Origin of the sequence: Mesorhizobium sp. 1M-11 (assembly GCF_001303895.1) — a bacterium.
Classification (GTDB): domain Bacteria; phylum Pseudomonadota; class Alphaproteobacteria; order Rhizobiales; family Rhizobiaceae; genus Mesorhizobium.
On the sequence record NZ_LJSD01000062.1, the window covers coordinates 1 to 55,912 of the forward strand.

The following is a 55,912-nucleotide window of genomic DNA, read 5'->3' on the forward strand; positions in this document are numbered from 1 at the left end:
GTGCGGCCGCCTTCGCGGATAGCGAAGCGCAGCTTCTCTTCCATGGCGATCGGCACGATCAGCTCGACGTCAACGGTGATGTTGTCGCCAGGCATCACCATCTCGGTGCCGGCCGGCAGCGAAACGATGCCCGTCACGTCCGTCGTGCGGAAGTAGAACTGCGGACGGTAGTTCGTGAAGAACGGCGTATGACGGCCACCCTCTTCCTTCGTCAGGATGTAGGCTTCCGCCTTGAACTTCTTGTGCGGCTTCACAGAACCCGGCTTGGCCAGAACCTGGCCGCGCTCAACGCCCTCACGGTCAACGCCGCGCAGCAGCGCGCCGATGTTGTCGCCGGCCTGGCCCTGGTCCAGCAGCTTGCGGAACATCTCAACGCCCGTGCAGGTCGTCTTGGCCGTCGGACGGATGCCGACGATCTCCAGTTCCTCGCCGACCTTGACGATGCCGCGCTCGACGCGACCCGTCACAACCGTGCCGCGGCCCGAGATCGAGAACACGTCTTCGATCGGCATCAGGAACGGCTTGTCGATCGGACGCTCCGGCGTCGGGATGTAGGCGTCAACCTCTTCCATCAGCTTGCGAACCGCGTTCTCGCCGATCTCCTTGTTGGAGTCTTCGAGAGCAGCAAGCGCCGAGCCCTTGACGATCGGAATGTCGTCGCCCGGGAACTCGTACTTCGACAGAAGCTCGCGAACTTCCAGCTCCACCAACTCCAGAAGCTCGGCGTCGTCGACCTGGTCGACCTTGTTCAGGAACACAACGATCGCAGGAACGCCAACCTGGCGCGCCAGAAGGATGTGCTCGCGCGTCTGCGGCATCGGGCCGTCGGCAGCCGAAACAACCAGGATCGCGCCGTCCATCTGGGCAGCACCGGTGATCATGTTCTTCACATAGTCGGCGTGGCCGGGGCAGTCGACGTGCGCATAGTGACGGGTCGGCGTCTCATACTCGACGTGCGCCGTCGAAATCGTGATGCCGCGCGCCTTCTCTTCCGGAGCAGCGTCAATCTGATCGTAGGCCTTGAACTCGCCGAAATACTTCGTGATCGCCGCCGTCAGCGACGTCTTGCCGTGGTCAACGTGACCAATCGTGCCAATGTTCACATGAGGCTTCGTACGCTCGAATTTACCTTTTGCCATAGTCTCTTTCCTTGGACGTCCTGGACCTACGTTCAGTCGGATGCGCGGCGATTAGCGACAAAGGCCGCAAAACACAAGCCTCTTGTGGCCGGCGCCGGAACCGCACGCCCGGATGGAGCAGGATCAGTGCTGTGGATTTGCCTGGAATGTAGGAATTCAAACCTAGTTCGCAAGAGCCGCTCGGCAAGGTGAACCGTTCACAGACAACCAACGATCTCGTGACGGCGCGCGATCAGGTCGTGATTGGAAGCCGGCCAAGCTCCGGCACATATCCGTCATGCCTGCGGACGGTGCTTTCAGAAACCGGCTGCCGGTTGGAAATCAAGGAGTTTTCGTCCATGAACAAGATCGTTCTCACCGCAGCCGCCCTGCTGGTTGCCGCTTCGGGCAGTGCCTTCGCCGCCAATACGACGCATGTGCAGAAGACCAGCCGCCATGTCGTCGAACAGGTCGATCATACGCGCACTTCTTCAATCGCATCACCGATGGCCGCGCCACGCGTCTCGCCGACCGACCAGGATCCATTCACCATGCCGGACCCCGGCTATGGCCAGGGCATCTGGGGCCAATAAGCTTTGTCAGGATCAAAGAAGGGCCGCGCGACTATCGTCCGCGGCCCTTCTTGTTGTCCTCGCCTTGTCCCATCGGGAGGCGGCGAGAGATGCTAGGCGCGTCGCCCATTGATGGCGTGATAGCCCCACAGAACCACGATCGCACCGATCACGGCGACGATCAGGCTGTAGATGTTGAGCCCCGTGACGCCCGAAGCGCCAAAGGCGCTGAAGATCACACCACCGACAATCGCGCCGACGATGCCGAGCACGATATCCATCAGGAAACCCTGACCACTCTTGTTGACGATTTTACTGCCGATGAAGCCGGCGATGACGCCGAGGATAATCCAGCTGATGATTCCCATTGTGCTGCTCCGTTCGCCCCCAGGCAGGCGGAGACTTCCATAGGACGTCGCAAAGCTCAAGCTCGTCTTGAAATTGTCGTGCAGAGGGGCAATTGTCGGATTGGGCCGGACTGAGTGGGCCAGGGCTGTTCACAATGGAGATCCACGATGGGACTGTTCGACAACGCCGTTCCAGGCGGCAACATCACGAAACCTCTGATGATCGCGCTGGGCGCCTTGCTGGTGGGCAAAATGCTCGGCGGAGGCGGTTCGGCACAGCAGCAGGCGCCTGAACCCGCAGCACCCGGCGATACCGGCGCAGACGGCGGCCTGCTGGGCGGCGGTCTTGGCGGCCTGCTCGACAAGCTGAAGAATGCCGGTCACGGTCAGGTCGCGGATTCCTGGGTCGGCACCGGCCAGAACCAGTCGATCGAGCCCGGCACGCTCGGCAAGGCGTTGGGGCCGCAGGTGATCCGCGAGATCGCTGCCCGTACCGGTCTCGATGAGCAGGAACTTCTGAAGCAGCTCTCCAGCGCACTGCCGGGTGTCGTCGACAAGCTGACGCCGAACGGTCAGGTGCCCTCGCGCAACCAGCTCGAATCGCTGTTCGGCAACTGAGTTTCGAACTCTTCCTTGGGATGAAGACGGGCGCTCGGCGCCCGTTTTTGTTTGAACGATCGACCTGCCTGCAGCCTGGTTCCTAATCGCTGGGACCTCTGCCACCCAGCCAGCGCAGCGACTAAATCGGTTCCATCACACATCCACACGATCCCGTCTCCATTTGTGACGAGGCCGACCATTTCCTTGCCCCTTTTGGGCAGTCAAAAGGCGCCATCATCAAGGAGACGGATATCCATGACCGACCTTCGTTTCGACAATCCTGTTTCGATTTTCATGGGCCTCGGCTTTCCGCGCGACGTCGAAAACGTGCTCGAAGCTTATGACGTGCTGCTTGAATGGAACGGCACACGCGACGACGACCATGCAGCGGCAATCGCCTCCTGTCGCGACGCCATCGCCCGCGTGCAGCCTGCTGCAGAGGCTCGCGATGCCTTCGAGCGCTTTGCACATAACAAAGGCATCCTGACCGAGGAGGCGCTCGATCGCGCCGCGCTCACGGTGGCACAGGAATGGGGGCGGTTGAGCGCCTAGGCCCTCGAACGCTCGCTGAAGTCTGAAACCATCACATGACGCCGCCATCTGGTCAGCCAGTGGCGGCGTTTTTTGTGGCCTGCAGCGGACCGAAACATCCGCCAGCCTTTGTAACATGTTGTCAGATAAAATTATTTCTCACCTCGTTCAATTTAGGAACGAACCGCTCACCTCCTCCGTTTCGACTGTGTATCACGATCAGAGGAGTGTGGAATGGTTGCTACATCCAAACAAACGCACACGAACGGAACCGACATCCAGGCAGCGCTTGAGGGGCAGCTCGCGGAACTGCGCCGCGAGGTCGCAAAGCTCAACAAGTCTCTGGCCACTCGCGGCACCGAAGCAGTCGACGACGCCCTGGATCACGCCGACAACAGCTATCGCGCCGCATCGGCAACCGCTGCAAAGGCCATGCGCCATCTGCGCAGCCAGGCGCATTCGGTTTCAGAGACAGCAAGGGAGAACCCACGCGCCACAACCGCCGTTGTCGCAGTGGTTGGCGTGTTGGCTCTGCTTGCAGGGATGGCCTTGGCGAGATCCCACAACGGCAGGGATAGTTACTGGTAGCCAGTTTAGCGCCTTGTCTGTCCTAACCGCGTGAGGAGATTGATATGGCTGCTTCCATGCTGATCAGCATCCTGATCACCTTCCTGGTGATCATTCTGGTGCTTTATCTCGTACAGCGTTTGCCGCTCGACGGCCGCATCCGGCAGATCGTGCAGATCATCGTGATTCTGATCGGCATCGTCTCGCTGCTCAAATATCTGGCGGTGTTCTAGTCAATCGCCGCTGACAGTTGGCGTCTCCTCCAGCGGAGGCGCCAATTCCAGATAGAGACAATATCAGCCGCGCACTTCGCAGCGGTCTTTTCCTTCTGGAAATTGGCTGAGGTAAACTGGAGCGGGTACCGGGAATCGAACCCGGGTATTCAGCTTGGAAGGCTGCTGCTCTACCATTGAGCTACACCCGCTTCGCGTCCGCATCCATAGATGAGATGGCGGCGATCCGGAAGCCCGTTCCGCAAGAAATTTGGCCGACTGCAAGGGCAGATGCCCTGCCAGGCCATATTCCCGTGAAGAAGAAGTGGTGGGAGAAGTAGGACTCGAACCTACGAAGGCTTAGCCAGCGGATTTACAGTCCGCCCCCTTTGCCGCTCGGGACATTCTCCCTGAACCGTGGCCTGCCCTTTACGGGATCGGCCGGCCGGAAACCGGGTGCCTTATGGCGGTTGAGGTTCGGCCTGTCAACCACGGCCGACAACCGTCAGGATGATTTTCTTCATATGGAGCGGCAGCTGCGTAAAACCAGGGTGCACAAACCTGTCGCGGCTAAGATGACGGGGGCAAAATGCGACGTCTTGTCGACGCCGCATCAGGCCGAGCCAAAGCCCTCAGTTCATCACCGGACGGCCGTCCTGACGGTAAATCTCGCCATCCTTCATGACAAAATCAACGGTCATCACCGCCTTGATATCGGCTACAGGATCGGCCGGCAGTGCAATGATATCCGCGCGTTTGCCGGGCTCGATCACCCCCTGATCCTCGACGCCCAGTACCTCGGCCGCCGAGATCGTCGCCGCCTTCAACGCCTCGGCTGGCGGCATACCGGCTTCGACGAGGTAAATGAACTCGCGCGCATTGTCGCCATGCGGGCCGACGCCCATGTCGGTACCGAACCCGATCTTCACGCCGGCCTTGTAAGCCTTGCCAGCCGTCTGCTGGATAAGGGCGCCGATCCTTTCGGCCTTCACCCGCACGACCTCAGGGAAATAACCCGGCGTCTTGGCCTTGTCGGCCACGAACCGCCCTGCATAGATGGTCGGCACATACCAGGTGCCCTTCTCCTTCATCATGCCCATGATTTCGTCGGTCATGTAGGTTCCATGCTCGATACTGGTCACACCGGCTTCGACAGCCCGCTTCATGCCTTCGGTGCCGTGAGCATGCGCCGCGACTTTGAAGCCGTAGTCCTTCGCGGCTTCCACAATCGACTTCACCTCATCGACCGTGAACTGCGGTGCGTCACCCGATTTGGCAACGGAAAGCACGCCCCCCGTCGCAGTAATCTTGATAACATCGCTGCGATCCTTGTAGCGCTGACGCACCGCCTGGCGAGCGTCCTCAACCGAATTGACCACGCCCTCCGTCGGACCGGGTGGACCGATCAGATGCGACAGCTCGGAATTGTAGCCATTGGTGGGGTCGGCATGGCCGCCCGTGGTGGCGATGCTCTTACCTGCAGCAAAGATGCGCGGACCGCGAACCAGCTTTTGGCTGATGGCATCGCGCAGATGCGGCGCGACTTCGCCTCCAAGGTCGCGTACGCTGGTGAAGCCGGCTTGCAACGTCTTCTCGGCATAGTGAACGCTGCGGAATCCAAAATCGACGTCGTCCAGCCGGAATTCTTCCTCATAGCTCTTCGGATTGGACTGGTCGGTGATGTGGACGTGCAGGTCGGTCCAGCCCGGCAGACAGGTGCGCCCGCTCAAATCAACGACAGCTGCATCCTTCACCTCAGCCTTGCCCGGTAGCACTTCGTCGATCTTGCCGTCACGCACGACGATCGAACGTGCATCCAGCATCGTGCCTGTGCGCGAATCGAACAGCTTGCCACAATGCAGTACGGAGACGGTTTCGGCAGCCTGCGCGGCGGGGACGGAAACCGTCGTCAACGCCAGAGCCAGCAATCCACGGTTCAAATACACTGTAGTCCTCCCATGAAATGAAAGTCGCAGTGCCTCCCGCTGCATCAACGTAGCCGCAGCTCATCGGCGGACAAGCCGAAACGCTTGGTCCAAAACGATCTCTTCCCGTTCCAAGCTGGCTATCTTTGCGACCGCCTCAAAAGAAAAGCCGCTGCACCGGTTTACTTTTGGACGCAGCCGCGACATCTCGATAAAACCGCGCCTGCGCAATCGGAGCCGCCTCGATGAGCAACGACACCAAGAAGGGAACGCCGAAGGACAGCCACTACGCGCGGCTGCGGCGCGCGCACCGCGAGGACAAGAGCGGTGGGGCTCCCGGTTTCCGCCCCCGTCCCAAGGTCGCGCCGGGCGAAGGACCGGCAGACGGGCTGGTCCGGCTCTATGGGCTGCACACAGTGCGTGCCGCCCTCGACAATCCGGGCCGCCGCATCCGCTCCATGCTGGTTACGCGTAATGCTCTGGAACGGCTCGGCATTTCCGACATGGCGGCCCTGCCCTTCAAGGCGGAACTGGTCGAGCCGCGTGACATCGACAAGCTGACTGGATCTGACGCCGTGCATCAAGGTGTTCTGGTCGAGGCGGAACCGCTGAAGCCAAAACGGCTCGACGCGCTTGGCGACAGCAACCTTGTGCTGGTGCTCGATCAGGTCACCGATCCGCACAATGTCGGCGCCATCCTGCGCTCGGCCGTGGCCTTCGGTGCCGGCGCGCTGATCACCACCGCGCGCCACAGCCCGCAGGAAAGCGGCGTGCTGGCGAAATCGGCATCCGGCGCGCTGGAACATATCGATCATATCGAGGTGAAGAACCTCGCGGACGCACTCGGTGAACTGCACGAGGCGGGATTTCAAACGATCGGCCTCGATTCGGACGGCTCGGCGGAGCTCGAAAAAACCTTCTCGGGCGACAGGATCGCCCTGGTGCTGGGTGCCGAAGGCAAGGGCCTGCGCCAGAAGACTCGCGAAACGGTGACCGCACTGGCCAGGCTCGACATGCCGGGCGCCATCCGTTCGCTCAACGTCTCCAACGCCGCCGCGGTGGCTCTTTACGCAGTACGCCGGTTTCTGGGCTGAGGCACACCCACCAAAAAGAACGCCCTCGCGTTGGGACCGAGGGCAAGGGCTTGCGCCTGAATATGAAACCCTCGTTCAAGCGAGCCCTTCCGAGCATCCGCCAAACCGGGTTGTGATGATCGATCCACCTCGCCGAGACACGAGGCCTCGACGAGGTGGCCCTAAAGGCGGTCCGCCGCTCCCAGCTGAACCGCAATCGGGAACCTCACTCCTTCGGAGCCGCCGGGCGTCATCTCCTCCTGGGGCACATCGTGCCAGAAGACGCTTCAAAGCAGGCTTCAAAAAAGGGCGCATCCCGAGGGATGCGCCCAGGGAGAGGTCCCCTGAAGGTCAGGCCACCGGATGCCCAGCCATCAGCTCCAGCGCCTTGACCACGCCAGAGTGATCGTCCTTGGCCCCGCCATTGGCTGCGCAGGTGTTGAAGAGCTGCTGCGTGGTCGAGGTGTTGGGCAAAGCAACACCCAGCGATTTCGCGCCTTCCAAAGCAAGGTTCAGATCTTTCTGATGCAATTCGATGCGGAAACCCGGGTCGAAGGTGCGCTTGATCATGCGCTCGCCGTGAACTTCCAGGATACGCGAATTGGCGAGACCGCCCATCAGTGCCTGGCGCACCTTGGCCGGATCGGCACCCGCCTTCGAAGCGAACACAAGCGCCTCGGCAACGGCTTCGATGGTGAGCGCGACGATGATCTGGTTGGCCACCTTGGCTGTCTGGCCGGAGCCGTTCGGGCCGACAAGGGTGATGTTCTTGCCAAGCTTGTCAAAGATCGGCTTGGCGCGATCGAACGAGACTTCCTCGCCGCCGACCATGATGGCGAGCGATGCGGCCTTGGCGCCGACTTCGCCACCTGAAACCGGAGCGTCGAGATAGTCCGCACCCGTCGCTTTGACCTTGGCGGCGAACTCCTTGGTGAAGATCGGCGAGATCGAGCTCATGTCGACGACCAGCTTGCCCTTCGACAGACCCTCGGCGACGCCCTTGGCACCGAACAGCACCTCATCGACCTGCGGCGTGTCCGGGACCATCAGGATGATGATGTCGGCAGCACGCGCCACCGCGTCATTGCCGGTAACGACCTTGATGCCCTTGGCTGAAAGCTCCGGCGCCGGCTTCGCGAAATGATCCGTGGTCACCACCTCATAGCCGGCGTCGAGCAGATGCCCCGCCATCGGCGTACCCATGATGCCCAGGCCGATGAAACCGATCTTTTCCATTGTGATTGTCCTTTCGTCCGTCATCCTCCGCCAGTCGGCTCGCGCCGCTGGATGAGGTAAAGTATTTGTCGAGCGGGCGGTCAGGCTGCGGCGCTGCCCTTGCCTGTCAGGGCCTGGAACCAGCCCAGTCCAGCCTCGGTGCCGGCCTTCGGCTTGTATTCGGCACCAATCCAGCCCGAATAGCCGATGCTATCGATGTGCTCGTACAGGAACGGATAGTTGATCTCGCCCGTCCCCGGTTCGTTGCGTCCGGGATTGTCCGCAAGCTGGATATGCGCGATGCGGCTGAGATTGGCCTCGATGGTACGGGCGAGATCCCCCTCCATGACCTGCATGTGGTAGATGTCGTACTGCAGATAGAGGTTCTTTGAGCCGACGCGCTCTATGATATCCAGCGCCTGCTTCGTGTTGGTCAGGAAGAAGCCCGGAATGTCGCGGGTGTTGATCGGCTCGATTAGCAGCTTGATGCCGGCCTGTTCCAGCTTTTCAGCGGCAAAACCGAGGTTCTCGACGAAGACATTTTCCAACGCCTGGGGCGACACGCCGCTCGGCGCGATGCCGGCCAGGCAATTGACCTGGTCACACCCCAGAGCATGAGCATAGGTGATGGCCTTGGCGACGCCCTGGCGGAACTCGTGGATGCGGTCCGGCAGCACGGCGATACCGCGCTCGCCCTTGCCCCAATCGCCAACCGGAAGGTTGAACAGGACTTGGCTGAGGCCGTTCTTCTTCAACCGGGCCGCGACCACCTCCGGGGCGTGGTCGTAGGGACCGATATATTCGACCCCCTTGAAACCGGCGCGGGCGGCCGCATCGAAGCGATCGAGGAATTCATGCTCGTTGAAGAGCATCGAAAGGTTGGCTGAAAACCGTGGCATAGCGGAACTTCCTTGGAAATTGAGTCAACGACCACGCATCGGCCCGAAAATCGGAAAGCACGATGCGTCAATTCAAAGTTTTAGAGCGTCCTTTGCGCGTCCGAACGGACGCGCGGCGCTCTAAGAAACAGATTCAATCGAGCAGCACGATCGCCGTAGGAGCGTCTTCGTTCTTCTCGGCCAGTTCCTCGAACTCGGTGATGTTGTTGATCTCGGTGCCCATGGAGATGTTGGTGACACGCTCCAGGATGAATTCCAGAACGACCGGAACCTGGTGTTCCTTCATCAGCCGCTCGGCTTCCTTGAAGGCGCCCGCGAATTCTTCCGGCTTGCGGACGCGAACCGCCTTGCAGCCCATCGCTTCGGCAACCGCGACGTGATCGACGCCATAGCCTGCCTCGGGATCATCCTTCCTGTTCTGGTTTTCGAAGGCAAGGCTGACCTCGTAGTCCATCTGGAAACCGCGCTGCGCCTGGCGGATCAGGCCAAGATAGGCGTTGTTCACGACGACGTGGATGTAAGGCAGCTTGTGCTGGGCACCGACCGCCAGTTCCTCGATCATGAACTGGAAGTCGTAGTCACCCGACAGCGCGACGATGTAGGCATCCGGATTGGCTGCACGGACACCGAGTGCCGCCGGCAGCGTCCAGCCAAGAGGACCGGCCTGGCCGCAGTTGATCCAGTTGCGCGGCTTGTAGACATGCAGGAACTGCGCGCCGGCGATCTGGCTGAGGCCGATCGTGGTGACATAGGTGGTGTCGCGCGGAAACGCCTTGTTCATCTCCTCGTAGACCCGCTGCGGCTTCAGCGGAACCTGTTCAAAATGCGTCTTGCGCTTCAGGGTCTTCTTGCGCGCCTGGCATTCCTTGGCCCAGCCCGACCAGTCACGCAGCTTGCCGGCGGTCTTCCATTCCGTCGCAACGTCGAGCAACGCCTTCAGCGCCGCGCCGGCATCCGAAACCAGACCGAGATCCGGCGCGAAGACGCGGCCGATCTGGGTCGGTTCGATGTCGATGTGAATGAACTTCTTGCCCTTGGTATAAACATCGACCGAGCCGGTGTGGCGATTGGCCCAGCGGTTGCCGATGCCGAAAACGAAGTCGGCTTCCAGCATGGTCGCATTGCCGTAGCGGTGCGAGGTCTGCAGGCCACACATGCCGGCCATCAGGGCATGATCGTCCGGGATCGCTCCCCAGCCCATCAGTGTCGGCACAACCGGAACGCCGGTGATCTCGGCGAATTCGATAAGCAGATCGGAAGCGTCGGCATTGATGATGCCGCCACCGGCAACGATCAGCGGTCTCTCGGCCTGGTTCAGCATGGCCAACGCCTTTTCAGCCTGGGCGCGGGTCAGCGCGGGCTTGGCCAGCGGCATCGGCTCGTAGGCATCGATGTCAAATTCGATTTCGGCCAGCTGAACATCGATCGGCAGGTCGACCAGAACCGGGCCCGGACGACCCGAGCGCATCAGGTGGAAAGCCTTCTGCAATGTCATCGGAACAAGATACGGCTCCATGACGGTGACAGCCCATTTGGCGACTGGACCAGCGATCGCAGCGATGTCGACGGCCTGGAAGTCCTCCTTGGTGAGACGGGCACGCGGCGCCTGGCCGGTGATGCAGAGGATCGGGATCGAATCGGCCGCAGCCGAATAGAGGCCGGTGATCATGTCGGTGCCGGCTGGGCCCGAGGTGCCGATGCAAAGGCCGATGTTGCCCGCCTTGGCGCGGGTGTAGCCTTCCGCCATGTGAGAAGCACCCTCGACGTGGCGGGCGAGCACGTGACCAATGGTGCCGCGCGCCTTCAGCGCCGAATAGAACGGGTTGATGGCAGCACCGGGCACGCCAAAGCCGCACTTGATCCCCTCTTTCTCGAGAACGAGAACCGCCGCATCGACTGCGCGCATCCTGGCCATATCTGAGCCCTCCAAAACGGTGATGTTCGAATGGCCAGACTCTGCCAGCGGCTCGCGCATTTTTCAATTTTTCCAGAATAATTTTTCATTTTTGAATTTTTTCAATTACCCTTTGTTTTTCAATGAAATTTCGTTTTCCAAAGAAACCCAAATGCATAATTCGAAAAATTTTTTTATTGTCGACTCGTCGCTTTTGGCGACAATGCCGATATGGAACAAACGGAAAAACGTCAGCGCGGGCGCCCGCGCGCCTTCAATACTCCCGCCGATGCCGCCCAGGTGCAGTCATTGGACCGGGCACTGCGAATCCTCGCCATTGTCGCGGAAGGCAGCGGCCTGTCGCTCTCGGAGGTTGCCAACGCCTCCGGCATCGCCGCCTCGACCGCATACCGTATGCTGACGACGCTCGAAACACACGGCATGGTCGAGTTCGACAAGACCGACCAGCTCTGGTCGATCGGCGTGGAAACCTACCGCATGGGTGCTGCCTTCCTGCGCCGCCGCAAGCTGGTCGATCGTGCCCGCATCGTCATGCAGGAATTGATGGAAAAAACCGGCGAGACCGCAAACCTCGGCCTGGCCGAGGATGACTGTGTCGTCTTCGTCAGCCAGGTCGAGACACATCAGGCGATCCGCGCCTTCTTCCGTCCGGGCACGCGCAGCCCATTTCATGCCTCCGGAATCGGCAAGGCGGTGCTGGCGCATCTCGACGGCGATCGTGTTGCCGCCATAAGCCGCAAGACCGGGCTCGAAGCCTTTACCGGAAAAACGCTGGCCACCCTGCCCGCCCTGGCGCTCGATCTGAAGGATATTCGAGAACGCGGCTGGTCCGTCGACGATGAAGAAAGGAATCTCGGAATGCGCTGCATTGCAGCCGCCATTTTCAACGAATTCGGCGAACCGATCGGCGGCGTTTCGGTGTCGGGACCGACGGCGCGCGTAACACCTGAACGTCTGGCCGAGATTGGGCCGCTGGTGCGGGACGCAGCGGTGGAGATCACCAAGATGATCGGAGGCAGCACGAAACGCTGAAGCTGGCCATCAGCCCATGCCGGTGACATGGCGCAGCCAGAAGGCCAACACGATGAAGCCGATGGCAAAGCTGATGCCGGTCCAGTCGAGGTCGGCCCCCTTGAGAGCGCGCAGCAGCTTCACTGCCAGTACCCAGACGGCGAACACGATCAAACCGACAGCAACGATTCGGATCATGGACAATCCCCATCAGCCATGCCCATCAAAGGGCGTTGCCAGGGATATAAGTATGGAATCGGCCGATTTCATGCTCTGCGCCCGGTAAGGCGACATTCCAGCGCGCATCCTGCCGACAATTATCTTTACTGGCGCGGCAAATATGCTAACCGATGCGCCGTGCTCTTCTGGCCTGGCAGCTGGAAATGGGATCGGAGGGCATGAAGTACCGATTGGGCACCAAATACAGTGTCCTGGAGCCGGCGTAGCACAGCGGTAGTGCAGCGGTTTTGTAAACCGAAGGTCGGGAGTTCGATCCTCTCCGCCGGCACCATTTCGATCCAGCTTTTAAATTCTGATGTTCTGCGCTCGGGCCGGCCCTCGCCCTTCCTGCCTCCTCAGATCCCCTATCAGCGTTTGCTCAGGCACGGCATCAGCACGCCCGTGCATTTCGACGACACGATCCGCTGGTTCATCTGATCAGAGGCCCGCACCACGATGGAGAACATCAGGGCGAAGGAACCGAGCATCAGGAAAAGGATCATCAAACGTGACATCGACACAGGGAAAGCTCTCGACTTGGCCCCCGCCCACCGATTGCAGCCCCAAGCATGACCAAAGCAAATTTCAGAAAAATTAAGACGGATTTTAACCATATCCTGGCTTACCGGGCGGCCTCCGTGATTCGATAACAACCGCAAACAGCGGCACAAGGCTGGCGCCATGACGCTCTTTGCTTCCACATAGACGCATGCTACCTCCCACAACGGCGAAACCCGAACGGTCGCGTTTCGGTGAACCATCGCCAGCCGGGAGCCATGACGAATACCGCCAGCCGCCTCGCCTTCGTTTCTTCCGATACCGCCGACGCCCGGGCCGCGCTGGAGCGGCTGAGCGCCCGCTATGGGCAGGTTCCGGTCGACGAAGCAGACACCATTGTCGCCCTCGGCGGCGACGGTTTCCTACTCCAGACGCTGCGCGACACGATGAGCAGCGGCAAACGCGTCTATGGCATGAACCGCGGCACGATCGGCTTTCTGATGAACGAATTCCGGGAAAAAGGCCTGACCGAGCGCATCGCCAAGGCGGTTCCCGAAACCATCCGTCCGCTGGAAATGTCCGCGACCAACGCCGAAGGCGAAGCCGTCGACGCGCTTGCCATCAACGAGGTGGCGTTGTGGCGCCAGTCTTACCAGACGGCCAAGATCCGCATTACCGTCGACGACCATGTGCGGCTGGAAGAATTGAGCTGCGACGGTGTCATGATCGCCACGCCGGCAGGCTCCACCGCCTACAACCTTTCCGCCCATGGCCCAATCCTGCCTCTCGATGCGCCGCTTTTGGCGCTGACCCCGGTAAGCCCGTTCAGGCCACGGCGCTGGCGCGGCGCGCTCCTGTCCAACCGGGCCACCGTACGCTTCGACATACTCGAGGCCGGAAAGCGCCCGGTGAACGCCGCTGCCGACCATACCGAGGTGAAGGCTGTGACATCGGTGACGGTGCGGGAATCGTCGACGGCGACCGCGACAGTATTGTTCGATCCCAACCATTCCTGGGACGAACGCATTCTCGCCGAACAGTTTCGATATTGAGCCCCTGCCCGGCTTGACGGAGCCATATCCGACACTACCTTAGGCCAAACATAGCGCGATTGCCGGCTTTCAAGCCCGTTTGTGTTGACAAAACGCGGGCTTGCGCCTATCGGCGTTCACAATATCGCAGACGCGGGGCGTCTGCCGCGACGGAAGCCGCCGCGCTCCCAATACAAGCCAAAGACAGCAAAACTTGTCCTCAGACACTCAGACCGCTCAAGAAGCGTTGCTTTTTTCCGACCTGGGCCTCTCGCCCAAGGTGCTTTCAGCTGTGACCGACGCCGGCTACACGCAGCCGACGCCGATCCAGGCAGGTGCGATCCCGCACGCCTTGCAGGGCAAGGATGTTCTCGGCATTGCCCAGACCGGCACCGGCAAGACAGCATCCTTCGTGCTGCCGATGCTGACGCGGCTGGAAAAAGGTCGGGCACGGGCGCGCATGCCGCGCACGCTGATCCTGGAGCCGACGCGCGAACTCGCCGCCCAGGTCGAAGAGAATTTCGTCAAATACGGCAAGAACCACCGCCTCACCGTGGCGCTGCTCATCGGCGGCGTCTCCTTCGAGGATCAGGAAAAGAAGCTGGAACGCGGCGCCGATGTGCTGATCGCCACGCCCGGTCGCCTTCTCGATCATTTTGAGCGCGGCAAGCTGCTTCTGACCGGCGTGGAAATCCTTGTCATCGACGAGGCCGACCGCATGCTCGACATGGGCTTCATTCCCGACATCGAGCGCATCTGCAAGCTCATCCCGTTCACCCGGCAGACACTGTTCTTCTCGGCGACCATGCCGCCGGAGATCACCAAGCTCACAGAGCAGTTCCTGCATGCGCCGGTACGCATCGAGGTTGCCAAGGCCGCGACCACCGCTTCGACGGTGACGCAGCGCCTGGTCAAGGCCGGCTCGAAGCCATGGGACAAGCGCGCCGTGCTGCGCGACCTGATCCACGCCGAAGAAGACGGGCTGAAGAACGCCATCATCTTCTGCAACCGGAAGGTCGAAGTCTCGGAACTGTTCCGCTCGCTGCTGAAGCATGACTTCAACGCCGGCGCGCTGCATGGCGACATGGACCAGCGCGCGCGCATGACCATGCTGTCCAATTTCCGCGACGGCAAGCTGAAGCTTTTGGTTGCCTCGGATGTCGCCGCTCGCGGACTGGACATTCCGGACGTCAGCCACGTCTTCAACTACGACGTGCCCATCCACGCCGAAGACTATGTCCACCGCATCGGGCGTACCGGCCGTGCCGGACGCTCCGGCAAATCCTTCACCATCGCCACCAAGGCCGACACCAAATATGTCGACGCGATCGAGAGGCTGATCGGCAAGCAGATCGAATGGTTCGACGGGGATTTGTCCACGCTGGTGGTCAGCGACGATGCCGACGAGGCGCCGCGTCGTGGCCGCGGAGACAAGCGTCGTGGCGGTCGCAAGGACGGCGATGATCGCCGCAACAAGGGCAAGCGCGACGACAGGCACGCCGCGAACGAAAATGGCGAAGCTGCCCCGGCCGAAACCACCGCTCCAGCAGGTGACGACCGCCGGCAGCGCAAGGAAGCAATCCGCGCCGACAATGCCGATCGCAAGGATGCCGACCGCAAGGATCAGCGCCCGCATCGCGATCCGCGTCCCGCCCGTCACCGCGAAGAACCAGACGAAAAGACGGTCGGCTTCGGTGACGACGTGCCGGCATTCATGAAGATCGTCGCCAAGGTCTGAGTGTTTCCAGGGTAGTTGCCACCCCAATCCAGACCGAGACTTCATAAAAGAACGCTTAAATAAAAACGGCCCCGTTCGGGGCCGTTTTCGTATCCGTGGAAGCCGAGCCTCAGGTAAGCGGCGAAAGCTGAATTTCGACGCGGCGGTTCTGTGCGCGACCTTCGGCAGTGTTGTTCGGTGCAACCGGACGGGTCTTGCCGAAACCGGTAACCGCGAAGCGGCGTGAATCCACCCCCTGCGACGACAGATAGTTCGCCACTGAAAGCGCGCGGCGCTGCGACAGGTCGAAATTGTGCTGATCCGAACCTGTCGAGTCGGTGTGGCCATAAACGTCGACGGTGGTCTGGTTGTACTTCTTCAGGACCAGCGCAACCGAATTCAACACCGGATAGAAGCCCGCCTTCACCGAATCCTGGTCTGTGGCGAAGGTGATGTCGGATGGCATGTTGAGAATGATCTGGTTGCCGACGCGGGTAACGCTGACGCCGGTGCCTTGCAGCTGCTGGCGCAGCGCATTTTCATTCTGGTCCATCACCGAGCCGACAGCGCCACCGGCCAGCGCGCCGATGCCGGCGCCGATCAGCGCGTTGCGGCGGTCATTGCCACCCGCGAGGGTGCCAAGCGCCGCACCTGCCAGACCGCCGAGAACGGCACCGCCTGCGGTGTTCGAAACCTTCTGCTCACCCGTGTAGGGGTCGGTCGTGCAGGCACTGGCCAACACTGCCGTAGCCACCACGCTGAGCACAATCTTCTTCATGGGATATCCCTCTCCAAACTGCGACCGCGACTCGGCGCGCCGAGCGTGCTTAGCGGGCCTTCTAGCACGAATTGCGGCGAAAACCGGAGCACGAAATGGCAGAGCCCAGCGGTTTTCCCGCGCCGTTTCGAGATCACCGCACCCCGCAGGAAGAAAGGTCAAATGGGCTCTACCAGAGGTTCTTGCCATCGATGACCACCACCTCGACCTTGTCCAGTTCGAAATCATCGAACAGGCGCGAGTTGATGCTGATCTTGGGATTGTCGAAATCCGGCTCACCGGTCGACCAGTCCGGCGTCTCGGTGAAGGTGCCGCAGCCGCAGGTCGCGCAGAAGCCGTGCTTGATGGTCTTGGAGCCCCAGCGGTAGAAGCTTACATTCTCAACCGGGCTGGTCAGCTTGAACTTGTCCGGCGTGTAATAGGCCCAGAGCGAACCACGCTTGGAGCAGAAGGAGCAGGTGCACTGCGTCACCGTCTGCGGCGCTTCCGACACTTCGAATGTCGTGGCCTTGCAGTGACAGCTTCCCTTGATGATCATCACGCCTCTCCTCGGTGTGCTGGTTGAAATCGCAACACACCATAGAGAGCGCCCCCTGACAACTTAACGTCAGGAGGCGTCGAGAACGAATAGACCGTTCCTAGTCGATGTCCGTGACCGGCTGCGACACACCGCCCTCGATGCGTTGCGACAGCGAGGCTTCCATGAAGTCGTCGAGGTCGCCGTCGAGCACGTCCGAGGGACTGGTGGATTCAACGCCAGTGCGCAGATCCTTCACGAGCTGGTAGGGCTGCAACACATAGGATCTGATCTGATGACCCCAGCCGATCTCGGTCTTGGCCGCTTCTGTTGCGCTGGCTGCCGCCTCGCGCTTCTTCAACTCTTCCTCGTAGAGGCGTGACCGCAGCATCTCCCAAGCCTTGGCGCGGTTCTGGTGCTGCGAACGGCCGGCCTGGCAAGCGACCGCGATGCCAGTCGGAATGTGCGTGATGCGCACGGCGGAATCCGTGGTGTTGACGTGCTGGCCGCCCGCACCCGACGACCGGTAGGTGTCGATGCGCACGTCGGATTCGTTGACATCGATCTGGATGTTGTCGTCGATCACCGGGTAAACCCAAATCGACGAGAACGAGGTGTGACGGCGCGCGTTGGAATCATAAGGAGAGATGCGCACCAGACGATGCACGCCCGATTCCGTCTTCAGCCAGCCATAAGCATTGTGGCCCTTGATGAGCACCGTCGCCGACTTGATACCGGCTTCTTCGCCGTCGTGGACTTCCAGCACCTCGACTTTGAATTTGCGACGTTCCGCCCAGCGCGTATACATGCGCAGAAGCATGTTCGCCCAGTCTTGGCTTTCAGTGCCACCGGCGCCGGCATGGACTTCCAGGTAGGTGTCATTGGCGTCGGCTTCACCCGAAAGCATGGTCTCGATCTGACGTGCCCTGACTTCGCCAGCCAACGAGCGGATCGCGGTCTCGGCTTCCTGGACGATGCTTTCATCGCCCTCTTCCTCGCCGAGTTCGATCAGACCGATATTGTCTTCGAGCGCCTGGGTGACACCCTTCACCGTGCCGATGCCTTCTTCGAGGCTCTGGCGCTCGCGCATCAGTTTCTGCGCTTCCTGCGGATCGTTCCAGAGGCTGGCGTCCTCGGCGCGAACGTTCAGGTATTCAAGCCGTTTTAGCGCTTGATCCCAGTCAAAGATGCCTCCTCAGCAGGGTTATGGCCTGCCTGATCTCGTCGACAATATTCTGCGTTTCCGAGCGCATGATCTCTTCTTTTCCGATTTGCAACGTGACGACTGTGCGCCGTTTAGGGCGGATTGAGATTCGAGCGATGTCCGCCGCAGATGACGGCTCACTCCGCATGAATCTCAAACGCCCAAGTTGGCGCGATACATAGGCATCGCTCTGCTGCCTGTAAAGCGAAATGGGCCGACACAAGGCCGGCCCATTTGCAACTTTGATCTGATCAGTAGAGGCCGCCGCCGCCGGATTGGATCGCTTGCGAAGCCTGTGGCGAAAGCCCAGTCCCGGGACCGTTCGAACCGTCCGACCCCATACCGATGACCCAGTAGCTGTCGGCCGGGCCAGTGCCGGGCTTGAAAGCTTCCATGATCGTGTTGGAGTCGCCCTCGTTGGCGCGCATGCCTGTCTTGCGGTTGATCGCGACCAAGGTCATGCCTTCCGGCACCTTGAATTCGATCTTCGGCTGGCCGACCAGCGCCTCGCGCATCATGTCCTTGAAGATCGGTGCCGCGAGACCACCACCGGTAATACCCTTGCCGAGCGGCTTGGGCTGGTCATAACCGAGATAGAGACCGACTAGCAGGTTCGGCGTGAAGCCGATGAACCAGGCGTCCTTCTCGTCGTTGGTCGTGCCGGTCTTGCCAGCCATCGGGTAGCCGAGTTCGGCGACGGTGGCGCCGGTGCCGCGCTTGATCACGCCCTCCATCATGGAAGTGATCTGGTACGCCGTCATCGGGTCCAGCACCTGCTCGGAATTGTCGGTCAATTCCGGCTCGGGCTGGTTTTTCCATTCGGTTGCGTTGCAGTTCTCGCAGGTGCGTTCGTCCTGACGGAATACCGTTTTGCCGTAACGATCCTGGATGCGGTCGATGACCGACGGTTTGATCGACTTGCCGCCGTTGGCCATGATCGCATAGGCAGAGACCATCCGCATGACGGTGGTTTCACCCGAGCCGAGCGCCATCGGCAGGTACGGCGCCAGTTTGTCATAGACGCCGAAGCGCTCGGCATATTCCGCCACCAGCTTCATGCCCATGTCATTGGCCAGACGGACGGTCATCAGGTTACGCGAACGCTCGATGCCGTTGCGCAGTGTCGACGGACCGGCCGAGTTGCCGTCATAGTTCTTCGGCGTCCAGGTGGTGTTGCCGGACTGGATGGTGATCGGGCCGTCCATGATGACGGAGGCAGGTGTATAGCCGTTGTCCAACGCTGCCGCATAGACGATTGGCTTGAACGACGAACCGGGCTGGCGCATCGCCTGGGTGGCGCGATTGAATTCGGAGGCCGCGTAAGAGAAGCCTCCAACCATCGCAAGCACGCGGCCGGTGTGCGGGTCCATGGCGACGAGGCCGCCCTCGACCTGTGGCACCTGGCGCAGCAGATAGTCGGAACCGCTGTCCCCCTTCCTCTGGACGAAGATGACATCGCCAGCCTTCAGGACTTCTGCCGGGGACTTCGCCTTCAGGGTCTTGTCATCCTGCTTGTAGCGCATCGCCCAGCTCATATCCTCGCGCGATACCGTGCCCTCGACACGATCCTTGACGATGTCGCCGGAAGCTTCGCGATCCGGCTGCAGGCCGATCGACAGGCCCTCGCTGGAGCTGTCGAGCACAACGGCGAGCGTCCATTCCGGTACATCGCCCAGTCCTTTGACGGCGCCCAGGGCCGGCCCCCAATCACCGGACACGTCGATATGCGTGATAGGACCGCGATAGCCGCGCAGCGTGTCGAATTTCATCAAGCCGCTCTGCATCGCCTTGCGGGCGAACAGCTGCAGCTTGGGGTCGAGCGTGGTGCGGACGGAAAGGCCGCCTTCATACAGCGCATTCTCGCCATAGCGGGCGATGATCTGGCGGCGGACTTCCTCGGTGAAATATTCGCCGGCGAAAAGGTAAGTGCCGTTGCGGCGCGGCTTGACGCCGAGAGGCTCTGCCTTGGCCTTGACGCCCTCTTCCCTGGTCACGTAGCCATTGTCAACCATCTGGTCGATCACCCAGTTGCGACGCTCGATGGCGCGCTCGGTGTGGCGGAAAGGGTGATAGTTGGATGGGCCGCGCGGCAGCGCTGCGAGATAGGCAGCCTCCGCCACCGTCAGTTCGTTGACCGACTTGTCGAAATAGGTAAGCGCGGCGCCCGCGACGCCATAGGCGTTCAGGCCGAAGAAGATTTCGTTGAGATAGAGTTCAAGGATACGATCCTTGGAATAGGCCTGCTCGATGCGGAAGGCGAGGATCGCTTCCTTGATCTTGCGGTCGATCGTCTGGTCGGCGGAGAGCAGGAAGTTCTTTGCCACCTGCTGGGTGATGGTGGAAGCGCCGACCGGGCGACGCGAACCCCAGTTCTGCACGTTGACGATGATGGCGCGGCCAAGGCCGGTGATGTCGATGCCGGGATGCGAATAGAAATTCTTGTCTTCGGCCGACAGGAAGGCTGCCTTGACGCGGTCAGGTACAGCCTGGATCGGCAGATAGAGGCGACGCTCGCGGGCATACTCGGCCATCAGCGCACCATCGGAAGCATGGATGCGGGTGGTGACCGGCGGCTCGTATTTGGCCAGAACCTCGTAGTCCGGCAGTTCCTTGGCCAGATTACCGACATAGATTGCGACGACCGCGGCGGCCAGCAAAGCCAGCATCGTGCCGATGCCGAAAAAATAGCCGATAAGACGAATCATGCCCACTCCAGTCCGTGGCCCGGGATTTCCCTAGCGCATGGCCCCGGAAATCGGAATCGATTTCGCCGGCGCTCCTGCGCTTCTTTACATACGCTACGGCGATCCTGGCGTACTGCCGCGCACGAGAACGCCATAAACGATACTGCCTGCCACGCAAGGCTCGGGACCACCCGGCCGTTCGCCACCCTTTGTCGTGGCGATGTGGACAAATTGCGGCAACCGCAAATTTCCTGGCCAATTGGCCAAAACATTAGCACCCGATGTTGTCGGGGCGCAACGCCGCCAAAGGTGAACGGAAGCGCGCGCCTGCGCGGGCAGGCCTACCCTCCCGCGTTCATCCGCGATGCCGCGAAAGTCGAAACCGCCTTGCTGATGCTCTCAGCCGCCTTGCCACGCCATTCCGGATTGGTGAGTTGGGCCTCGTCCTTGGCGTTGGACAGATAGCCCAGTTCGACCAGAACCGAAGGAACATCCGGTGCCTTCAGCACGCGAAATCCGGCGAAACGGTGGGGATTATTGATCAGGCCGACGCTTGTCGCGAGCTCACCGACCAGCGTCTGCGCAAAGCTCATCGAGAAGGAATGGGTCTCGCGGCGGATCAAGTCGATCAGGATGTCGGTGACTTCCTGGCTGTCTTCCTTGATCTCCATGCCCGCGAACTGATCGGACAGGTTCTCGCGATCGGCCAGCGCCTGCGCCTCCGGATCCGAGGCCTTGTCGGATACCGTGTAGACCGTGGCGCCACGAATGCCCTTCAAGCGAATGGTGTCGGCATGGATCGAAATGAACAGATTGGCGCCGCGCTGCCTGGCGATGCGTACGCGATCGTCCAGGCGCAGGAACGTGTCATCCTCGCGAGTGAGCGAGATCTCATATTTGCCTTCGGCGGAAAGCCTGTCGCGCAGTTCCTTTGCGAAGGCGAGCGTGACGTTCTTTTCGACCGTGCCGTTCAGCCCCTCCGCTCCACCGTCGACACCGCCATGGCCGGGATCAATGACGATGGTGAATTTGTGGGAGGTTACCGCCGGCACGGGCTTGGCCAGACGCTCGCGCTTGTCTGGAGAAACCGTCGAGGCCGTGGTGACTGCCTGGTCGGCGAGAGCAGCGTCGAACTCGCGATCTGAAACGGCCGAAATATCGAGTGCCATGCGATAGCCGGAACCGTCTTCATTTTTAAGGACATCCAGCTTGTCGACACGGAACGGCCCCTTGCTGATCAGGATCAACCGGGAAGCCCCTGCCTCGATCTGGCCGTAGCGCACGCTTTTGACCAACCCGCGCGCCTTCAGGTCCTTGGCGCTGAAAGCCAGTTTGGAGTTCGGCACGTCGATGACCAGACGATGCGGGCCGCGCAACAGGAACCAGCGCGGATCGGGCTCACGGTCGAAATCGACAACGACGCGCATTTTGGTGGCGTCGCCCGCCATCTTGTAGCCGGTCGCCGCCAGCGGGACTTCGGCAGCGTGCGCTATTGCCGGCAAGATCAGGCTCGCAAACACGACGAACAGTGCGCAACACAATACGCCTACCCAGCCGCCGAGCCTCTTGTTCGTGGTTGCCTTCAGCCCCATCTCAGTTCCAGTCGCTGCCGATTCATCGAACCGGCCCGGTTGTTTGATCGAAGACGCGCTTAAGCGGTAAACTCGATTAACGATTGGTATCCAGAGAAGGTTAACCAAGCCTTTTCAAGTGCGATTTCGCTGACGGAACGGCCCTTTGCCGGCATGGAAATCGGGGTTGCCTTCCTACGCGTCAAATCATAAAAGCGATGGTGGGTCACTGCAATCCTAGGACCACCTTTCCCCTCAGCTTTGTGCTGGGCCCGGGTGAGAGGCAAAGGTTTTCGCCAAGGCGGCGGGAATGCAGGTGATCGAGACGATTTTCGCAGTCACTTACCCGAGGCGGGGGAAATGACTGCGGCAGGAAAACGGCAAGGGTTGCACCGCGCCGGCTCTACAGGAGCAAAACAAGCTGGTCCGGTTTTTCTTCCGGGCTTAGGTTCAAAAAGGTCCGTTCGGTTTTGACGGTTTCAGGAATTATAATGGAAAGGTCCGCATTCAACCGCGCCAACATGGCTGCGGGCGGCACCGCCATCGCCCTGAAGCGGCCCACGGCGGACGCACAAATGTCCGGCACTCACGCACAAACAGCATCACGGCAGCGGGCATTGCCCCGTCGGCCGCGACTGGCGGCTGCCGGGAGGAAACATAATAATGCCCAACAAGATGCTAATCGACGCCTCCCACCAGGAGGAAACACGCGTAGTCGTTGTTCGCGGTAACCGCATCGAAGAATTCGACTTCGAATCGCAAGACAAGAAACAGCTAAAAGGCAACATCTATCTCGCTCGCGTCACGCGGGTTGAGCCGTCGCTGCAAGCGGCCTTCGTGGAATATGGTGGCAACCGCCACGGCTTCCTGGCCTTCAGCGAAATCCATCCCGACTACTACCAGATCCCGGTCGCCGACCGTCAGGCGCTGCTGCGCGCCGAGGCCCAGGAAGCCGAAGACGACGAGGATGACGAGAACGGTGATGGCGGCGAAGAACGCCAGGAACGCAATCGCGGGCGGCGCGGCCGCCGTCGTGGCCGCAATCGCGATCGTGGCGAACGCAAGCGTGATGCTGCTGCCAGCGAGGACGGTGAAACGGGTGACGAGGCAGTAGCAGCCGACGAAGGCGCCGAAGCTGTTGAAAGCCTCGAATCAAACGACGACAGCGATGCTGACGAAGGTTCCAAGGGTGGCTCGATCGCGGCCAGCGTCGAGGTCGACGTGATCTCGGAAGAGGTCGAAGTCGCACGGGAAAGCGGTGAAGAACAGCCCCATACCGCCCGAGACAACAACAGCGACGAGACAGCACCTCCGGCGGATGCCGACCGCGGCACGCTGGAGGAAGTCCCCTCCTCCCATTCCGACGACCACGAGATCGAGTCGGTCGGCGCAGAGGACGCGCTGGAGGAAATCCGCGATCGTCGCAGACCGGTGCGCAAGCAGTACAAGATCCAGGAGGTCATCAAGCGCCGCCAGATCCTGCTGGTCCAGGTCGTCAAGGAAGAGCGTGGCAACAAGGGCGCGGCACTGACCACCTATCTGTCGCTCGCCGGCCGCTATTCCGTTCTGATGCCCAACACCGCCCGTGGTGGAGGTATCTCACGCAAGATCACCAACGCACAGGACCGCAAGCGGCTGAAGGAAGTGGTTGCTGACCTCGAAGTGCCGCAGGGCATGGGCGTGATCCTCCGCACCGCCGGTGAAAGCCGTACCAAGGCCGAGATCAAGCGCGACTACGAATATCTCATGCGGCTGTGGGAGAATGTCCGCAACCTGACGCTCAAATCCACTGCGCCGGCGCTGGTCTACGAAGAAGGCTCACTGATCAAGCGTTCGGTGCGGGATCTCTACAATAAGGAAATCGACGAGATCCTGGTGGCGGGCGAAGACGGTTATCGCGAGGCCAAGGACTTCATGCGCATGCTGATGCCCAGCCATGCCAAGATGGTCCAGCCTTACCGCGACACGTCGCCAATCTTCGCGCGCAACGGCATCGAGGCACAGCTCGACAAGATGTTGCAACCGCAGGTGACGCTGAAGAGCGGTGGCTATCTGATCATCAACCAGACCGAGGCGCTGGTTTCCATCGACGTGAACTCGGGCCGTTCGACGCGCGAGCATTCGATCGAAGACACCGCGTTGCAGACCAATCTGGAGGCGGCCGAGGAAGTCGCCCGCCAGTTGAGGCTGCGCGATCTCGCCGGCCTGATCGTCATCGACTTCATCGACATGGAGGAGAATCGGAACAACCGGGCGGTCGAGAAAAAGCTGAAGGATTGCCTAAAGAACGATCGCGCCCGCATCCAGGTCGGCCGCATCTCGCATTTCGGTCTCATGGAGATGAGCCGCCAGCGCATCCGCGCCAGCGTGCTGGAATCGACCATGAAGCCTTGCCCGCATTGCGGCGGCACCGGTCATGTCCGCTCCGATTCCTCCGTCGCGCTGCTTGTCGTGCGCGCCATCGAGGAATTCCTGCTCAAGGATTCGCGCAGCCACATCACAGTGCGCACGCCGGCGGCAACCGCGCTCTACGTGCTCAACCACAAGCGTTCGACGCTGGTCGAATTGGAAACCCGCTTTGGCCTGACGATCACCGTCGAGGCTGACGAAACAGTCGGCTCTCAGCACTATTCCATCGTGCGCGGCGCAATCGCCGAGAAGCCGGAAGGCTTCGTCGAAATGAAGCCGCAGCCGATCCCGGTCGAACCCGAAGAGCCGGAAGACGAGATCATCGTCGAGGACGAGGAAGAGACCGAAGAGGAACAGCCTCGTCAGGAACAGCAGGCGCGCGAGGGCGACAGCCAGCGCGACCGCAAGCGCCGCCGGCGCAGACGCCGTCGCGGCGGCCGTGATCGTGACCAGGCCGCCCCTGAAGCAGAGGGCGACGATGGTGTCGCGGCAGCCGATGCCGAGGCTGGCGAAGAGAGCGATGCGGATGATGCCGTCGCTGAGGCCGCTGCAGTCGAGACCACTGCTGCAGACGAGAGCGATGACGAGCCTGCCAAGAAGCGCCGACGGGGCAAGCGCGGCGGCAAGCGCAGCCGCAAGGAAGACGGCGAAACCGCCGAGGATACGGTCGACGCTGTCGCAGTCGATAGTGAGACCGTAGTCGCCGAAGCCGTTGCCGAAGTGCCGTCGGCCGAGCCGGAGGCGGCGCCTGCTCCAGAAGAGGCTCCGGCCGAGAAGCCGAAGAAACCGCGCCGCACCGCAAAGTCGAAGAAGGCTGAGGCTGCTGCTGCCGAAGCAGCCACGGCGGAGGTTGCAACCGAAGCACCGGCCGACATCGTCATCGAGGCGGCGCCGGTAGTCGCGAAGGATGCCCCGGCCGGGAAGAAACCACGCGCTTCACGCCGCAAGGCCGCCAGCGCGGAAACTTCCGCAGCACCAGTCGTTTCCTCCACGGCTACAGCGGAAGCTGAAGAAGTCAGTGAAGAAAAGCCGAAGCGTGCCGGCTGGTGGCAGCGCAAGGGTTTCTTCTGAGGCAGCAAGTCGGCCCCGGCGGAAAAACCGTCGGACCGTGAGTTTCGAATGAAAAAAGCGGCGGCACCTGTGCCGCCGCTTTTTCGTCCTGGAGGACTTTAGTGATGGCGGATATGACGTTCCGCCGAAACCTCACCTTCGCTGAAGGCCTGCACGAACGGCATGAGCTGCCATACGGCCGAAAGGCCGATGATGACAGAGACCAGCCGGGCGAGCGGGGTGCCAGTACCTCCGAACAGCGTTCCGAGGACGTCATAGCCCACAGCGCCCATAACCAGCCAGTTCAGGCCGCCAATGATGATCAGGACGAGGGTGACAAGGTTCATGGCGCGCATTGATGCCTCCATGGATTGTGCCTAACGTTAAAAACGCGATCTGACCCAGCCGGTTCCCGCAATCGCGAAATCGTGAAGAGCATGAGGGTGTTGCTACCCTTGCCTATTTCAGCCAGCGCTCCAGTCGCACCATTGCCTCGACCATATCGTCATGGCTGCCAGCGTACGAAAAGCGCATATAACGATGGCCCTGCAACGGATCGAAGTCGCGGCCCGGCGTGGCCGCGACATGAGCTTCCGCCAGCATCTTGCCAGCGAATGCCATGCTGTCGTTGGTGAGGCGCGAGACATCGCAGAAGGCATAGAATGCGCCATCCATCGGGGCGGCCAGTGCAAAACCGAGTTCTGGCAGGCGCTTCATCAGCAATTCGCGGTTCCAGGCATAACGCGCCTTCACCGCGTCCAGCTCCTTGGTCGCCTTGAACGCCTCGATGGCCGCCACCTGAGAGAGTTCCGGCGCCGAAATGTAGAGGCTCTGTGCGATGCGCTCGATAGGTCTCACCAGTTCTTCCGGCAACACCATCCAGCCGATGCGCCAGCCGGTCATGCAATAATATTTGGAGAAGGAATTGATCACCGTGACGTCGCGACCGAAGGCCAGCGCAGTGGTGTCGGGCGCGCCATAGGCTAGCCGATGGTAAATCTCATCGGAGATCACCGCTATGCCGAGCCTATCCGCCGTTTCGATCAGCGCCTTTAGCGCTTCGACGGGAATGACCGCTCCGGTCGGATTGGCAGGGCTGGCGAACAACACGCCCTTCAGTGGTTTCTCGGCATGGGCGCTGGCCAGATGTTCGGCGTGCAGATAGGCAGCACCCTCCAGTTCGATCTCCACCACCTCGATGCCGAGGGCTGCCATGATGTTGCGGTAGGCCGGATAGCCGGGCGCAGCGATGGCGACGCGGTCGCCGGCATCGAACATGGCGAGGAAGGCCAGATTGAAAGCGGCGGAAGACCCTGTCGTGACGGCGATGCGCTCCGGCGCGACTTCGATTTGATAATGGTCGCTGTAGTGGGCCGCAATCGCACGGCGCAACTCGGCAAGCCCAAGTGCATCGGTATAGCCAATGCGGCCGGCCTTCAACGCCGCGGCCGCGGCGTCGCGCACGATGACAGGCGCCGGGTCCGATGGCTGGCCGACTGCCATGGAAATCACCGGCACGCCTTCGGCCTTCAGCCTGTTGGCGCCAGCCAGAACATCCATGGCATGGAACGGCTCGACGTCTCCGCGCCGTGACACTGAAACAACCATTCTTGGCGAAACTCCTGTTAACCACGCCCGCCATCCGCGTCCGGCTGCCGGACTGCGCCGCACAATTGCCCGATTGATGGGGATCACAAGTTCAGCAAGTTTTCGCGCGCCGGCTTTTCATCGTCAACCGCCTCGTCTACCAGTGTACGCATCATGTTGAGCTTTTCACGCCCCGGACAGACGATCGCAAGGACCGCGCGTACGCTGGCGACACTGGCGCTCGGCGCTGCCATCGCTGTCACCGGCACTGTCGGCGCCCTCGCCCAGAACGTGCCGGTCGTGCGCGATGCCGAGATCGAAGCGCTGGTGCGTGACTATGCCATGCCGATCTTCAAGGCGGCCGGCCTTTCCAATGCCCGCATCCAGATCGTGCTGGTTAACGACCCGAGCTTCAACGCCTTTGTCGCCGGCCGCCGTGTTTTCATCAACACCGGTACGCTGATGCAGGCCGAGACGCCGAACGAGGTAATCGGCGTTCTGGCGCACGAAACCGGACACATCGCAGGTGGCCACCAGCAAAGGCTGCGAGAGCAGTTGGAACGCGCCAAGACTATGGCCATCGTCGCCGGCCTGCTCGGCGCCGGCGCCCTGGTGGCGGGTGCAGCCAGCAACAGCAAGGGGCTTGCGGGCGCCGGCATGGGGCTCGCCACCGGAGGCACCGAGTTGGCGCAGCGTTCACTGCTCGCCTATCAACGCGGCGAGGAAATGACGGCGGACCGTTCAGCCATCACCTATCTCAATGCCACCGGCCAGTCGGGTGCCGGCATGCTGAAGACCTTCCAGCGGTTCCAGAGCGCGCTGTCGCTGTCAGGCGCACGCGTCGACCCTTACCGTGTCAGCCACCCGATGCCGCAGGAACGTATCTCGAACCTGCAGGACCTTGTCAGCAAGAGCCCCTATCTCGACGCCAAGGACCCAGCTTCTTTGCAGCAGCGCCACAACATGATGCGCGTCAAGATAGCCGCCTTCACGCAAGGTCAGGCGGCGACGTCGCGACTTCTGCGCAAGAATCCCGATCCGGTTGCCGTTCAGTATGGCGAAGCGATCTCGAATTATCTCAACGGCAATCCGAGCTCGGCGCTTGCCAAGACCGACGCGATGATCAAATCCCAACCCAAGAACCCCTATCTCCAGGAGTTGCGCGGCGACATCCTGATGAAGATCAACAAACCAAAGGAAGCGGCCTCCACTTACGCCAAGGCAGTCAAGCTCGATCCAGCGAAATCGGGACTTCTTTCCGTCTCCTATGGCCAGGCACTGCTTGCCCAGCGCACGCCGGAAACCTTGAAACAGGCTATCACGCAAATCTCCAACGGCCTCGAGCGCGACCGCGAGAATGCGGGCGGCTACCGCTTCCTGGCGCAGGCTTATGGCGAGCTTGGCGATATCGGCAAGGCCGAGCTGGCGACCGCCGAAGGTTATTATTACCAAGGCGCCACCAAGGACGCCAAGATCTTCGCCATGCGTGCGCAGAAACTGCTGAAACCCGGTGAACCGGCCTGGGTGCGCGCTCAGGACATCATCGGCGCCAAGGCGCCGACCAAGAAATCGAACTGAAGACGGCAAGACGGCGGAGATCATCCCAGCCGCAGCCCATGACAGGCAAAGGAAGACGACCATGAACAAGGCCTATCTGCTCAGCACCGCCGGAGCGGTCATCGCCTTCGCCGCCGTCACCTTCGGCTTCACGGCTGGCGATACTCGTCCGGCGCTTGCCGATACCAAGCTCGACCGTGCCCAGGTCGAGGAGATCGTGCGCGACTACCTTCTGAAGAACCCGGAAATCCTGCTCGAGGTGCAGGATGCCCTGGAGACCAAGCAGAAGGAGGAGCAGAAGCTCGCCGCTACCGGCGTCATCAAGGAAAACAAGGACGAGATCTTCAACGCCTCCTACGACACCGTCGTCGGCAATCCCAAGGGCAAGATCACGATCGTCGAGTTCTATGATTACAATTGCGGCTTCTGCAAACGCGCCATGACGGACATGGCGGAACTCACCAAGGCCAATCCCGATCTGCGCTTCGTTTTGAAGGAATTCCCGATCCTTGGACCGGACTCCCAGAAGGCGCATGTCGTCTCGCAGGCGTTCCAGAAGCTGATGCCCGAGAAGGCGGGCGAGTTCCATCTCGAACTGCTGGGCGGTCAGACCCGTGCTACCGAGGACACCGCCATCAAGATCGCGCTGCAGCTCGGCGCCGACGAGGCGAAGCTGCGCGAGGCGATGAAGGATCCGGCAATCATGGAGCGCTTCGCCAAGACCTACGACCTCGCCAACAAGCTTGCCATTACCGGAACCCCCTCTTACGTCATCGGCAATGAGGTGGTGTTCGGCGCACTTGGCGCGGATGTTCTGACCGAAAAGATCAAAGCCGCGAAGCCCACGCTTTAAGCTTCCCGGAAACCGAATGCCGGACTTGACCAGGTCAAGCCCGGCAAACCGGCGCTGTGGACAGGCCAAGAACGCACTTGCGCTCTTTTCGCGGCCGGTTATGCCCATTATAGAGGTCCGGCGCCCCGGCAATGTTCGGCGCGGGGATAAAGGTAGCCATTTTTGAAAACGGTTTTCGTCCTCAACGGTCCCAACCTCAATATGCTCGGCAAGCGCGAGCCGTCGATCTATGGCGACAAGACGCTGGACGACATCGCGGCCGACTGTGTGAAGGCAGGCAAGGATCTGGGGCTGACTGTGGATTTCCGTCAGTCGAACCATGAGGGCCATCTGGTCGACTGGATCCAGGAAGCGGGCGAGGCCGCTGCTGGCGTCATCATCAATGCCGGCGCCTACACCCACACCTCAATCGCTATCCACGACGCCATCCGGGGTGTCGCCCCGTTGCCGGTCGTGGAAGTGCATCTTTCCAACATCCACGCGCGCGAGCCGTTCCGACATGTGTCGCGGATCGCACCGCACGCCGTGGGCATGATCTGCGGCTTCGGGCCGCTTGGCTACACGCTGGCGCTGCAGGCGCTCGCCGCCCGCATCTGAAATGGGCGGACAACAAGAAGGGTCGGACATGACGACGAAAAAGAACGGTGTTGACCAGCAGCTGATCCGCGATCTCGCGGGCATCCTGAACGACACCAACCTGACCGAAATCGAGGTCGAACTCGGCGATCTGAAGCTGCGTGTTTCGCGCCATGCGCCGGCTGTGCATGCGGTAGCGGCACCCGCTCCGATCATCGCTGCCGCGCCACAGGCCGCCGCAGCGACGGCGCCGGCCGCACCGAGCGCAGCGGAAGCGGCCAAGAATGCCGTGCCGTCACCGATGGTCGGCACCGCCTACCTCGCCCCCTCGCCGGACGCCAAGCAGTTCGTGGAAATCGGTCAGAAGGTGAAGGAAGGCCAGACGCTGCTGATCATCGAAGCCATGAAGACGATGAACCAGATTCCCTCGCCGCGCGCCGGCACCGTTACGGCGATCCTGGTCGAGGACGCGCAGCCGGTCGAATACGGAATGCCGCTCGTCGTGATCGAATAAGGCGCGGGAGCGGACGGAATGTTCCAGAAGATCCTCATCGCCAATCGCGGCGAAATCGCGCTTCGGGTGCTGCGCGCCTGTAAAGAGCTGGGTATCAAGACCGTTGTCGTGCACTCCACCGCCGACGCGGACGCCATGCATGTACGCCTCGCCGATGAGAGCGTGTGCATCGGCCCGCCGCCGTCGCGTGACAGCTACCTCAACATCCACCAGATCGTTGCGGCCTGCGAGATCACCGGCGCAGACGCTGTACATCCAGGCTACGGCTTCTTGTCGGAGAACGCCAAGTTCGCCGACATCCTCGCGGCCCACAACATCACCTTCATCGGCCCCTCGGGCGACCATATCCGCATCATGGGCGACAAGATCGAGGCCAAGCGCACCGCCAAGCGCCTTGGCATTCCGGTCGTGCCAGGCTCGGACGGCGCGGTCTCCGACGAGAAGGAAGCCAAGCGCATCGCCACCGAGATCGGCTATCCGGTCATCATAAAAGCGTCGGCCGGTGGCGGCGGCCGCGGCATGAAGGTAGCACGCACCGAAGACGATCTCGAGGTGGCGCTCGCCACCGCTAGGTCGGAAGCGGGAGCGGCCTTCGGTGACGACGCGGTCTATATCGAGAAATATCTCGAAAAGCCGCGCCACATCGAACTGCAGGTGTTCGGCGACGGTGCCGGCAGGGGCGTGCATTTCGGCGAACGCGACTGTTCGCTGCAGCGCCGCCACCAGAAGGTGTGGGAAGAGGCCAACTCCCCTGCCCTCAATGAGGAAGAACGTGCCCGCATTGGCGGCATCTGCGCCAACGCTGTCGCCGATCTAGGCTATTCGGGTGCCGGCACGATCGAATTCCTCTACGAGAACGGCGAATTCTACTTCATCGAGATGAACACGCGCCTCCAGGTGGAGCATCCGGTAACAGAAGCCATCACCGGCATCGACCTTGTGCACGAGCAGATCCGTGTCGCGTCGGGCGGCGGACTTTCGGTGCGGCAGGAAGACATCAAATTCAACGGCCATGCCATTGAATGCCGTATCAATGCCGAGGACCCGCGCAACTTCACACCGTCCCCGGGCACGATCACACATTTCCACACGCCCGGCGGGCTTGGCATCCGCGTCGATTCCGGCGTTTATTCCGGCTATCGCATCCCGCCCTATTACGACAGCCTGATCGGCAAGCTGATCGTGCACGGGCGCAACCGCGTGGAATGCATGATGCGCCTGCGTCGGGCGCTCGACGAATTCGTCGTCGACGGCATCAACACCACACTGCCGCTGTTCCGCGATCTCGTCGGCAACCCCGACATCGCCAATGGCGACTACGACATCCACTGGCTGGAAAAATATCTGGCCAAGACGGAGTGAAAGGCAGTGCGTCCTTCGAGGTTCGCTCTGGGGACGCACCGATAGAGCGGCTGCAGTTGAGATGGAATCCTGGCTCTATCCCTTTGTTTTGTCGCATGATCTTATCCGAAAAGCCTGCAACTTTTCGGGATCGTGCCTGAGCATAACATTGAGATGACCCGCCCTTTCGCACCCGGCTATCGCATCCCGACCGACCTTCTGCTCAAGGCCTACGCCTCGGGAGTCTTTCCGATGGCCGAGAGCGCGGACGATCCGGAAGTATTCTGGGTGCGGCCGGAAAAGCGCGGCATCATCCCGCTCGATGGCTTCCATGTTCCCAAGAGCCTTGCCAAGACGATCCGCAAGGCCCCCTTCGATATTCGTTTCGACCATGATATCGCGGCAACCATCGACGGCTGCGCCGAACAGAGGCAAGAGCGCCAGTCGACCTGGATCAACGCGCCGATCCGCGAAGCTTATCTGCAACTAGCCCGGATGAGCCATTGCCATTCGGTCGAAGCCTGGCAGGAAGGACGCCTCGTCGGCGGGCTCTATGGCGTGTCGCTCGGCCGTGTCTTCTTCGGCGAAAGCATGTTTTCGCGCGAGACCGATGCCTCCAAGGTCTGCCTCGTCCATCTGGTCGAGAGGCTCAAGGAGCGAGGCTTTGCCCTGCTCGACACCCAGTTCACCACCGAACATCTGAAGCGTTTCGGTGCCGTCGACGTACCGCGCGGCCGTTATGAAAAGATGCTTGCCGCCGCCCTGCAGGGTGGGGCGACATTCAACCCTGGAGCAGACTAAGAGGCGGGCGTGCCGTTCAGTTGGTTGGTTGTTTGCTGTCAACCTTTGCGGGCGCGCCGCTGGACGACGGCTTTGCCGCCACGGGCGCCGGCACGTCGGACTTCTGCTTGCAGCCCTTCAGCCACACGTCGTAGACGGCGTGTTCGACGGCGTTGATGCCGGGGCTTTCGGCGAACATCCATCCGGTGAATATGCGGCGAATCTTGCGGTCGAGCGTGATTTCGTCGACCTCGACGAAAGAGTCCGTCTTCGGCGCCTCGGCGCCGGGCCGCGAATAACACACGCGCGGCGTCACCTGCAGCGCGCCGAACTGCACCGTCTCGTCGATATAGACATCGAAATTGATGATGCGGCCGGTAATCTTGTCGATACCGGAAAACTCGGCGACCGGGTTGGCGACGCGTTCAACCTTCGCCTCGGGGGCAGGCTTGTCCGGAGCAGGTTGCTTCTGAGCAGGCTGGTCACTTTGAGCCGGTTGCTGCTGGGCCGGGTCCTGCTGAGCCGGCTCCTGGGCCGGTTGTTCCTGGATAGGCTGGCCCTGGTTGTCGTCCGGCTGGATCTCGAACGGCATCTGGGACGGAGTCTCGCCCGAGGGCGGATCCCATGGCATCTGCTGCGCGTTAGCATGAAGCGGGTAAGCAACCGCCAGCATCGCTGCCAAGGCGCCGGTCGAAAGGCGGCTGAAAGATCTCATACGGACGATCCGTCTTTGGGCAGGTGATTCTCAACGCCCAAAGGTAGAGCGTTCCAGCGAAGCGAACCAGCTAAACGGCAAATGTGGCGAGAACCCGAACTGTTCCAGACTCAGGAGCCCGGCGTCCAGGCGTCGTAATCGCCCGTCACCTGCGGGCGGTGCTGGCTGCCCAGGATCGAGCCCTTCGGGCGGTACGCCGCGGCGCTTCCGGTCAAGTTAGGCAGATGCGGCTTCTGCCACTCGCGCGGCTTGTAGGTTTCGTTCGCCGGTGCGACGTCGACCCGATGATGGATCCAGCCGTGCCAGCCAGGGGGAATAGCCGAAGCTTCCGACTTTCCGGCATAGATCACCCAACGGCGTGTCTGCCCGTCGGAATTGATGCCACCTTCGTAATAGATGTTGCCGAATTCGTCCTGGCCGACTTTCTTGCCATGGCGCCAGGTATGGAAACGCGTGCCCAGCGTCTGGCCGTTCCACCAGGTGAAAAACTGCGTCAGAAAGCCTGCCATGCTGGTCCTCGCGGGCGTTTGCCGTTGCCTGCTTATGGCGCCCTGTCGGGCGGAAGGCAAGGGTTTAGATCGTCGCGATGAAGCGGAACTCTCCCTTCCCCTTCTCGGGGAGACAGGGAAAGCGCGCCTTCATTTCGCAACTGCTCAAATTCATCTCGCACTTGCAAAATAATTAGCCGCTCCGTATCCCTTGAGATGCCCGGCCTCCACCGGGCTATCGGACGGGCCCTGCCTGTCTGTCGAGGGAGGAAAAGATGGCTTCCGATGCGACTGCGGCTGCACCCCGCGTTACGCCTGCCGTGCTGTCGGCCCGCAAGGGCGGCACGCCCATCGTCTGCCTGACCGCCTACACCTATCCCATCGCTCGCTTGCTTGACCCCCATGTCGACCTTCTGCTGGTCGGCGACAGCGTTGCCATGGTTTTGCATGGTCACAAGACAACGCTCGGCGCGACTATGGACATGATGATCCTGCATGGCCAGGCCGTGATGCGCGGTTCGCGCCACGCCTGCGTGGTGCTGGACATGCCGGCTGGCAGCTATGAAGAATCGCCTGCCATTGCCCTCTCCTCCGCCCAGCGCCTGATCGATGAAACCGGCTGCGACGCCGTGAAGCTGGAAGGCGGTGTCGACGTGGAAACGCAGATCGCCGCCATTGTCAGTGCCGGCATCCCGGTCATGGGTCATATCGGGCTGCAGCCGCAATCGGTTGAGAAGGACGGCGGCTATAAGATCAAGGGCAGTACCGATGCAGCAACCGCGTCACTCCTGGCCGATGCCGAGGCTGTCGAACGGGCTGGCGCCTTCTCGATGGTTGTCGAAGGCACAATGGAACCGGTGGCAGCCGAGATCACTCGACGGGCAGCGATCCCGACCATCGGCATCGGCGCCAGTGCAGCCTGCGACGGGCAGATCCTCGTCATCGACGATGCGATCGGCCTGACCGTCGACCGGGTGCCGAAATTCGTCAAGGAATATGCCCGCCTGCGCGACATTGTGGCCGAGGCAGCCGCCCGCTATGCCGCGGAGGTGCACGCGCGTCGCTTCCCCGGCCCCGAACATGTCTTTCAACCGAAGGGCACAAAAGAATCATGAAACGCCCACAAGTTGTTGAAACCGTTTCCGATCTTCGCGCCGTCGTGCGGGAGTGGCGCAAGCAGGGCCTGAGCGTCGCCATGGTACCAACCATGGGCGCCCTGCATGATGGTCACGTCTCGCTTATGCGCATTGGGCTCGAGCGCGCCGACCGCTGCGTGGTGTCGATCTTCGTCAACCCGACACAGTTCGCGCCAACCGAGGACCTCGATAAATATCCGCGTCAGCTCGCAGCTGACCTCGACCGGCTGGCGCAAGCCGGAGTGCAGCTTGCCTTCACACCAACAGCGGCGGAAATGTACCCGGAAGCCTTCGCCGCCAAGGTGACGATCGGTGGCCCCTCGGCGGGGTTGGAGACCGATTTCCGCCCGACCTTCTTCGAGGGCGTGGCCACCGTGGTAGCCAAGCTTTTCCTGCAGGCCCTCCCCGACTTGGCGATCTTCGGCGAGAAAGACTACCAGCAGCTCTGCGTGGTGAAAAAGCTCTGCCGCGATCTGGATATTCCTGTCGAGATTGTCGGCGCACCGACGGTGCGCGACGCCGAAGGCCTCGCCATGTCCTCACGCAACGCCTATCTCTCGCCGGACGAACTTGCTCAGGCACGAGAGCTCAACAAAATTCTCCGTCATGCCGCGCAGGCCCTTCATCTCGGCGCCGATGCGCAACAGACGCTGGACGAAGCCCGCCGGCAAATCCTCGCAGCCGGCTTTGGTAGCGTCGACTATGTCGAGGCGCGCGAAAGTGACACGCTTGCCCGCTGGCGACGCGACCGAGAAGGTCGCATCCTGGTGGCCGCTCGTCTCGGTGCCACCCGGCTGATCGACAATGTCGAAATCGTACGCAGCTGAGTGCGTTACCCAATCCAGGCCATCAGGATGTCAGCCCGCCGGTAATGGCCTGTCCCGTCTTGGACCACGGCCGTGCCAGCATATAGAACGCCAGAATGTGGGTAATCATCAAAGCCGGCACATACAGGATCGGAATCCAGTAGGCCGCGACCAGCTCGCCCGCCCGTTCCGGAAGCCCGAGCTGCACGCCATGATAGTAGTTGATCAGAAGATCGACCGTTCCCACCACGTTGAAGGCGACAACGAACAGCCAAAACAGCGGACGGACCCGAACCGTCAGCAACGCAATCATGGCAAGCACCCCTGTGATGAAATCGCCATAGGCTGCGGATGGAGCAAAATCGGCGGGCAGTCCCGGACCGACGACACCAGGGAGTATGAAGACCAAACCGAAAAAGCGAAAACTGTGCAGCACAGCAATGGCGCGCTGAACCTGCCAAGGCTCCATGGACTTCAGTCCAGGCAACACATAGGTGCCAAGCACCAGCAGCCAAGGCACATAGCCAAGAACGAGTTGGACTGTGAAAATAGTCGCCGGCGACATATGCATCTCCCGTCGGAACTCGCCCGACCAGCATGAATGATGGAATGCGACAACTTCGACCATTATGATGGTACCCAATGGTACCAATGTCAAGGAGGACGATTTGACGAAAGTGTCGAAGACCTCACGGCCGGACGACGTGGACCAGAAGCCCGCCCGGGCACGCATCATCGACGCTGCCTTCGCGGCCTTCGGCGTGCACGGCTATGCCCAGACGAGCATGCTGGAGATCGCAACCCGTGCCAAAGTCTCCAAGCGCGAGCTCTACGCACTGGTCGGCAATAAGCACGACATGCTTGTCGCCTGCATCATGGAGCGCGCCGGCCGCATGCGACCACCGGCCGAGATGCCCAAGCCTCATAATCGCGAAAGCCTCGCCGAAGTGCTCTCGGCATTCGGTGATCGACTGCTTCGCGAAGTCAGCGATCCGGTTGTCCTTGGCGTTTTTCGCCTGGCGATCGCTGAAGCTGAACGAGCGCCGGAGATTGCACAGGCGTTGGATTCGATTGGCCGCGCCGCCGCGCGCGAGGATCTGGCGGCGATCATGGAGCAGGCGCAGTCGCGCGGCCTGCTGACCGGTGACACCGCTGAAATGACGGAGCGCTTCCTGGCGTTGTTGTGGGGAGATCTGATGATGAGACTGCTGCTTCGCCTTGCCGAGCCGCCTACCCTCGAAGCGGCCAGGCACCGCGCCCATGACGCGGTCTTAGATTTCTTGCGACTGCAACAGGCAAGCGTCTAAGCGCGCTTCCCGGCAAGGCGACTTCACCCCAACCGTTTCTCGAACACCAGCGCGGGGATGCCAGACCCGGCAGTACCGCAATCGCCGGTCTGGCCGGCCTCCACGAAACCTTTGGCCTTGTAGAAGCTGATTGCTGGCGCGTTGGCCCCCTCCACCTCTAGCCGCAGCGTGTGGGCTTCCGGAAAGCTGTCTTCGATCTCCTCCAGCAGCATGCTGCCGATGCCTTTGTGCTGGAATGCCGGCAGTACATAGAGCTGGCGCAACTTGACCACTTTGGGATCATCGGTGGCAGCAGCAAAGGCCACGCCGGCGATGGTCTTGCCGTCGTCGGCAACCAGGAACTCGGAGTTTGGCTGGGTCAGGCGCGCTTTGAGCGAGACCGGCGTATGCCATTGGCTCGTGATCTCGTTCACCCGGTCCACGCCATAGATCGCATCATAGGTGGCATGCCAGGTCTCGGCGAGCAGCGCCTTGACTGCCTCGAGGTCGCGCTCGCTCGCCGTACGCACGAACATGGCGACTATTCCGTGATGCCGAGCTTGGCCTTGACCAGGTCGTTGACCGCCTGCGGATTGGCCTTGCCGCCGGTTGCCTTCATGACCTGGCCGACGAACCAGCCAGCCATCGACGGCTTGGCCTTGGCCTGCTCGACCTTGTCCGGGTTGGCTGCGATCACCTCGTCCACCGCCTTTTCGATGGCACCCGTGTCCGTGACCTGCTTCATGCCGCGCGTCTCGACGAGTTCCTTCGGATCGCCACCCTCATTCCAGACGATCTCGAATAGGTCCTTCGCGATCTTGCCGGAGATGGTGCCTTCCTTGATGAGATCGACGATGCCGCCAAGCTGCGCAGGCGAAACCGGAGTCTCTTCAATGACTTTGCCGGATTTGTTCAAGGCGCCCAGCAGGTCGTTGATGACCCAGTTCGCCACCATCTTGCCGTCGCGGCCCGCTGCCACCTGTTCGAAATAATCGGCGATCGCCTTTTCCGACACCAGGATCGAGGCGTCGTATGCTGAAAGGCCGAGTTTTTCGACAAGACGGGTCTTCTTGTCGTCCGGCAGTTCGGGCAGGTACTCGGCGAGTTCCTCGACATAGGCCTGGTCGAACTCCAGCGGCAGAAGGTCCGGGTCTGGGAAGTAGCGATAGTCGTGCGCTTCTTCCTTGGAACGCATGGATCGCGTCTCGCCCTTCACCGGATCGTACAGGCGGGTTTCCTGATCGATCTTGCCGCCATCCTCCAGGATGGCGATCTGGCGGCGCGCCTCATATTCGATGGCCTGGCCGATGAAGCGGATCGAGTTCATGTTCTTGATCTCGCAGCGCGTGCCAAAACCTTCGCCCGGCCGGCGGACCGAAACGTTGACGTCGGCGCGCAGTGAGCCTTCATCCATGTTTCCATCGCAGGTGCCAAGATAACGCACGATGGTGCGCAGCTTGGTGACGTATGCCTTGGCCTCGTCGGACGAGCGGATGTCGGGCTTCGACACGATCTCCATCAGTGCTACGCCGGAGCGGTTGAGATCGACATAGGACATGGTCGGATGCTGGTCGTGCATCGACTTGCCCGCGTCCTGCTCCAGGTGCAGGCGTTCGATGCCGACCTCAATGTCCTCGAACTCGCCTTTCTTGTCAGGCCCGACGGAGACGATCACCGTGCCCTCGCCGACGATCGGCTGCTTGAACTGCGAAATCTGGTAGCCCTGCGGCAGGTCCGGATAGAAGTAGTTCTTCCGGTCGAAAACCGACTTGTGGTTGATCTGGGCTTTCAGACCGAGCCCAGTGCGGATGGCCTGACGCACGCACTCCTCGTTGATCACGGGCAGCATGCCGGGCATGGCGGCGTCGACAAGCGACACGTTGGCATTGGGCTCGGCACCGAAAGCAGTCGAGGCACCAGAGAACAGCTTGGCCTCCGAGGTCACCTGCGCATGGACTTCCATGCCGATGATGACCTCCCAGTCGCCGGTGGCGCCGGGAATCAATCGTTTGGGATCGGGCGTGCGGGTGTCGATGAGGGTCATGGAGGCCTGCATTCGGGAAGTGTGAAAATCGTCGATTTGGGCTAGCGCAACCGGCGACGTGAGGCAAGACACCGAAAGCGCCACTGCGCATCCCCGCATGCAGGAAAAACTTTGCGCGCCACCATCTCGCAACTGCGAAGGCGAGGTTTGTTCTGCTCCGCAACGCGGAATCTTTAAGACGAAATTCCTGCCGTCGCGACCAGTCGGGCAAAGCGGTCCTTTGAACCGAAAGCCGGCTTTGTGGACGATAAGGACAGGCTTCGCATCCCGCGCCGCCAACCCTTTTCGCCTCCCAAGGCTATTTCTGATCGAGGACTGTTATGATTACCGCCCTTAAAAGCCCGATTACCCGCCGCGCCGGTCTCGCCGCCTTGCTGGCTTCCGCCGTCACGCTTGTCAGCCTCGCCGCACCGTCCTCCAGCTATGCCGAGGACAAGAAAACGGTGAAGGTCGGCATCATTTCCGGCGAAGACGAGGATGTCTGGCGTGTCGTCACCGCCGAAGCGGCCAAGTCGGGTCTGACCATCGAGACCGTGGTCTTCAACGACTATACCCAGCCCAACGAGGCGCTGGAGCGCGGAGAGGTCGACGCCAACGCCTTCCAGCACCAGCCTTATCTCGACAACCAGATCAAGACACAGGGCTACCACATCGTTGCGGTGGGTTATACGGGTTTGTGGCCAATCGGCCTCTATTCGAAGAAGCACACCAAGGTAGCCGAGTTGACCAAGGGCTCGGTGGTTGGCGTGCCGAACGATCCGTCGAATGAAGGGCGCGCATTGCGCGTGCTGGAGAGCCAGAAGCTGATCAAGCTGAAGGACGGCACCGGCATTCTCGCCACCACCGCGGACATCGCCGAGAACCCGAGCGGCATCGAGATCAAGGAACTCGATGCCGGCATCGTCGGCCGCTCGGTGGAAGACCTCGACGCGGCCGTCGTCAACACCGACTGGGCGCTGAAGAGCGGGCTGACGCCGGAAAATCGCATTGCCCAGGAGGCGGTGAACGACAACCCCTACCGCAACTTCATCGCCGTAAAGCAGGGCAATGAGAAGGAGCCCTGGGTGAAGGCGCTGGTCGCGGCCTATCAGAACCCGACGGTGAAAGCTGAATTCGACCGTGTCTACAAAGGCACAGGCGTCGTCGCCTACTAAGGCCTATGCAGCCCTATCTCGAACGGCGAGCAGCTCGCGACCCTTGGGTCGGCGAGCTGTTTGGCTTGCAGCCGTTCGATGCGCCGCCACGAGAGGCGGTGCGGAAAGGATATTCCGTGAACCAGCACGTCTTAGCAGAGATACCGTTTTTGGCCGACATAGTGGGCAACGATACATCACCTCAGCCAAGCCGTCCCGCCCTCGCAGACGGCGAGGAGATCGTGCGCCTCGTAGACCTGAAGCGCCGCTTCGGAGAGACGCCGGCGCTGGAGGGCGTGTCGCTGACTGTGCGCAAGGGCGAGATCCTCGGCATCATCGGCCGCAGCGGTGCCGGCAAGTCGACACTGATCCGCTGCCTGAACGGGCTGGAGCGGCCGGATTCCGGCCAGGTCCATATCGAAGGCCGTGAGATCGGCCGACTTGGCGAAAGCGAGTTGCAGCCGCTGCGACGGCGTATCGGCATGATCTTCCAGCATTTCAACCTGTTGTCCGCGAAGACGGTCGAGGACAATGTCGCCCTGCCGCTGAAAATCGCGGGACAAAAGAAGGCGGCGCGCCGGGCACGCGCGGCCGAACTGCTCGAACTGGTCGGCCTTTCCGCCAAGGCGAAGGCCTATCCATCCTCCCTGTCCGGTGGCCAGAAGCAGCGTGTCGGCATTGCCCGCGCGCTTGCCGCTGGACCAGCGCTCTTGTTGTCGGATGAAGCCACTTCGGCGCTCGATCCGGAGACGACGCGATCGATCCTGGCGCTGCTCAAGGATATCAACCGACGTTTCGGCCTGACCATCCTGCTCATCACCCACGAAATGGAAGTCATCCGCTCCATCGCCGACCGCGTGGCGGTGATCGATGCCGGCCGTATCGTCGAAGAAGGTCCGGTCTGGTCGGTCTTCGCCGATCCGCAGTCAGAGATCACGCAAAGCCTGCTTGGCGGCATCCGCCCCCAATTGCCGGCCGAGATCGCCGAAAAACTCTCATCCGTTCCAGGCAAGGAAGCGATCCTGCGCGTGGATGTCGCGGGCGATGCCGCGAGACGTCCCCTGCTTTCTGAACTGGCAGTTGCCGTACCCGGCCGCTTCCGGCTGATCCATGGCGGCGTTGACCATGTCCAGGGCGAACCTGTCGGCAGCCTTTTCCTTGGCGTTGCCGCCAAGGATGGTCAGGTCGCCAAAACGCTCGACTTCCTAACTGCTCGCAACGCCCGGGCAAAGGTGCTTGGTTATGTCTGAAGTCATGCTCCAACTCCTGCTGCGGTCGCTTTGGGAGACCGTCCTGATGACCGCGGCGTCAGGTTTGATCTCGCTGGTCGCGGGTTTGCCGCTAGGGCTTGCGTTGATCGCCACCGAGCGCGGCGGTATAGCGGAGAACCTTTGGGTGAACCGCATCCTTGCCGCCATCATCAACGGCTTCCGTTCGGTGCCGTTCATCATCCTGCTCGTGGCGCTGATCCCGGTAACAAGGCTGATCGTCGGCACCTCCATCGGCACCTGGGCAGCGATCGTGCCGCTGTCGATCGCGGCGACGCCCTACTACGCGCGGATAGCCGAAGTCTCGCTGCGTGAAGTCGACCGGGGTCTCATAGAGGCAGCACGCGCGATGGGCGGCAACCGCTGGACAATCATCCGGGAAGTGCTGGTGCCCGAGGCCCTGCCCGGCATCGTCGCCGGCTTCACCGTGACGCTGGTGACACTGGTCGGCGCATCCGCCATGGCTGGCGCGATCGGTGCCGGCGGGCTCGGCGACCTCGCCATCCGCTATGGCTACCAGCGCTTCGAAACGACTGTCATGATCGCCGTGGTGGCCGTGCTGATCGTCTTGGTCTGCGGTATCCAGTGGCTTGGCGACCGGCTGGTCGTGCGGCTGGATCATCGCGTCTGACGTCGCCCTCACATCCAGCTGGCATTGTCCGATGATTTTGCCTATATGGCGATCATCCCATGGAGTGTGGATGTTTACTTCGTCTGAGTCCCGCTGAGGCCCCGACCTTCTCCTGAAGGCGGGGCATGAAAACCTGAAACCCCGTGCCGCGTTCGCGTGGCTGCGGTTTTTGTTGTTGGCCGTTTTCGGCCAGGTTTTCCCGGGACCATTCCACAATGAATATTTCGCGCTTGGAACAGCGCATCCTGCACCTGCTCGCGCAGGGCGGACGCATCGAAATCGAAAAAGACGACAATCAGAAGATCGAAGCCGTGCATTGCCTTACCCGCGACGGGTGGCGCTACCCGGATTTCAGCATCCCGCTCTTCAAGAAACTGAAGCGGAGAAAAGCGGTCGCTTCCAGCAATGGTGGCCCCTATCGCATCACACGTGAAGGGCTGAAGCTGGTGCGGTCACAGCTCGACAACCGTTGAGCAACGCACGACCCAATAGAAACGCCTCCCCACGCCGATCCATCGACGGCATGGGGAGGCGTTGATTTTCACGCCCTCCCTTGGGAGGAACGAATTCAAGCCGTCGCGATATAGGCTTTGATCTGCTCGGCCTCGCGCTCGACCGTCTCGATGCGCCGTTTGACCACGTCGCCGATCGAGATGATGCCGTCGAGCAGGCCATCCTTTTCCACCGGCAAATGGCGGAAGCGGCCGTTGGTCATGATCTCCATGACCTCGTTGACCGTGTGGCTGGCGTTGCAGATCTTGACCTTTGGCGTCATGACGGCGCGCACTTGAAGATCGAGCGCGCCAGCGCCTTCCTTGGCGATGACACGCACCACATCGCGTTCCGAGAGAATGCCGACGATCTTGCGATCTCCATTGGTGATGACCAGCGCACCAATCCGCCGATCGGCGAGCAATCCGACCGCTTCGGTCAGTGTCGCGTTGGGGCCAAGCGTGACCACAGCGTGGCCCTTCGCCTCAAGAATTGCCTTAACAGTCATGGCGTCCTCCTCTGCAACCGTCCGTCAGCCTCAGGCGGACGGACATCGACGTCAAGCAAGGATATGGTGCGCCGTGATGGGTTGCTTTTCAAGTATTCCGATCAGCGACCATAAGCTTGCCTGCGGTCGAAGAAACGCAATCCCAGGAAGCCGGCGAGAAAGCCACCGATATGGGCTTCCCAGGCGATCTGGCTATCCTCCCCCGGCACGAAGCCAACGACGCCAGTGACGATGTTGATGACCATCCACACCGCCAGGAAGGTCAGCGCAGCGCGCGAGCGGAAGACTGCGCCGAAGGGCAGCAATGGCCCGGCGAACGCGCCTTTGCCGGACGAACGGTCGACATGGAAGGCAAAGCGGGCGGCAGCGCCCATCATACCGGAAATCGAGCCCGACGCGCCGACCAGCGGCGCCTGCATTGTCGGATGGATGACGAAAAAGAAGAAGGCCGCGGCAAAGCCGGTCACCGCGAAGAACAAGGCAAAGCGCAAAGCGCCGATGCGGTTTGCGAGCGGCGAACCAAAGGCCGCCAACCAGATCATATTCACGATCAGATGCGCCCAGCCGCCATGCAGGAAAGTGTAGGTAAACGGACTGGAAAAAGCATAGAAATCAAGATCGTACTGACCGGAATAGCGAACCGGAATGAACGCTGCCCGAATGAGCAATTCGACATCCTGCTGCGGGGTCAGCACATAGAGGCGCAGCAAATGAACGCCCGCGCACAGCAGGATGATCGCCAGGACAATGGCCGGCAAATTGAAGATCGGCTCGCGCGACGGAGTTTCGCGGTCCTCCGGCATCTCCGTCTCTCTCGCCTCGTTCATCGTATCCTTCCCAAACTCGGTCCGCGAGCATGTAAGCCAAGGCAGTGCATTACACAAACGGGAGGCATCGGAGCAATTCCAGAAAAGTATGCTGCGGTTTTGCGTCCGGAATCGCGTAAAAAAGCTGGAGCGTTTGCGCGTTTCCGCGAAAAGCAGAAACGCTCCAGGAACGAATCAAAGTCCAGAAAACAAAGAAAAGCCGTCCGAGATTTCCCTCGGACGGCTGGTCGAGCCCCCTTGCTCCCCTGAAAGCCTTTGACTGGAATGTCGCCACCCAAATCGGACAACGACGAAAACTGGAGTGATTTCAATCTCGCACAGACAAGTTTGAGCAGCAATGTAAACCGTTCGTTAACCTTAATGACCCCGGCCGGTTAACAAATGCCATCCAGGCTGGCACGCATCCTGCTCCGCGTCCCATGTAGGTCATCGGAAAACACCCAACTGTTCCCCGATGGCACATCTGACGGAAGGATGGCGCGGAGCATATAGACTATGAACCTGAATGGATCGATCGCACTGTTCCAATATTGGAACCGGCTGCGCCACGGCCGCCCGGCACCCCGGCGAACCGAGGTAGAGCCGGCCGATATCAAGGCACTGCTGGCCGACACCTTTATTCTGGAGAAGGATACGCGTGGCGAGGCCGTCTTCCGGTTGGCCGGCACACGGCTGTGCGCCACCTTTGGTCGCGAGTTGAAAGGATTCTCCTTTCCATCGCTCTGGCGGGAAAAGGACCAGCGGCTGGTGTCGCGCCTGATGCAGGGGGTGTTCGATCAGCAATCCGCTGTCCTGGTCAACTACGAAGGGATAAGCCGCGGAGGTTATTCATGCAGGTTCGAACTCCTGGCATTGCCGCTCAACGGCGGTGCGGAGCACCCACGCTGTCTGGGTGTCGTCAATTCCGCCGAAAAGCCGTTCTGGCTAGGTGCCGACCCAATGATGGACGCAGCCATTGAATCGGTCCGCGTCATCGATCCGGACAAGGAAATGGCCGCGTTGAACAACAGAACGCCTATTGCCGCCCCCTCTTTGGCGCCAACGGAACTTGAGCACGCCAACCCGAGCGGTGCATTCGGCGGAGCGCGGCGCGTGCGTCATCTGGTCGTGCTCGAAGGCGGGCGGGAAGAAGAGTAAATGCTCTAAGCTGACGTTAACATTTTCAGCTTTTTTAACTTCTCATCATGTAGCGTTCCGCTGAAATTCCTCGCAACGGCGCAGGAATGCCAACGAGGTATCAAGCGGTGATGAGGTCAGCGGCGATCGAGCAGGCGCCGGCGGCGGCTGAAAGGCGCAACTTTCAGCGTGTCCGCGTGAAGATCTATGGCCGCTTCATGCTCGAGGACCGCACCGAGCACCCGTGCCAGGTCATCGACATGTCACCCGGCAATGTGGCCCTTCGCGCCGATCGGGTCGGCGATCCCGGCGAGAAGGTGATCGCTTATCTCGACCATATCGGCCGCATCGAAGGAGTGGTGACGCGCCGCCTGCAGGACGGCTTCGCCATGACCGTGGTGGCATCGGACCGCAAGCGCGACAAGCTGGCGGCGCAACTGACCTGGCTCGCCAACAAGCATGAACTCGACCTGCCGGAGGATCGCCGCCACGAACGCGTCGCACCACGCAACCCGATGAGCGTGCTGCATCTTTCGGATGGACGCCAATACCAGTGCCGCATCATCGATCTGTCGCTGTCGGGCGCGGCAATAGAAATCGACGTCAAGCCGGCGAAGGGTGTTCAGGTGGTGCTGGGCACCATGCGAGGCCAGGTCGTGCGCCATTTCGAGGAAGGCATTGCGATCGAATTCGCGGTCGTGCAGCGGCCGGAAACCCTCGATTCCGAATTCAACCGATCACGGGCGTGACCCTGCCCCGATCCGCCCGCGTCCAACGCGGGTCGGCGCCTGCGACATCGCCTGGTCAGAAGATCGTTTCCAGCGGCAGCGGCATCGCGATGGCGTAACCTTGCGCCTTGTCGAGCCCCATGACCGTCACCAGTTCGAGCGTCTTTTCGTCCTCGACCTGTTCGGCAACCGTGATCGCACCCAGACGATGACCGACGGCGTTGATCGATTCGACGATGGCGCGGTCGAGATCGTTTTCCGTGACCTGCCGGATGAAGCTGCCATCGATCTTCAGACCGCTGACGGGGAACTGTCTGAGATAACTGAACGAGCTCAGGCCCGTGCCGAAATCGTCCAGAACGACACCGCAGCCGGCCGTGCGAGCCTTGGACAGGAATTGTTTCGCCGCCGACAGATTGTTCATGACCGCCGTTTCGGTGATCTCGAAATGCAACCGCCCCGGCGCCAACCCGGACCGGCCCAGTTCCTCCTGCAGGAACGGCCACAGGAACGGGTCGTTGAGCGAATTGGCTGACAAGTTGATGGCAAAGGACAGTTGTTCGGCTGAAGCCAACCGCTCGCCATAGTCGCGGAACGTGGTGTGGATGACCCAACGGTCGATGTTGCCCATCAAGTCATAGTGCTCGGACGCCGGAATGAAGGCCGATGGCTCGACGATGTCGCCATCGTCGCCGAGCATTCTGAGCAGGATTTCATAGTGGGAACCATCCGAGCGTCCCCTCAGATCGCGCACTTCCTGGGCAAAGAGCCTGAAGCGATTGGCTTCGATGGCGTGGCGGATGCCTGCCGCCACCTGAACCTGGCGATGGTTGCGATGCGCCTCGCTGCCGGCGCCACCGTAGACGGAGACCTGGTTGCGGCCTGCCGTCTTGGCCGTATAGCAGGCAATATCGGCCTGGCTCATCAATTCGTCGATGCCCAGAGCCTCTGGCCCGATGATGGTCAAGCCAATGCTGGCGCCGATCTGGTAGGTTCGATCATCCCAGACGAATTTGAGCGCCGCGAGTTGGCGCAGCAATTGCTGGGTGATCTTTTCGCCATCGGGCGCGCTGCAATCATAGAGCAGCAGACCAAACTCATCGCCCCCCAGGCGAGCGACGATATCCTCTTCGCGGCAGGCCCGTCGCATCACATTGGCAACGTCCCGCAACAATGCATCACCGGCGGCATGGCCAGCCGTGTCATTGACAAGCTTGAAACGGTCGAGGTCGATGAAGCACATGACATGCTCTTGCCCGCGTGAACGAGCCTGCTCGCCGGCAACCCTAAGCTCTCGTTCGAACGCGGCTCGGTTTGGCAAGCCGGTCAGGCTGTCATGGTTGGCCGAGTGCTCCAGTGCCTGCTGCAGGCTGCGCGCCTTCGTCACGTCCTGGAACACCAGAACGGCACCGATGACCTCGCCGGAAGCCGTGCGCACCGGAGCGGCGGAATCGCGGACGCTGCGGCGCTCCCCATCACGGCCGATCAGGATTGCCCCCTCGTTCAGATAGAAAGGCTGCAAACGGTTGAGGCAGGTTTCGACAGGGTCCGGGATCGCATCGCCGGTCTGCTCGTCGACGATCCGGAAGACATCGCGCAACGCCATGCCAGCCGCCTCGCTGGCCGGCCACCCGGTCATTTCCTCGGCGATCGGGTTCATGAAGGTGATACGCGCCTGCGCATCGGTCGAAATCACCGAATCGCCGATCGAGTGCAGCGTGATGCGCAACCGCTCCTTTTCCTCGAACACAGCCTGGACCAACTCGACATGATCGGTGATGTCCCAGTTCATGCCGACGGCGCGCAAGGGCGCCCCGTTTTCGTCTCGTGTCAACTTGGCGAGCGAGCGGATGTGACGCATCGTTCCGGAACGTTGGCGTCGGATACGCAGATCCATGGAAAAGATCGATGTTTCCAGAACCCCGAGTTCATAGCGACGCAGCACTTCCGGCACGTCGTCGGGGTGAATGAAGGTCATCCAGTGGTCGAGCGTACCATCGAAACCGTCACGCGACAGTTCATACAGCTCATACATGCGTTCGTCCCAGGTGAAATGCCCGGTGGCGAAGTCGAGATCGAAAATACCAGCCTCGGATGCCTCGACAGCCAGCTGCAGACGCTGGTTCAATGCCAAGATCGCCTGTTCGGCCTCCTTGCGCGCGGTGATATCGGAATGGGTACCGATACAGCGTAGCGGCTTACCATCCTCACTGCGTTCGATCACCTTGCCGCGATCGAAAATCCAGCGCCACGTGCCATCCTTGGCACGCATGCGGTGTTCGAGCACAAAATCGGTGGTCTCGTTGCGAAAATGCTTTTCGATGATTTGCATGCAGCGGGGCAGGTCTTCGGGATGCACGCGCTCCGACCAGTCATCCACGGCGTTGCCGACTTCGTTGTCCTGATAGCCCAGCATGCTCTTCCAGCGCTGGGAGTAGAAAACATAGCCGGTTTCCAGGTTCCAGTCCCAGATGCCGTCGCCGGCTCCGTCGACCGCGAACTGCCAGCGCATCTCGCTCCTGCGCAGTGCGGCTTCAGCCGCCTTGGCGTCGGTGATGTTGCGCGAGATACCGACAGTGCCGGTGATTTCGCCTTTCTCATTCAAACGTGGCGCCTTGGTCGACGAATATGTGTGCAGCATGCCATCGACCAGCACCGTCTCTTCGACGGTGAGCACCTTGCCCGTCTCCATGACGTGCTTGTCGTGGGCAACCACCACGTCCGCCGTCGATTTCGGAAAAACCTGATGATCCACCCGGCCCAAAATGTCAGCGCTTGACCGCCCGGCAAGTTCTTCGACCGATGCGTTGGCAAGCAGGTAACGACCTTCGATATCCTTGGCGTAGATCAGATCGGGCGTTCCGCCCATGACCGCTTCCAGAAGGGCGAGTGCGTCATGCAGTTGCTTCGAACGCTCGATCTGCTCGGTGATGTCCCAGCAAACGCCGACAAAGCGTTGAACGGCATCATTGCTGTCACGGATTGCCTTGGTAGCGACGCGGATATGGTGGACCTCGCCCGAAACCGGATGGATCGCTCTGTATTCGATCGAAGTGAATGTATCCCGCGACTTCGCGAAGGCATTTGTCCGCTCTCGCACGCGCGCGATATCTTCTGGGTGGAGCAGATCGAAAAAGCTCTCACGCGATCCGTCGAAAGTCTCCCGAGTCACGCCGTGCAAGGCATAGGCACGCTCGTCCCATTTGCGCAGACCGGTTGAATGGTCGACATCGAAAGTACCGATCCGACCTGCCTCGAGAGCGAGTTGCAGACGATCGGTCACGCCGGAAAGCTGCTCCAGTGTTTCGTGTAGTTCATCCGCCCGCTCAACATCGCCGGTAATGTCCCAACAGGCACCAATGCCCCGGCGCACCGAGCCATCGGCATTGCGCTGCAAATGCACGGACACGCGGATGTGCCTGTATTTTCCGGAATTCGGCAGCCTCACCCGGTAATCGACTTGGTAGCAGGGCTTTTTTTCAAGAGCTTCGGTGCGAACCTGCTCGACCCGTTGCGCATCGTCAGGGTGGAGCAACCTGTTGAACCCCTCCTCGGTGTGGTCGAATGTTTTCGACGTCACACCGTGCAATTCGAGGGTGCGGGCGTCCCAGTGCCGGAACCCCGATGGGTAATCGACATAGAAAATGCCGATTCCGCCGGCCTCCAGCGCGATGTCGAGCCGTTCCGATGCGCTGGCAAGCCGCTCCTCTATCTCCTTCTGATGCGAAACGTCGGTGATCGTGCCGATGAGCCGGTGCGCCCGTCCGTCCGGAGTGCGCTCGACCACTTTTCCACGCGCCCGGATCCAGACCCAATGCCCGTCTTCGTGGCGGAGTCGATAGATTTGGTCATGTGCGGGCAGCAGTCCCTTGATAACGTCCTTCGTAGCGAGGCCAACCCGATCGCGGTCGTCTGGGTGCACTCTCTCCCGCCATTCTGCAGCACCGATCGTCATTTCGCCCGGATCGAGACCAAGCATGGTCCGCATCTGCGCAGAAATCCACATTTGACCGGCGAGGATATCATTGTCCCAAACCGCTTGCCCGGAACTGAGCAACGCCTCGGTCAGACGGCGCTCATTCTCTTCCACCACCTGCTCGGCCTGCTTGCGCGCCTCGATGTCAACGATCTGCAGGATGAAGCGAAAAGGTGTGCCGGCGATGGCCTCGGACAGGCTGCTCAGCCCATGAAAGACGCTGCCGTCGGCGCGCAGATAGCGGCGCTCCACCCCATACTCGGCGACCAGCGGATCGGCAAAGCCATCGCGGTTGTCGGTGTGGACGATATTCAGAAGATGGAGACCGGCGCAGTCACCTGGATCACGGCCGAATAACCGACCGAAAGCCTCGTTGGCATAGAGGCAATGGCCTTCGTCACCGAGCAACGCCATCGCAACAGCTGCCCTGTCGATAATGCCGAGCAGCAACTCATCACCTTGCGGAAGAGCCGGAGCCAAGGGACTTGCCGGACCTTTGCCTGGTTTCCTTGTCCATTGCCGTCTCTTGACTGTCCCTCAAACAACTTCAAGTGGCAAAAATTGCTGACCGCAGTTGAAGGCTTGCACCCATGTTCGGGCGAGCGCAAGCCCCCGTTTCAAGCTGTGCGCTTTCCAGCGTTCCCGCCGCCGACAAGACGATCGCGTTACACCGCAATCGGTGGACCATCGGCACTCCGTCGCGCGGATAAAAGCCCGGCAGCGATACGGTTAAGAAATTCCAACAAAAATCGTAACTATTTTATACTTATTCAATTTGAGATAGTTTATAATTCATTCCACGTTTTACTCAATATCTACTGCGCTGTTTTGCGTCAAATAAATCCGACCGTGGCATTGTCGCTTCAAACGGGGAGACGACAGTATGGACGGATTTGGACGCAAGCTGCTGTTCGCAGTAGCGGTGCTGGTCGGCGCGGTGGGGACCGCAAAGGCTGGCGGCGACTATATGCCGACCGGCGCTCGCACGACGCAGCCCGTCGGTCACTACCAGCTCTGCCAGCAAATGCCGGAAGAGTGCAATCAGCGCACACAGAAAGGCGCGCCGACCGAGCTTTCCCGCAAGCTGTGGGCGACGATGATTTCGATCAACAACGGCGTGAACACCAAGGTGAAGCCTGTCACCGATCTCGAAGCCTATGGCGTTGAGGAATATTGGGCCTATCCGGACAAGGGTTATGGCGATTGCGAGGATTATGCGCTGGAAAAGCGCCGTCAGCTGATGAAGGCAGGCGTTCCTGCCGGAGATCTACTGATTACGGTAGCTCGCCAGCCGAATGGTGACGGCCACGCCGTGCTTACCGTACGCACTTCGATGGGCGACTTCGTGCTCGACAATCTGCAGCCGAAGGTCCTGCTGTGGAGTCAGACACCCTACACCTATCTCAAGCGCCAGTCCGTGACGAACTCCGGTGTTTGGGTGACGATCACCGATGGCCGCGCCGACGCGGTCGCCAGTGTCCGCTGACATCAGCCGAGGCTGAACACGCAGACCCAGCTTCACGCGGTCAAGAACGTCAGGAAACCCGGTCGAGTCCCTACCCTCCCCGTCCCCGACGACCGGGTCAAGGAGCCGGCCCAGTCCCCGGGCCGGCTCCGCCTTTCAAAAGAGGTTGCGGTTCGATCGGCTTCGTGCGGCCCTGGATGAAGTCAGATCTCGATCAATCCAGCCTTGAAGCGCTTGCCGTTGGCGACATAGTGAGCAGCCGAATTGCGCAGGCCTGCAACGGCGTTGTCGTCGAGGCTGCGGACCACGCGCGCGGGAGAGCCGATGATCAGCGAATTGTCCGGAAATGCCTTGCCCTCTGTGACCAGCGAGCCGGCGCCGACAAGGCAATTGTTGCCGATCTTCGCGCCATTCAGCACGATGGCGCCCATGCCGATCAAGCTGTTGTCCCCGATGATGCAACCATGCAGCATGGCGCGGTGGCCGACGGTACAGCCAGCGCCAATGGTCAACGGAAAGCCGATATCGGTGTGCATGATAGTGTGTTCCTGCACATTGGTGTCGTCGCCGATGAGGATTGGCTCGTTGTCGCCTCGGATCACCACGCCGAACCAGACGCCGGCATTTCGGCCGAGCGTGATATCACCGATCAGTGTCGCGTCGGGCGCGATCCAGTTGCTCTCGGCGTCGACAAGGCGCGGCGCCTTTCCGTCCAGTGCATAAAGCGGCATTGTTCTCTCAAAACCTCGAAAATTAGGTCGCGCGGACAGTAGAGGACGGCCTGCGGGCGTGACAAGCGCGCCCGGCCTTTACCGTCCGTTTACCATAAATCCTCACAGTCCTACCTGACCGTCAGCCTGCCGGAATCGTCCATGTGCGACATGAGGAACAGGCCACAACCTTCGGGATACAGATGAGCAAACCCGCAACCGACGTGCCCGAATTCACGGTTGTCGATTCGGCAGTGATGGTGAAAGTGTTTTATGCCTTTGCGGTGGTGGCGCTGCTCTCGGTGGCTATCAGCGTTGCCGGCAAATGGCTGGGCCATTCCATTGCCATGGGCGGCTATTCCGACGATACAAAAGTGTATGAGGTGGTCATCGGCAACAATGTGCTGGCCATGCCGGCCAATGTCATCCGCTTCGACAAAGCGCGCCGCGACGGCGTCACCGACCGGCTCGATCTTTATCTGCGCTACCCCAAGATGGATGGCTACAGCGTCGCGGCGCGCGACGATTTCAACAATGCACGCGGCAAGCGCACCGTCCTGTTTTTGACCTTCGAAGAACAGGCGATGTCGCGCGACATGAGCGGCCGCTACGCGCCGATCTATTCGTCGCTGATCGTGCAGCCCGGCAAACCTGGTCCGGGCAGCACCACGCTTTACGACTTCGCTGAAAAGTCCGGCTATCTCAACGAGACCTTGGTGGTGGCTGAACGTCCCGGCCAGGCGCCATTCGTCGCGCGCTGTCTTGCCGGAGCAAGCGCGGAGCAGTCGCTCGCTCCCTGCGAACGCGACGTGCTCGTCGGCGAACGGCTGAGCCTCACTTACCGGTTTCCGAAAGAATTCCTGGCCGACTGGCCGGCCCTGGACGCAGCGGTCCTGGGCTTTGCGGCACGCACACTGAAGACAGGCGCGACGCTGAAGAAGTGAGGGGCGATGCCTTCCGCATCGGCCCGAAAAATCGGGGCGATTTTTCGGAAAGGACGATGCGCCGATTCAAAATATTAGAGCGTCCCTTGCGCGTCCGAGTGGACGCGCGGCGCTTTAGGACGGCGCCCCGTCTCGTATCAGCCGAGGTCGATGTCGAGGATCGCCATCGAGAAATTGTAATCGCCCTCTTCTTCGTCCTTGTAGACCAGACCGAGGAACTCGTCGCCGATGTAGAGCTCGGCCGAATCTTCCTTGCGCGGACGCGCCTTCACTTCGAGGTTCGGATTCTGGAAGACACGCTTGAAATAGGCGTCCAGCTTTCTGATTTCGTCGGGTTTCAACGGCTTTCTCCGCTTAGGAAATGGCTGCCCGGCACCGTCCCGGCGCTCACGGCGTTCCGCGCTTCTGGCACGGTAAGGATGGCGATGTAAAGGCGAACTGCCCTAATGGTGACAAGGGCTGCCGCGCAATGGGACAGCTCCCGCAACGAGGCGCCGGATTTCAGATGTCGAATGAAACGACATGCTCCATCGACTGCGACGGCAGCAACTGGTCCATCTGACGGGACGGCTGGTCGCAGCCGGTCTCGCCCACGACGCGCGCGGGCACGCCGGCAACCGTTTTGTTGTGCGGCACCGCCGAGAGCACGACGGAACCTGCCGCTACCTTCGAGCAATGGCCGATCTCGATGTTGCCGAGGATCTTGGCGCCCGCACCGATCAGGACACCGTGGCGGATCTTGGGATGACGGTCACCACCGGCCTTGCCGGTGCCGCCAAGCGTGACGCCATGCAGGATGGAGACGTCGTCCTCGATGACTGCCGTCTCGCCGACGACGAAGCCGGTGGCATGGTCGAGGAAGATACCCTTGCCGATGCGGGCCGCCGGGTTGATGTCGGTCTGGAAGACGGAAGACGAGCGGCTCTGCAGGTAGAGCGCGAAATCCCGGCGGCCGTGGTTCCAAAGCCAGTGCGCCAGACGGTGCGTCTGGATCGCATGGAAGCCCTTGAAGTAAAGGACCGGCATGAGATAGCGGTCGCAAGCCGGATCGCGGTCGAAATAGGCCTGGATGTCGGTACGCACCACGTCGGACCAGCCGGACTGGTCGTCCAGCATTGCCTTGAAGGTCTGGCGGATCAGGTCTGCGCCGACATCCTGATGCGCGAGCCGCTCGGCAAGGCGATGGATCACAGCCTCTTCCAGAGTCTCCTGATTCAGGATGGTGGCATAGAGAAAAGCGGCCAGCAGAGGGTCGCGATTGACTGCCTCGGTGGCCTCGTCGCGAATGGAGCGCCAGATCGGGTCGACCGGCTTCAACAGGCTGGAACGGGCGATACTGACGCTGTTCATGGATAGTCTCCGCTGGCGGCTTGTCTTATCCGGCCGGTCCTATAAGCCATATCATAGCACGGGTGAACTCAATTTTCCTTATTGCTAGTTCAAATGGTTTCGGGTGGCTGGATTTCAATCGGGCATGGAAAACGAACCCTTGATTGTCAAGATCGCCAACAACGTGGCCTCCGTTCGCATCAACCGGCCGCAGAAAAAGAACGCCATCACCTTCGTCATGTGGCAGGCACTGTTCTCCACATTCGAAGCTCTGTCGGCCGATGCGTCTGTACGGGTCGTCACATTGAGCGGCGCGGGAGCCGATTTTTCGGCCGGTGCAGACATCGCTGAATTCGACACGCTGCGTGACGGCGACAATGCGCGCGGCTACGAAGCCGCCAATTCCGCCGCTTTCGCCGCCATTCGCAATGCCCGCGTGCCGGTGATCGCAGCGCTGCATGGCGTGTGCTTCGGCGGCGGTTTCGGCCTCGCAGCTGCGGCGGATCTGAGGATTGCGACGCCCGACGCACTGTTTGCCGTGCCGGCCGCTAAGCTTGGTCTTGCTTATCCTCAGGATGCCATGGGCGACATCGTCGGCGCTGCGGGGCCGCAGATGGCACGCTATCTTACTTTCACCGGTAATCGCATCGATGCGGAGGCCGCGCTCAAGGCTGGTTTCCTGCTTGAAATCGTTGCCCGGGAAGAGCTTGAACGGCGCGTTGCCGAACTCGCGGCGACCATCGCGGCCAATGCTCCACTTTCGGTGCGCGCCTCGAAGCTGGCGATCCATGCAGAGTTGAGCGGCGACGCGATCGACGTCGAGCATGCTCGCACGGCCGGAGATCAGACCTTCGCCAGCCTCGACTATACCGAGGGTCGTGCCGCCTTCCAGGCGCGCCGCAAGCCGGAGTTCATCGGCCAATGAGAGTTTCCTTGATCACGCCGGCATTGAGGACCGAACTTTCGGCACTCTATCGTGCCGAAGACCGCCATTATCACGGCATCAACCACATCAAGTCACTCCTCGGCTTGCTCGACGAATACCGCCCCTCCTTTTCTGACCCCGAGGCAATAGAGGCTGCGATCTGGTTCCATGATGCGATTTATGACAGCCGGGCCAAGGACAACGAGGCGCGCAGTGCCGATCTCGCGCGCGAAAAGCTGGCAGGGATCGCCGATGCAGAGCGGCTCAACCGTATTGCCCTGACCATCGAGGCTACCGCCACGCATACTGTTCCAGACATAGAACCTGAGACGGCAAGGCAAGACGCGGCGCTTCTACTGGACATGGATTTGTCGATCCTCGGCGCCGCACCCGAAACGTTCGATGCCTACGAGGCGGCAGTGCGCCGCGAATATGCCTGGGTGGAGGAACCGCTGTGGATTGCCGGGCGCGGTGCGGTGCTGAAGACCTTTCTTGAGCGCGAACATATTTTCCA

The 55,912-nt window shown here is 61.1% G+C and carries 55 protein-coding genes and 3 tRNA genes (1 of these 58 cut by a window edge); 30 read left to right on the plus strand and 28 right to left on the minus strand.

Features of this window, described 5'->3' with window-relative positions; genetic code table 11:
* The coding region (tuf, locus tag AO692_RS26445; protein ID WP_054310843.1) for an elongation factor Tu at positions 1–1,139 on the minus strand (1,139 nt) is incomplete at its 3' end.
* 338 nt (positions 1,140–1,477) lie between these two features.
* Between tuf and AO692_RS32950 the strand changes: the two genes are divergently transcribed.
* Positions 1,478–1,711, plus strand: coding sequence for a DUF680 domain-containing protein (locus AO692_RS32950; RefSeq protein ID WP_152979978.1), 234 nt, complete (start codon positions 1,478–1,480; stop codon positions 1,709–1,711).
* Between the two features lie 92 nt (positions 1,712–1,803).
* Here AO692_RS32950 and AO692_RS26455 read toward each other — a convergent pair whose 3' ends face one another.
* Positions 1,804–2,058 (minus strand): GlsB/YeaQ/YmgE family stress response membrane protein, encoded by a 255-nt coding sequence (locus AO692_RS26455; RefSeq protein WP_054313057.1) that lies wholly within the window; start codon positions 2,056–2,058, stop codon positions 1,804–1,806.
* Positions 2,059–2,205: 147 nt separating this feature from the next.
* On the opposite strand from AO692_RS26455, the gene AO692_RS26460 reads away from it, so the two are divergent.
* From AO692_RS26460 to AO692_RS33430, 4 genes are all read left to right on the plus strand, one after another.
* Positions 2,206–2,655, plus strand: coding sequence for a YidB family protein (locus AO692_RS26460; RefSeq protein ID WP_054313058.1), 450 nt, complete (start codon positions 2,206–2,208; stop codon positions 2,653–2,655).
* 237 nt (positions 2,656–2,892) lie between these two features.
* The gene (locus tag AO692_RS26465) at positions 2,893–3,189 is read left to right on the plus strand and encodes a DUF982 domain-containing protein (protein WP_054313059.1); all 297 of its coding nucleotides are present in this window, start codon (positions 2,893–2,895) and stop codon (positions 3,187–3,189) included.
* A gap of 213 nt (positions 3,190–3,402) precedes the next feature.
* Positions 3,403–3,756: a hypothetical protein gene (locus AO692_RS26470; RefSeq protein WP_054313060.1), complete on the plus strand. Its 354-nt coding sequence runs from the start codon at positions 3,403–3,405 to the stop codon at positions 3,754–3,756.
* Positions 3,757–3,800: 44 nt separating this feature from the next.
* Positions 3,801–3,968, plus strand: a complete 168-nt coding sequence (locus AO692_RS33430; protein ID WP_152979979.1) for a Thivi_2564 family membrane protein — start codon at positions 3,801–3,803, stop codon at positions 3,966–3,968.
* A gap of 117 nt (positions 3,969–4,085) precedes the next feature.
* Here the strand turns inward: AO692_RS33430 and AO692_RS26475 are convergent.
* The 3 genes from AO692_RS26475 to AO692_RS26485 form a co-directional block, all read right to left on the minus strand.
* Positions 4,086–4,159: transfer RNA gene (locus tag AO692_RS26475), tRNA-Gly, on the minus strand.
* A 114-nt stretch (positions 4,160–4,273) separates the two neighbouring features.
* A tRNA-Tyr gene (locus AO692_RS26480) sits at positions 4,274–4,358 on the minus strand.
* A 221-nt stretch (positions 4,359–4,579) separates the two neighbouring features.
* Positions 4,580–5,893, minus strand: coding sequence for an amidohydrolase family protein (locus AO692_RS26485; RefSeq protein ID WP_200911790.1), 1,314 nt, complete (start codon positions 5,891–5,893; stop codon positions 4,580–4,582).
* Between the two features lie 224 nt (positions 5,894–6,117).
* Between AO692_RS26485 and AO692_RS26490 the strand changes: the two genes are divergently transcribed.
* Entirely contained in the window at positions 6,118–6,966 is an 849-nt protein-coding gene (locus AO692_RS26490) for an RNA methyltransferase (RefSeq protein WP_054313061.1), read from the plus strand.
* Between the two features lie 330 nt (positions 6,967–7,296).
* Here AO692_RS26490 and AO692_RS26495 read toward each other — a convergent pair whose 3' ends face one another.
* The 3 genes from AO692_RS26495 to gcl all read right to left on the minus strand — a co-directional run bounded on the left by AO692_RS26495 (position 7,297) and on the right by gcl (position 10,974).
* The gene (locus AO692_RS26495) at positions 7,297–8,355 is read right to left on the minus strand and encodes a 2-hydroxy-3-oxopropionate reductase (RefSeq protein ID WP_348271480.1); all 1,059 of its coding nucleotides are present in this window, start codon (positions 8,353–8,355) and stop codon (positions 7,297–7,299) included.
* A complete protein-coding gene (gene otnI / locus AO692_RS26500) occupies positions 8,262–9,059 on the minus strand; it encodes a 2-oxo-tetronate isomerase (RefSeq protein WP_054313063.1) in 798 nt (265 codons plus the stop codon). Before otnI ends, AO692_RS26495 begins: the two co-directional genes overlap by 94 nt.
* Positions 9,060–9,192: 133 nt before the next feature.
* Positions 9,193–10,974, minus strand: a complete 1,782-nt coding sequence (gene gcl / locus AO692_RS26505) for a glyoxylate carboligase (RefSeq protein WP_054313147.1) — start codon at positions 10,972–10,974, stop codon at positions 9,193–9,195.
* A gap of 210 nt (positions 10,975–11,184) precedes the next feature.
* On the opposite strand from gcl, the gene bhcR reads away from it, so the two are divergent.
* Positions 11,185–12,006: an HTH-type transcriptional regulator BhcR gene (gene bhcR, locus AO692_RS26510; RefSeq protein ID WP_054313064.1), complete on the plus strand. Its 822-nt coding sequence runs from the start codon at positions 11,185–11,187 to the stop codon at positions 12,004–12,006.
* Positions 12,007–12,015: 9 nt separating this feature from the next.
* On the opposite strand, the gene AO692_RS33435 is transcribed toward bhcR, so the two are convergent.
* Positions 12,016–12,183: a hypothetical protein gene (locus AO692_RS33435; RefSeq protein WP_162839674.1), complete on the minus strand. Its 168-nt coding sequence runs from the start codon at positions 12,181–12,183 to the stop codon at positions 12,016–12,018.
* 238 nt (positions 12,184–12,421) lie between these two features.
* Here AO692_RS33435 and AO692_RS26515 point away from each other — a divergent pair.
* Positions 12,422–12,496: transfer RNA gene (locus tag AO692_RS26515), tRNA-Thr, on the plus strand.
* Between the two features lie 76 nt (positions 12,497–12,572).
* On the opposite strand, the gene AO692_RS33440 is transcribed toward AO692_RS26515, so the two are convergent.
* Positions 12,573–12,725, minus strand: coding sequence for a hypothetical protein (locus AO692_RS33440; RefSeq protein WP_162839675.1), 153 nt, complete (start codon positions 12,723–12,725; stop codon positions 12,573–12,575).
* Between the two features lie 255 nt (positions 12,726–12,980).
* On the opposite strand from AO692_RS33440, the gene AO692_RS26520 reads away from it, so the two are divergent.
* Positions 12,981–13,754 carry an NAD kinase gene (locus tag AO692_RS26520; protein ID WP_054313065.1) on the plus strand — a complete coding sequence of 258 codons (774 nt, stop codon included), beginning with the start codon at positions 12,981–12,983 and terminating at the stop codon, positions 13,752–13,754.
* Between the two features lie 193 nt (positions 13,755–13,947).
* Entirely contained in the window at positions 13,948–15,471 is a 1,524-nt protein-coding gene (locus AO692_RS26525; protein ID WP_054313066.1) for a DEAD/DEAH box helicase, read from the plus strand.
* A gap of 109 nt (positions 15,472–15,580) precedes the next feature.
* Here AO692_RS26525 and AO692_RS26530 read toward each other — a convergent pair whose 3' ends face one another.
* The 5 genes from AO692_RS26530 to AO692_RS26550 all read right to left on the minus strand — a co-directional run bounded on the left by AO692_RS26530 (position 15,581) and on the right by AO692_RS26550 (position 22,225).
* A complete protein-coding gene (locus tag AO692_RS26530) occupies positions 15,581–16,228 on the minus strand; it encodes an OmpA family protein (RefSeq protein ID WP_054313067.1) in 648 nt (215 codons plus the stop codon).
* Positions 16,229–16,397: 169 nt separating this feature from the next.
* Entirely contained in the window at positions 16,398–16,766 is a 369-nt protein-coding gene (locus AO692_RS26535) for a GFA family protein (protein ID WP_054313068.1), read from the minus strand.
* 100 nt (positions 16,767–16,866) lie between these two features.
* Positions 16,867–17,998, minus strand: a protein-coding gene (prfB, locus tag AO692_RS26540; protein WP_152979981.1) for a peptide chain release factor 2 whose coding sequence is annotated in 2 segments (ribosomal slippage) — positions 16,867–17,931 and positions 17,933–17,998 — 1,131 coding nt in all. Because the reading frame shifts where the segments join, the coding sequence is not laid out codon by codon here.
* A 202-nt stretch (positions 17,999–18,200) separates the two neighbouring features.
* Positions 18,201–20,654 (minus strand): penicillin-binding protein 1A, encoded by a 2,454-nt coding sequence (locus AO692_RS26545; RefSeq protein WP_054313070.1) that lies wholly within the window; start codon positions 20,652–20,654, stop codon positions 18,201–18,203.
* A gap of 320 nt (positions 20,655–20,974) precedes the next feature.
* Positions 20,975–22,225: an N-acetylmuramoyl-L-alanine amidase gene (locus AO692_RS26550; protein WP_054313071.1), complete on the minus strand. Its 1,251-nt coding sequence runs from the start codon at positions 22,223–22,225 to the stop codon at positions 20,975–20,977.
* A 642-nt stretch (positions 22,226–22,867) separates the two neighbouring features.
* Here AO692_RS26550 and AO692_RS26555 point away from each other — a divergent pair.
* A complete protein-coding gene (locus AO692_RS26555; protein ID WP_054313072.1) occupies positions 22,868–25,684 on the plus strand; it encodes a ribonuclease E/G in 2,817 nt (938 codons plus the stop codon).
* 98 nt (positions 25,685–25,782) lie between these two features.
* Here the strand turns inward: AO692_RS26555 and AO692_RS26560 are convergent, their stop codons facing one another.
* Both AO692_RS26560 and AO692_RS26565 read right to left on the minus strand, forming a co-directional pair.
* Positions 25,783–26,019 carry a DUF378 domain-containing protein gene (locus AO692_RS26560; protein WP_054313073.1) on the minus strand — a complete coding sequence of 79 codons (237 nt, stop codon included), beginning with the start codon at positions 26,017–26,019 and terminating at the stop codon, positions 25,783–25,785.
* Positions 26,020–26,122: 103 nt separating this feature from the next.
* Positions 26,123–27,271 (minus strand): aminotransferase class I/II-fold pyridoxal phosphate-dependent enzyme, encoded by a 1,149-nt coding sequence (locus AO692_RS26565; protein ID WP_054313074.1) that lies wholly within the window; start codon positions 27,269–27,271, stop codon positions 26,123–26,125.
* Positions 27,272–27,424: 153 nt separating this feature from the next.
* Between AO692_RS26565 and AO692_RS26570 the strand changes: the two genes are divergently transcribed.
* From AO692_RS26570 to aat, 6 genes are all read left to right on the plus strand, one after another.
* Complete coding sequence (locus AO692_RS26570; RefSeq protein ID WP_082407574.1) at positions 27,425–28,828, plus strand: M48 family metalloprotease; 1,404 nt, start codon at positions 27,425–27,427, stop codon at positions 28,826–28,828.
* Positions 28,829–28,889: 61 nt separating this feature from the next.
* Positions 28,890–29,660: a DsbA family protein gene (locus AO692_RS26575; protein WP_054313076.1), complete on the plus strand. Its 771-nt coding sequence runs from the start codon at positions 28,890–28,892 to the stop codon at positions 29,658–29,660.
* 162 nt (positions 29,661–29,822) lie between these two features.
* Positions 29,823–30,257 carry a type II 3-dehydroquinate dehydratase gene (aroQ, locus tag AO692_RS26580; protein WP_054313077.1) on the plus strand — a complete coding sequence of 145 codons (435 nt, stop codon included), beginning with the start codon at positions 29,823–29,825 and terminating at the stop codon, positions 30,255–30,257.
* Positions 30,258–30,285: 28 nt separating this feature from the next.
* Positions 30,286–30,750, plus strand: coding sequence for an acetyl-CoA carboxylase biotin carboxyl carrier protein (gene accB, locus AO692_RS26585; protein ID WP_054313078.1), 465 nt, complete (start codon positions 30,286–30,288; stop codon positions 30,748–30,750).
* Between the two features lie 18 nt (positions 30,751–30,768).
* Entirely contained in the window at positions 30,769–32,112 is a 1,344-nt protein-coding gene (accC, locus tag AO692_RS26590; RefSeq protein WP_054313079.1) for an acetyl-CoA carboxylase biotin carboxylase subunit, read from the plus strand.
* 153 nt (positions 32,113–32,265) lie between these two features.
* Positions 32,266–32,892 carry a leucyl/phenylalanyl-tRNA--protein transferase gene (gene aat / locus AO692_RS26595; protein WP_054313080.1) on the plus strand — a complete coding sequence of 209 codons (627 nt, stop codon included), beginning with the start codon at positions 32,266–32,268 and terminating at the stop codon, positions 32,890–32,892.
* Positions 32,893–32,908: 16 nt separating this feature from the next.
* Here the strand turns inward: aat and AO692_RS26600 are convergent, their stop codons facing one another.
* Positions 32,909–33,463: a DUF2155 domain-containing protein gene (locus tag AO692_RS26600; RefSeq protein WP_082407579.1), complete on the minus strand. Its 555-nt coding sequence runs from the start codon at positions 33,461–33,463 to the stop codon at positions 32,909–32,911.
* 233 nt (positions 33,464–33,696) lie between these two features.
* Entirely contained in the window at positions 33,697–34,095 is a 399-nt protein-coding gene (locus AO692_RS26605; RefSeq protein ID WP_054313081.1) for an NADH:ubiquinone oxidoreductase subunit NDUFA12, read from the minus strand.
* Between the two features lie 254 nt (positions 34,096–34,349).
* Here AO692_RS26605 and panB point away from each other — a divergent pair, with 254 nt between their 5' ends.
* Together panB and panC are read left to right on the plus strand one after the other, a co-directional pair.
* Positions 34,350–35,189 carry a 3-methyl-2-oxobutanoate hydroxymethyltransferase gene (gene panB / locus AO692_RS26610; RefSeq protein ID WP_054313082.1) on the plus strand — a complete coding sequence of 280 codons (840 nt, stop codon included), beginning with the start codon at positions 34,350–34,352 and terminating at the stop codon, positions 35,187–35,189.
* Positions 35,186–36,037: a pantoate--beta-alanine ligase gene (panC, locus tag AO692_RS26615; protein ID WP_054313083.1), complete on the plus strand. Its 852-nt coding sequence runs from the start codon at positions 35,186–35,188 to the stop codon at positions 36,035–36,037. Before panB ends, panC begins: the two co-directional genes overlap by 4 nt.
* Before the next feature lie 22 nt (positions 36,038–36,059).
* Here the strand turns inward: panC and AO692_RS26620 are convergent, their stop codons facing one another.
* A complete protein-coding gene (locus AO692_RS26620; RefSeq protein WP_054313084.1) occupies positions 36,060–36,581 on the minus strand; it encodes a hypothetical protein in 522 nt (173 codons plus the stop codon).
* A gap of 112 nt (positions 36,582–36,693) precedes the next feature.
* Here AO692_RS26620 and AO692_RS26625 point away from each other — a divergent pair, with 112 nt between their 5' ends.
* Entirely contained in the window at positions 36,694–37,323 is a 630-nt protein-coding gene (locus AO692_RS26625) for a TetR/AcrR family transcriptional regulator (RefSeq protein ID WP_244483502.1), read from the plus strand.
* 23 nt (positions 37,324–37,346) lie between these two features.
* Here the strand turns inward: AO692_RS26625 and AO692_RS26630 are convergent, their stop codons facing one another.
* Complete coding sequence (locus AO692_RS26630; RefSeq protein WP_054313085.1) at positions 37,347–37,838, minus strand: GNAT family N-acetyltransferase; 492 nt, start codon at positions 37,836–37,838, stop codon at positions 37,347–37,349.
* Positions 37,839–37,843: 5 nt separating this feature from the next.
* Positions 37,844–39,346, minus strand: a complete 1,503-nt coding sequence (gene gatB, locus AO692_RS26635) for an Asp-tRNA(Asn)/Glu-tRNA(Gln) amidotransferase subunit GatB (protein WP_054313086.1) — start codon at positions 39,344–39,346, stop codon at positions 37,844–37,846.
* A 320-nt stretch (positions 39,347–39,666) separates the two neighbouring features.
* Here gatB and AO692_RS26640 point away from each other — a divergent pair, with 320 nt between their 5' ends.
* The 4 genes from AO692_RS26640 (at position 39,667) to AO692_RS26655 (ending at position 42,851) form a co-directional block, all read left to right on the plus strand.
* Positions 39,667–40,500: a MetQ/NlpA family ABC transporter substrate-binding protein gene (locus AO692_RS26640; protein ID WP_054313087.1), complete on the plus strand. Its 834-nt coding sequence runs from the start codon at positions 39,667–39,669 to the stop codon at positions 40,498–40,500.
* 161 nt (positions 40,501–40,661) lie between these two features.
* A complete protein-coding gene (locus AO692_RS26645; RefSeq protein WP_200911791.1) occupies positions 40,662–41,729 on the plus strand; it encodes a methionine ABC transporter ATP-binding protein in 1,068 nt (355 codons plus the stop codon).
* Positions 41,722–42,378, plus strand: coding sequence for a methionine ABC transporter permease (locus tag AO692_RS26650; protein WP_054313088.1), 657 nt, complete (start codon positions 41,722–41,724; stop codon positions 42,376–42,378). Before AO692_RS26645 ends, AO692_RS26650 begins: the two co-directional genes overlap by 8 nt.
* A 215-nt stretch (positions 42,379–42,593) precedes the next feature.
* The gene (locus AO692_RS26655) at positions 42,594–42,851 is read left to right on the plus strand and encodes a YjhX family toxin (RefSeq protein ID WP_054313089.1); all 258 of its coding nucleotides are present in this window, start codon (positions 42,594–42,596) and stop codon (positions 42,849–42,851) included.
* A 95-nt stretch (positions 42,852–42,946) separates the two neighbouring features.
* Here the strand turns inward: AO692_RS26655 and AO692_RS26660 are convergent, their stop codons facing one another.
* A complete protein-coding gene (locus AO692_RS26660) occupies positions 42,947–43,378 on the minus strand; it encodes a CBS domain-containing protein (protein ID WP_054313090.1) in 432 nt (143 codons plus the stop codon).
* Between the two features lie 101 nt (positions 43,379–43,479).
* Positions 43,480–44,205 (minus strand): rhomboid family intramembrane serine protease, encoded by a 726-nt coding sequence (locus tag AO692_RS26665; protein ID WP_054313091.1) that lies wholly within the window; start codon positions 44,203–44,205, stop codon positions 43,480–43,482.
* A gap of 495 nt (positions 44,206–44,700) precedes the next feature.
* Between AO692_RS26665 and AO692_RS26670 the strand changes: the two genes are divergently transcribed.
* Positions 44,701–45,342, plus strand: coding sequence for a PAS domain-containing protein (locus tag AO692_RS26670; protein WP_054313092.1), 642 nt, complete (start codon positions 44,701–44,703; stop codon positions 45,340–45,342).
* Between the two features lie 110 nt (positions 45,343–45,452).
* Complete coding sequence (locus AO692_RS26675; RefSeq protein WP_054313093.1) at positions 45,453–46,070, plus strand: PilZ domain-containing protein; 618 nt, start codon at positions 45,453–45,455, stop codon at positions 46,068–46,070.
* Between the two features lie 55 nt (positions 46,071–46,125).
* On the opposite strand, the gene AO692_RS26680 is transcribed toward AO692_RS26675, so the two are convergent.
* Positions 46,126–50,505 carry a PAS domain-containing protein gene (locus AO692_RS26680; RefSeq protein ID WP_054313094.1) on the minus strand — a complete coding sequence of 1,460 codons (4,380 nt, stop codon included), beginning with the start codon at positions 50,503–50,505 and terminating at the stop codon, positions 46,126–46,128.
* A 403-nt stretch (positions 50,506–50,908) separates the two neighbouring features.
* Here AO692_RS26680 and AO692_RS26685 point away from each other — a divergent pair, with 403 nt between their 5' ends.
* Entirely contained in the window at positions 50,909–51,511 is a 603-nt protein-coding gene (locus AO692_RS26685) for a transglutaminase-like cysteine peptidase (RefSeq protein WP_054313095.1), read from the plus strand.
* A 182-nt stretch (positions 51,512–51,693) separates the two neighbouring features.
* On the opposite strand, the gene AO692_RS26690 is transcribed toward AO692_RS26685, so the two are convergent.
* Complete coding sequence (locus AO692_RS26690) at positions 51,694–52,221, minus strand: gamma carbonic anhydrase family protein (RefSeq protein WP_054313096.1); 528 nt, start codon at positions 52,219–52,221, stop codon at positions 51,694–51,696.
* Positions 52,222–52,403: 182 nt separating this feature from the next.
* Between AO692_RS26690 and AO692_RS26695 the strand changes: the two genes are divergently transcribed.
* Positions 52,404–53,144: a hypothetical protein gene (locus AO692_RS26695; RefSeq protein WP_054313097.1), complete on the plus strand. Its 741-nt coding sequence runs from the start codon at positions 52,404–52,406 to the stop codon at positions 53,142–53,144.
* 137 nt (positions 53,145–53,281) lie between these two features.
* Here AO692_RS26695 and AO692_RS26700 read toward each other — a convergent pair whose 3' ends face one another.
* Together AO692_RS26700 and cysE are read right to left on the minus strand one after the other, a co-directional pair.
* Positions 53,282–53,485, minus strand: a complete 204-nt coding sequence (locus AO692_RS26700) for a DUF3126 family protein (RefSeq protein WP_054313098.1) — start codon at positions 53,483–53,485, stop codon at positions 53,282–53,284.
* 160 nt (positions 53,486–53,645) lie between these two features.
* Complete coding sequence (gene cysE / locus AO692_RS26705; protein WP_054313099.1) at positions 53,646–54,494, minus strand: serine O-acetyltransferase; 849 nt, start codon at positions 54,492–54,494, stop codon at positions 53,646–53,648.
* A gap of 124 nt (positions 54,495–54,618) precedes the next feature.
* On the opposite strand from cysE, the gene AO692_RS26710 reads away from it, so the two are divergent.
* Both AO692_RS26710 and AO692_RS26715 read left to right on the plus strand, forming a co-directional pair.
* A complete protein-coding gene (locus AO692_RS26710) occupies positions 54,619–55,398 on the plus strand; it encodes an enoyl-CoA hydratase-related protein (RefSeq protein ID WP_054313100.1) in 780 nt (259 codons plus the stop codon).
* On the plus strand, positions 55,395–55,912 hold the 5' portion of the coding sequence (locus AO692_RS26715) for a hypothetical protein (RefSeq protein ID WP_054313101.1). 91 nt of this gene lie beyond the right edge of the window; 518 of the gene's 609 nt are visible here — the first part of the coding sequence; it begins with the start codon at positions 55,395–55,397; the stop codon falls past the right edge of the window. The genes AO692_RS26710 and AO692_RS26715 overlap by 4 nt, the downstream gene beginning before the upstream one ends.

Coding starts and splice junctions, on each gene's coding strand:
- AO692_RS32950 (WP_152979978.1), top strand. CDS start 1,478: ATGAACAAGATCGTTCTCACCGCAGCCGCCCTGCTGGTTGCCGCTTCG.
- AO692_RS26455 (WP_054313057.1), bottom strand. CDS start 2,058: ATGGGAATCATCAGCTGGATTATCCTCGGCGTCATCGCCGGCTTCATC.
- AO692_RS26460 (WP_054313058.1), top strand. CDS start 2,206: ATGGGACTGTTCGACAACGCCGTTCCAGGCGGCAACATCACGAAACCT.
- AO692_RS26465 (WP_054313059.1), top strand. CDS start 2,893: ATGACCGACCTTCGTTTCGACAATCCTGTTTCGATTTTCATGGGCCTC.
- AO692_RS26470 (WP_054313060.1), top strand. CDS start 3,403: ATGGTTGCTACATCCAAACAAACGCACACGAACGGAACCGACATCCAG.
- AO692_RS33430 (WP_152979979.1), top strand. CDS start 3,801: ATGGCTGCTTCCATGCTGATCAGCATCCTGATCACCTTCCTGGTGATC.
- AO692_RS26490 (WP_054313061.1), top strand. CDS start 6,118: ATGAGCAACGACACCAAGAAGGGAACGCCGAAGGACAGCCACTACGCG.
- otnI (WP_054313063.1), bottom strand. CDS start 9,059: ATGCCACGGTTTTCAGCCAACCTTTCGATGCTCTTCAACGAGCATGAA.
- gcl (WP_054313147.1), bottom strand. CDS start 10,974: ATGGCCAGGATGCGCGCAGTCGATGCGGCGGTTCTCGTTCTCGAGAAA.
- bhcR (WP_054313064.1), top strand. CDS start 11,185: ATGGAACAAACGGAAAAACGTCAGCGCGGGCGCCCGCGCGCCTTCAAT.
- AO692_RS33435 (WP_162839674.1), bottom strand. CDS start 12,183: ATGATCCGAATCGTTGCTGTCGGTTTGATCGTGTTCGCCGTCTGGGTA.
- AO692_RS26520 (WP_054313065.1), top strand. CDS start 12,981: ATGACGAATACCGCCAGCCGCCTCGCCTTCGTTTCTTCCGATACCGCC.
- AO692_RS26530 (WP_054313067.1), bottom strand. CDS start 16,228: ATGAAGAAGATTGTGCTCAGCGTGGTGGCTACGGCAGTGTTGGCCAGT.
- AO692_RS26535 (WP_054313068.1), bottom strand. CDS start 16,766: ATGATCATCAAGGGAAGCTGTCACTGCAAGGCCACGACATTCGAAGTG.
- AO692_RS26545 (WP_054313070.1), bottom strand. CDS start 20,654: ATGATTCGTCTTATCGGCTATTTTTTCGGCATCGGCACGATGCTGGCT.
- AO692_RS26550 (WP_054313071.1), bottom strand. CDS start 22,225: ATGGGGCTGAAGGCAACCACGAACAAGAGGCTCGGCGGCTGGGTAGGC.
- AO692_RS26555 (WP_054313072.1), top strand. CDS start 22,868: ATGCCCAACAAGATGCTAATCGACGCCTCCCACCAGGAGGAAACACGC.
- AO692_RS26560 (WP_054313073.1), bottom strand. CDS start 26,019: ATGCGCGCCATGAACCTTGTCACCCTCGTCCTGATCATCATTGGCGGC.
- AO692_RS26565 (WP_054313074.1), bottom strand. CDS start 27,271: ATGGTTGTTTCAGTGTCACGGCGCGGAGACGTCGAGCCGTTCCATGCC.
- AO692_RS26570 (WP_082407574.1), top strand. CDS start 27,425: ATGTTGAGCTTTTCACGCCCCGGACAGACGATCGCAAGGACCGCGCGT.
- AO692_RS26575 (WP_054313076.1), top strand. CDS start 28,890: ATGAACAAGGCCTATCTGCTCAGCACCGCCGGAGCGGTCATCGCCTTC.
- accB (WP_054313078.1), top strand. CDS start 30,286: ATGACGACGAAAAAGAACGGTGTTGACCAGCAGCTGATCCGCGATCTC.
- accC (WP_054313079.1), top strand. CDS start 30,769: ATGTTCCAGAAGATCCTCATCGCCAATCGCGGCGAAATCGCGCTTCGG.
- aat (WP_054313080.1), top strand. CDS start 32,266: ATGACCCGCCCTTTCGCACCCGGCTATCGCATCCCGACCGACCTTCTG.
- AO692_RS26600 (WP_082407579.1), bottom strand. CDS start 33,463: ATGCCGTTCGAGATCCAGCCGGACGACAACCAGGGCCAGCCTATCCAG.
- AO692_RS26605 (WP_054313081.1), bottom strand. CDS start 34,095: ATGGCAGGCTTTCTGACGCAGTTTTTCACCTGGTGGAACGGCCAGACG.
- panB (WP_054313082.1), top strand. CDS start 34,350: ATGGCTTCCGATGCGACTGCGGCTGCACCCCGCGTTACGCCTGCCGTG.
- panC (WP_054313083.1), top strand. CDS start 35,186: ATGAAACGCCCACAAGTTGTTGAAACCGTTTCCGATCTTCGCGCCGTC.
- AO692_RS26620 (WP_054313084.1), bottom strand. CDS start 36,581: ATGTCGCCGGCGACTATTTTCACAGTCCAACTCGTTCTTGGCTATGTG.
- AO692_RS26630 (WP_054313085.1), bottom strand. CDS start 37,838: ATGTTCGTGCGTACGGCGAGCGAGCGCGACCTCGAGGCAGTCAAGGCG.
- gatB (WP_054313086.1), bottom strand. CDS start 39,346: ATGACCCTCATCGACACCCGCACGCCCGATCCCAAACGATTGATTCCC.
- AO692_RS26640 (WP_054313087.1), top strand. CDS start 39,667: ATGATTACCGCCCTTAAAAGCCCGATTACCCGCCGCGCCGGTCTCGCC.
- AO692_RS26650 (WP_054313088.1), top strand. CDS start 41,722: ATGTCTGAAGTCATGCTCCAACTCCTGCTGCGGTCGCTTTGGGAGACC.
- AO692_RS26655 (WP_054313089.1), top strand. CDS start 42,594: ATGAATATTTCGCGCTTGGAACAGCGCATCCTGCACCTGCTCGCGCAG.
- AO692_RS26660 (WP_054313090.1), bottom strand. CDS start 43,378: ATGACTGTTAAGGCAATTCTTGAGGCGAAGGGCCACGCTGTGGTCACG.
- AO692_RS26665 (WP_054313091.1), bottom strand. CDS start 44,205: ATGAACGAGGCGAGAGAGACGGAGATGCCGGAGGACCGCGAAACTCCG.
- AO692_RS26670 (WP_054313092.1), top strand. CDS start 44,701: ATGAACCTGAATGGATCGATCGCACTGTTCCAATATTGGAACCGGCTG.
- AO692_RS26675 (WP_054313093.1), top strand. CDS start 45,453: ATGAGGTCAGCGGCGATCGAGCAGGCGCCGGCGGCGGCTGAAAGGCGC.
- AO692_RS26685 (WP_054313095.1), top strand. CDS start 50,909: ATGGACGGATTTGGACGCAAGCTGCTGTTCGCAGTAGCGGTGCTGGTC.
- AO692_RS26690 (WP_054313096.1), bottom strand. CDS start 52,221: ATGCCGCTTTATGCACTGGACGGAAAGGCGCCGCGCCTTGTCGACGCC.
- AO692_RS26695 (WP_054313097.1), top strand. CDS start 52,404: ATGAGCAAACCCGCAACCGACGTGCCCGAATTCACGGTTGTCGATTCG.
- cysE (WP_054313099.1), bottom strand. CDS start 54,494: ATGAACAGCGTCAGTATCGCCCGTTCCAGCCTGTTGAAGCCGGTCGAC.
- AO692_RS26710 (WP_054313100.1), top strand. CDS start 54,619: ATGGAAAACGAACCCTTGATTGTCAAGATCGCCAACAACGTGGCCTCC.